Origin of the sequence: Microcoleus sp. Pol8_D6, assembly GCF_036700965.1 — a bacterium.
In the GTDB taxonomy this organism is placed as follows: Bacteria; Cyanobacteriota; Cyanobacteriia; order Cyanobacteriales; family Microcoleaceae; genus Microcoleus.
In genome coordinates, this window is record NZ_JAUBPW010000016.1 from 57,672 (window position 1) to 99,337 (window position 41,666).

28 protein-coding genes and 1 pseudogene (1 of these 29 only partly in view) are annotated in these 41,666 nt (G+C 46.4%); 7 read left to right on the forward strand and 22 right to left on the reverse strand.

Features of this window, described 5'->3' with window-relative positions; translation table 11 throughout:
* The 15 genes and pseudogenes from QUA10_RS09340 to QUA10_RS09410 all read right to left on the reverse strand — a co-directional run.
* Positions 1–46, reverse strand: the start of a protein-coding gene (locus tag QUA10_RS09340; RefSeq protein ID WP_333082587.1) for a tetratricopeptide repeat protein. The gene continues 1,157 nt to the left of window position 1, outside the view; only the first 46 of its 1,203 coding nucleotides appear in the window; it begins with the start codon at positions 44–46; the stop codon falls past the left edge of the window.
* 323 nt (positions 47–369) lie between these two features.
* A complete protein-coding gene (locus tag QUA10_RS09345) occupies positions 370–1,092 on the reverse strand; it encodes a Uma2 family endonuclease (protein WP_333082588.1) in 723 nt (240 codons plus the stop codon).
* Positions 1,093–1,214: 122 nt separating this feature from the next.
* The gene (locus QUA10_RS09350; protein WP_333082589.1) at positions 1,215–1,610 is read right to left on the reverse strand and encodes a type II toxin-antitoxin system Phd/YefM family antitoxin; all 396 of its coding nucleotides are present in this window, start codon (positions 1,608–1,610) and stop codon (positions 1,215–1,217) included.
* A gap of 151 nt (positions 1,611–1,761) precedes the next feature.
* The gene (locus QUA10_RS09355; protein WP_333082590.1) at positions 1,762–3,420 is read right to left on the reverse strand and encodes a tetratricopeptide repeat protein; all 1,659 of its coding nucleotides are present in this window, start codon (positions 3,418–3,420) and stop codon (positions 1,762–1,764) included.
* 132 nt (positions 3,421–3,552) lie between these two features.
* Positions 3,553–3,720, reverse strand: a complete 168-nt coding sequence (locus QUA10_RS09360; RefSeq protein ID WP_333082591.1) for a Uma2 family endonuclease — start codon at positions 3,718–3,720, stop codon at positions 3,553–3,555.
* Between the two features lie 17 nt (positions 3,721–3,737).
* Positions 3,738–3,788: pseudogene (locus QUA10_RS09365) on the reverse strand (hypothetical protein); the annotation flags it as partial.
* A gap of 35 nt (positions 3,789–3,823) precedes the next feature.
* The gene (locus tag QUA10_RS09370) at positions 3,824–4,075 is read right to left on the reverse strand and encodes a hypothetical protein (RefSeq protein WP_333082592.1); all 252 of its coding nucleotides are present in this window, start codon (positions 4,073–4,075) and stop codon (positions 3,824–3,826) included.
* A 242-nt stretch (positions 4,076–4,317) separates the two neighbouring features.
* The gene (locus QUA10_RS09375; protein WP_333082593.1) at positions 4,318–4,836 is read right to left on the reverse strand and encodes a Ycf51 family protein; all 519 of its coding nucleotides are present in this window, start codon (positions 4,834–4,836) and stop codon (positions 4,318–4,320) included.
* A 77-nt stretch (positions 4,837–4,913) separates the two neighbouring features.
* Positions 4,914–5,972, reverse strand: coding sequence for an adenylate/guanylate cyclase domain-containing protein (locus tag QUA10_RS09380; RefSeq protein WP_333082594.1), 1,059 nt, complete (start codon positions 5,970–5,972; stop codon positions 4,914–4,916).
* Positions 5,969–6,343 (reverse strand): response regulator, encoded by a 375-nt coding sequence (locus QUA10_RS09385; protein ID WP_015177895.1) that lies wholly within the window; start codon positions 6,341–6,343, stop codon positions 5,969–5,971. The genes QUA10_RS09380 and QUA10_RS09385 overlap by 4 nt, the downstream gene beginning before the upstream one ends.
* On the reverse strand, positions 6,336–10,055 hold the full coding sequence (locus QUA10_RS09390; RefSeq protein ID WP_333082595.1) for a response regulator: 3,720 nt from the start codon (positions 10,053–10,055) through the stop codon (positions 6,336–6,338). The genes QUA10_RS09385 and QUA10_RS09390 overlap by 8 nt, the downstream gene beginning before the upstream one ends.
* Positions 10,056–11,006: 951 nt before the next feature.
* The gene (locus QUA10_RS09395; RefSeq protein WP_333082596.1) at positions 11,007–13,520 is read right to left on the reverse strand and encodes an MASE1 domain-containing protein; all 2,514 of its coding nucleotides are present in this window, start codon (positions 13,518–13,520) and stop codon (positions 11,007–11,009) included.
* Positions 13,521–14,081: 561 nt separating this feature from the next.
* Complete coding sequence (locus tag QUA10_RS09400) at positions 14,082–15,422, reverse strand: ABC transporter substrate-binding protein (RefSeq protein ID WP_333082597.1); 1,341 nt, start codon at positions 15,420–15,422, stop codon at positions 14,082–14,084.
* Between the two features lie 65 nt (positions 15,423–15,487).
* On the reverse strand, positions 15,488–16,162 hold the full coding sequence (locus QUA10_RS09405; protein ID WP_333082616.1) for an RsmB/NOP family class I SAM-dependent RNA methyltransferase: 675 nt from the start codon (positions 16,160–16,162) through the stop codon (positions 15,488–15,490).
* 87 nt (positions 16,163–16,249) lie between these two features.
* Positions 16,250–16,414: a hypothetical protein gene (locus tag QUA10_RS09410; protein WP_333082598.1), complete on the reverse strand. Its 165-nt coding sequence runs from the start codon at positions 16,412–16,414 to the stop codon at positions 16,250–16,252.
* A 115-nt stretch (positions 16,415–16,529) separates the two neighbouring features.
* Between QUA10_RS09410 and QUA10_RS09415 the strand changes: the two genes are divergently transcribed.
* Positions 16,530–16,688: a hypothetical protein gene (locus QUA10_RS09415; protein ID WP_333082600.1), complete on the forward strand. Its 159-nt coding sequence runs from the start codon at positions 16,530–16,532 to the stop codon at positions 16,686–16,688.
* A gap of 167 nt (positions 16,689–16,855) precedes the next feature.
* Complete coding sequence (fmt, locus tag QUA10_RS09420) at positions 16,856–17,854, forward strand: methionyl-tRNA formyltransferase (protein ID WP_333082601.1); 999 nt, start codon at positions 16,856–16,858, stop codon at positions 17,852–17,854.
* 84 nt (positions 17,855–17,938) lie between these two features.
* On the opposite strand, the gene QUA10_RS09425 is transcribed toward fmt, so the two are convergent.
* From QUA10_RS09425 to QUA10_RS09435, 3 genes are all read right to left on the reverse strand, one after another.
* The gene (locus QUA10_RS09425; protein WP_333082602.1) at positions 17,939–19,180 is read right to left on the reverse strand and encodes an exonuclease SbcCD subunit D; all 1,242 of its coding nucleotides are present in this window, start codon (positions 19,178–19,180) and stop codon (positions 17,939–17,941) included.
* Positions 19,181–19,290: 110 nt separating this feature from the next.
* Positions 19,291–19,866 (reverse strand): Uma2 family endonuclease, encoded by a 576-nt coding sequence (locus QUA10_RS09430; RefSeq protein WP_333082603.1) that lies wholly within the window; start codon positions 19,864–19,866, stop codon positions 19,291–19,293.
* Positions 19,867–19,954: 88 nt separating this feature from the next.
* Complete coding sequence (locus QUA10_RS09435) at positions 19,955–21,232, reverse strand: ATP-dependent DNA ligase (RefSeq protein WP_333082604.1); 1,278 nt, start codon at positions 21,230–21,232, stop codon at positions 19,955–19,957.
* A 328-nt stretch (positions 21,233–21,560) separates the two neighbouring features.
* Here QUA10_RS09435 and QUA10_RS09440 point away from each other — a divergent pair, with 328 nt between their 5' ends.
* The 3 genes from QUA10_RS09440 (at position 21,561) to QUA10_RS09450 (ending at position 29,257) form a co-directional block, all read left to right on the forward strand.
* Positions 21,561–21,866, forward strand: coding sequence for a glutaredoxin family protein (locus QUA10_RS09440; RefSeq protein ID WP_333082617.1), 306 nt, complete (start codon positions 21,561–21,563; stop codon positions 21,864–21,866).
* A 199-nt stretch (positions 21,867–22,065) separates the two neighbouring features.
* Positions 22,066–23,568, forward strand: a complete 1,503-nt coding sequence (locus QUA10_RS09445; protein WP_333082605.1) for a UDP-N-acetylmuramoyl-L-alanyl-D-glutamate--2,6-diaminopimelate ligase — start codon at positions 22,066–22,068, stop codon at positions 23,566–23,568.
* Between the two features lie 169 nt (positions 23,569–23,737).
* Complete coding sequence (locus tag QUA10_RS09450; protein WP_333082606.1) at positions 23,738–29,257, forward strand: AAA family ATPase; 5,520 nt, start codon at positions 23,738–23,740, stop codon at positions 29,255–29,257.
* A 159-nt stretch (positions 29,258–29,416) separates the two neighbouring features.
* Here QUA10_RS09450 and QUA10_RS09455 read toward each other — a convergent pair whose 3' ends face one another.
* Complete coding sequence (locus tag QUA10_RS09455) at positions 29,417–31,033, reverse strand: HAMP domain-containing sensor histidine kinase (RefSeq protein ID WP_333082607.1); 1,617 nt, start codon at positions 31,031–31,033, stop codon at positions 29,417–29,419.
* 268 nt (positions 31,034–31,301) lie between these two features.
* On the opposite strand from QUA10_RS09455, the gene QUA10_RS09460 reads away from it, so the two are divergent.
* On the forward strand, positions 31,302–32,708 hold the full coding sequence (locus QUA10_RS09460) for a TldD/PmbA family protein (protein WP_333082608.1): 1,407 nt from the start codon (positions 31,302–31,304) through the stop codon (positions 32,706–32,708).
* Positions 32,709–33,018: 310 nt separating this feature from the next.
* Here QUA10_RS09460 and patX read toward each other — a convergent pair whose 3' ends face one another.
* Both patX and coaE read right to left on the reverse strand, forming a co-directional pair.
* Positions 33,019–33,225 carry a heterocyst-inhibiting protein PatX gene (gene patX / locus QUA10_RS09465; RefSeq protein ID WP_333082609.1) on the reverse strand — a complete coding sequence of 69 codons (207 nt, stop codon included), beginning with the start codon at positions 33,223–33,225 and terminating at the stop codon, positions 33,019–33,021.
* Between the two features lie 795 nt (positions 33,226–34,020).
* Entirely contained in the window at positions 34,021–34,758 is a 738-nt protein-coding gene (gene coaE / locus QUA10_RS09470; RefSeq protein ID WP_333082610.1) for a dephospho-CoA kinase, read from the reverse strand.
* Positions 34,759–34,963: 205 nt separating this feature from the next.
* Here coaE and QUA10_RS09475 point away from each other — a divergent pair, with 205 nt between their 5' ends.
* Positions 34,964–40,111, forward strand: coding sequence for a CHAT domain-containing protein (locus tag QUA10_RS09475; protein WP_333082611.1), 5,148 nt, complete (start codon positions 34,964–34,966; stop codon positions 40,109–40,111).
* A gap of 486 nt (positions 40,112–40,597) precedes the next feature.
* Here QUA10_RS09475 and QUA10_RS09480 read toward each other — a convergent pair.
* A partial coding sequence (locus tag QUA10_RS09480; protein WP_333082612.1) for a diguanylate cyclase occupies positions 40,598–41,666 on the reverse strand: 1,069 nt, incomplete at its 5' end.

The following is a 41,666-nucleotide window of genomic DNA, read 5'->3' on the forward strand; positions in this document are numbered from 1 at the left end:
TTTCCCCTGAGTCGATCGGCTTTTCTATGCTGGCTAATTGTTGCAAGGGGTTTCACCTCTTTATTTTCTGTCTAATTGATTCTTTTCTTTTTTATATGCGATCTTTTTCGCCTTTGAGTGCTTTGGATCGCGACTATTTGGTTATTTATGGCTATTTTACAAGAATTTGGGAATTTTTTCAATTTTTTTTCATTCTCATGCTAGAGCTGGGATTGGGAAGTATAGATTAATACTAATTTTTTGAGAAGACTGCGTAGAAAAGAGGAAAGGGCGATCGGGCTGACAGGATTACGTTAAAAGCACAAATAACCGCGATCGCCATAAACCCGATTTTTCAAACAAACCGGGGTTATGAGCATTTATTCGGGGTTAAATGCTATCTGGATCGATGTTCAATTCGCGGAGTTTAGCAGCTAAACGTTGAGTTCTTTGGTCTGCTTGTTCGGCTCTTTGGTCTGCTTGTTCGGCTCTTTGGTCTGCTTGTTCGGCTCTTTGGTCTGCTTGTTGTAGCCGCTGACGATCTAATAACCTCTCTTCTTCTAATTCCGCATAGGAAAGAAACTTTTCTCCATTAGGTCTATAAATTTCTAACCCATCTTCTCCCAACTCAAATCGTACACCTAATCTCGGACTAATCCATCCCTCCATCGGCTCAATAACTTCTAAATCTCCCTCAATTCTTTGCCAACCTTCCAACTCATTTCTTTGTGGATCGTAAAGGTAATACTCCTCAACTCCATGACGCTGGTAAAATGAAAGTTTTTTATTCATTTTAGTGTTGCTGTCGTTATGGGAGCGAATCTCAAAGACGACTTGAGGGCCAATATTATCCTCTCGATATTGTATGTAGGAAAGGCGATCGCCCTTTGGCCTCCCAAATATCACCATCGTATCAGGTGCTTGAGAAATCTCAGGTCTCCCCTCAACGGGATACCACAGTAAATCGGCGGCTACAAAAACGTTTGGGTCATCTTTAAACAGCGATTCGCAACCTTCTTTGATTTTGACAATTAATTCATATTGAATTGTGCTTTCTGCCATTGGTTGACCGTCGCTGGAAGGATAAATGATTTCTTCGGTTGTGACTTGCATAGTGTTTGTCTCCGAGAAGTATCTAGGTTTAATTGTACTATTTATTCAGATAACCCGGCGGTTGAAACCGCGTCTATACAAACCAACTCCCTCTCTAAGAGACTAAGAAATAAGGGAGATCTTTAAGCTAGATATGGTTTACCGTCAGCTATGGTATAAATGTCTTCTTCGGCGTCTAGGATCGAACTAAAATTAGGCTCGATCGCTACTGTTTTAATCCATGCAGGGTCGTGGAAGGGCAAGCCATCAGCTAAAGTGTACATATCTTCCGCTGAGTTTCTTAGGGAATCAAATGCTGGATTTGCGATCGCAGCTTTTAACCATTGATATTCTTCTAGTTTTGCTTTGTAAATTAGGGCAGCTTCTAGTGCTTCCAATCGCTTCAATTCTGCATAAGTAATGATAGCAGCGATCGCCCTTCCTTCCTGTTCTATGACAATTCGTTCTCCAGTATCCTCAACGCGGGCGATGAGTTCGGGAAATCTGTCATTGGTTAGATTGACATTTAGTTGAGTCATCTTTTACGTCGCTATTAATTCTCCTATTATATCGTGTTCATTAGCTTCGTTGAATTGAAAAGTGTTTTTGATGCTGTAGGGGCGAGTTTTACAAACAAGAATTGCCTCAAACCAACAATTTCATAAACCCACCCCGCCCAAGGGCAAATCCCTATCCTTGAATCAATGCTTGAAACCCAGTATGCGATCGCACGCTGTCAAAATCTGAGTCAGTTTTTGCCATTTCTCGGTATTTGTCAGGATTTAGATTAATTGCTTGCTGCAAATTCTGAATTGCTTGGTCAATCTGACCGTTTAACGCATAGCTGCAAGCTTTACTATAAAATGCTTCCTGGTCATCTGGTTTGATTTCTAAGGCTTTGTCGTAAGAGGCGATCGCCTCTTCCCATCTTCCTAAATCCTCCAGTGCAACGCCCCGATGATACCAGGCTTTGTAATAATCTGGTTTGAATTTTAAGGCTTTGTCAAAAGAGGCGATCTCTTCTTCCCATATTTTTAAATTATACAGTGCAACGCCCCGATAGTACCAGGCTTGGTCATTATGTGATTTTAATTCTAAGACTGTTTTGCCCAAGGAGGGGAGCTTTTTTTTCAATCTTCCTAAATTACCCAGTGCAATGCCCCAGGAGGCGAGCTTTTCTTTCAATCTTCCTAAATTACCCAGTGCAATGCCCCGATTGTTCCAGGCTTCGCTATCATCTGGCTTTAATTCTAAGGCTTTGTCGTAGAAGGCGATCGCTGCTTCAAATCTTCCTAAAGAAAGCAGTTCTATGTCCCTATCGAACCTGGTTTCGTGATAATCTGGTTTTAATTCTAAGGCTTTGTCGTAGGAGGCGAGCGCTTCTTCCCAGCTTCCTAAAGAAAGCAGTGCTATGCCCCGATTGTACCATGCTTCGTGATAATCTGGTTTGATTTCTAAGGCTTGGTCATAAGAAGCGATCGCTTCTTCTAATCTTCCTAAATCCTCCAGTGCAGCGCCCCTATTGTACCAGGCTTGGTGTAAATCTGGTTTTATTTCTAAGGCTTTGTTGTAGGAGTAAATCGCTTCTTCCCATCTCCATAAATCATTCAGTGCAATGCCCCGATTATTCCAGGATTCGTCATCATCTGGTTTTAATTCTAAGGCTTTGTCGTAGGAGGCGAGCGCTTCTTCCCAGCTTCCTAAAGAAAGCAGTGCATAGCCCAGATTGTACCAGGCTACGTGTAAATATGGTTTTAATTCTAAGGGTTTGTCGTAGGAGGCGAGCGCTTCTTTCCATCTTCCTAAATTACCCAGTGCATTGCCGCGATTATACCAGGCTGCGTATAATAAATATCGTTTTAAGTCACAGGCGTTGTCGTAGGATACGACCACATCTTCAAACAAGCCTAAATTACCCAGTGTATTGCCACGATCGTACCAAGCTGCGTGTAAAGATGGTTTGAATTCTGAGGCTTTGTCATAGGAGGCGAGCGCTGCTTCAAATCTTGCTAACTTAGCCAGTGCATAGCCAGGTTCGACCCAGGCTTCATCTTTATCTGGTGGGAATTCTAAGGCTTTGTTGTAGGAGGCTATCACTTCTTCAAACAAGCCTAAAGAACCCAGTGTAACGCCCCGATTGCACCAGGGGTTGTCATCATGTGGTTTTAATTCTAAGGCTTTGTCGTAGGAGGCGAGCGATTCATCAAATCTTCCTGAACTATCCAGTGCATTTCCCCGATCGTTGCAGCCTTCTGGATCGGGTTTCATTTCTAAAGCTTCGTCCAAAAAGGCGGTTGCTTTTTCAAACCAGCCTAAGCCTAAATTGTATATTTCCTTCCAATCAATCATTTATAACCTCCTGGATAAAGTTGTGTAAGACAACGTGAAATTGCTTAATTCCTTTAATCAGCCGAGGAATTTTTTAAGAATCTTAAAGTATTTTTTGCAAGTTCAATGTTGATCCAGACTAACATAACCCAACTAAGCTGACCATACCTGAGCAGCCGTCAGCACTAATTCTGGAAAAGTGGGTGAAACAATTGGTTCGTTATCTCTAAACTGAGTGCGCTGATATTTGCCTTCAGTATTTACCGAAAAAACCAATACCGTCGTAATTTTCAGGTTTCCCAAATACTCTCTTTTTCCCATTGCTAAATAATCAATAATCAGTATTCAGCAATGCCTAAACGTTCGTATTCATCTAGCTTGTCAACATAATCATCTTCCCAATTAGTTGATACTACCTCGACAGCTAATGAATGGGCGAGTCGTGTGCAGCATAAGCTTTGCGTTCAGCACGCCACAAAGTGCGATCGATAACACTGACATCAGGCACTCGTCCTTGTTCAGTACCTTCTTTTGTGGTAGTTTTGATGGTGATGCCTCGTTTTACTACATAATTGAGTTTCAGGCGATCGCTCTCTTGATAAAATTGTCTGTCTGTAAATTCACCAATATCATCATGATTTCGGGTAATTGCTATTTTGACAATTTCTCGGTTCACCAATTCTTAAAGACTATCTTCCGGGCTAATTGCAATAAATTCGTTAAAATTCAATAGGTATTTGGTAGTTGCAATCATATTATTTAATTCTCTCCAAACGTGACCTTACTAAATCGCCAAATAATTAATAATTCGTAGGTTCGCATTGCACACCTTACTGATAATTAGTTGGTGGGGGCGGGTTTTTGAGATTGTCGGTTTGAGGCAATTCTTGTTTGTAAAACCCGCCCCTACAGCATTTATCAGGCTTGGTATTTTTTCAGAATAGCAACTTTTTCGGGGAAGATTTCGATCGCCATTTTGTCATCATAACGAGTCGCGAGCGATCGCCTCACCTCGCCCAAAAACAGCGGCTGCGACAGCCCAGGTTCAGGATGTACAACTGTACGAACCCTGATTGTCATGTAGTCTCTGCCGCGTCCAGAGCGCCCTGGAGAGTACAAATCAGCAGCCGCTTGCTGCATCGTTGCTTCTAATTCCGATTCCGTGATCGTAGGTGGCACAGTAACTACTGTTTGAGCGCCGCCTGTATCGTAAACTAAAGAATAGCGAACTGCACCCGGAATTTCTGTACGGGAAAACAGTCCCAAACCCAGACCGAATATACTCGCAGCAATCACGCCCATAAAGCTTGTCACTCCTACCAATCGGAAGCGAAAACCCCATTTGAAGATAAATGCTATAACAGTTAGAATAGCCAAGGCTACTGTTAGAATTCCCGCCCATTGGGCGTACATTAAAAGGTTAGAATTTACGCTCATTTGATGATTTGTTGACTGTTGACTGTTGATATTAGTTACCGATGCCCAATGCCCAATGCCCAATGCCCAATGATTAATTAAGCGTTTCGAGCCACAAGCAGATAAGTCATCATATCGCCTTTCCCCTTCACTGGAATCACGCCGCGCTCCTCAAAAACGTACTTATCCCGCAGGCGCTCGTAGGTAGCAACTGTCACCTGAATGCTGCCGGGGACACCTTGAGATTCCATCCGGGAAGCTGTATTTACCGTATCTCCCCACAAATCGTAAGTAAATTTTTTAGTACCGATTACCCCAGCTTCTACCGGGCCTGTGTGGATGCCGATGCGGATGCTGAGCGGCTGACCTCCCTTGGTATGTATCTTAGTCATTGCTGCTTGAATTTCCAGCGCCATTTCCGCGATCGACTCGGCGTGATCGTCGCTGGGCGTCGGCAAACCGCCAACCACCATATAAGCATCGCCGATCGTCTTAATTTTCTCAAGTCCGTAGCGCTCGGCCAACTCGTCAAAAGCCGAAAAAATCTCGTTGAGCAACTCCACCAACTGGGCCGGCGATAAATGAGCCGAAAGCTTGGTAAAACCGACCAAATCGGCAAACATCACTGTTACCTCAGCGAAACTGTCTGCGATCGTAATTTCCCCGTGTTTCAGGCGCTGCGCGATCGCCCTCGGTAAAATATTTAACAGCAAACGCTCAGACTTTTCCTTTTCCTGCGCCAACTCATGTAAATATGCCTGTTCCTTATCCCGCAGTCGCTTCTTTTCCAGACAAGCGCTAATCCGAGCCTTAAGCAATACCGGATTGAACGGTTTAGAAAGATAATCCTCCGCGCCCAACTCTATACACCGGACGATACTGTCGATATCGTCCACCGCCGAAATCATAATCACCGGGATATGGCGCAACTTTTCATCCGCCTTCAGACTTTCGAGCACTTGATAGCCGTTCATTTGCGGCATCATAATGTCTAGCAGAACCAAATCAAAAGGCTCTGTTCGCAACATTTCCAGAGCTTGGAGACCATCTTCAGCAACAGTCACCAGATGGCCTTGACGCTGAAGTCGGCGGGCCAGCAAATCGCGGTTTACCTCATTGTCGTCAACAACCAGCACGCTGCCCTCGTCACCTTTCATGTCAGGGCCTCTTTCAGAAGAGTTTCAATTTTACCCAAAAGTCGGGGAAACTCGACCGGTTTAGTGTCATAGTCATTGCAGCCTGCAGCCAGACACTTTTCACGATCGCCCGCCATTGCGTGAGCCGTCAGCGCAATCACCGGAATCCTGCTAGTTTCAGGAGCCGCCTTAATTTGCTGCGTTGCTTGCCACCCGTCTAGAACCGGCAGACTCATATCCATCAGAATCAAATCCGGTACTTTCGCGAGCGCCATCGACACCCCCTCAGCACCGTCAACAGCAATAAAGACCTCGTGTCCCTTGCGGGCCAGACGCCTGGAAAGCATATCCCTATTCATTTCGTTATCTTCGACCAACAGGATTTTAGCCATTGGTGTTCTCCTTGCCTTTCGAGTCGTACCTGCGATCGAACCTGTCATTCACTATAGAGCGAACATCGCGCAACAAAGTATCGCAACTGTAGACTCCCTTTTGTAGCACCCGCTCAACGTAGCCGTTTAGCTGCTGGCTTTCTGCCGGTGTCAAGTCTTTCCCCGTGATCACAACAATCGGTATAGGATCTCCCGAATGGGATTTGCGAATTTCCCCGATCAACTCAAAACCATCCATTTCTGGCAACATCAAATCCAGTAATATCAGGTGCGGGCGAGCAACTTTTAGCCGATCGAGAGCAGCGCGTCCGCTATCAGCTTCCGTTACTGCCCAGCCTTGTGTTTCTAGTACGCATCGCAGTATTTCGCGCGTGGCAACGTCGTCTTCCACAATTAGAATCTGACAGGTCAAATTGTTACTTGCAACCCCGTCTTGGTCGCGTCGGTACTTGTTCAACAAAGCAGCCAGCCGTTTGCCGTCCACTGGTTTGGTGAGGTAGTCCGAGGCACCCAATGCAAAGCCGAGGCTTTTGTTGCCCACAAAGGATAGCAGGATTACGGGAATTTCGGCAAGGTCAGGATCTGCCTTCAGCGCTGAGAGTACCGCCCAGCCGTCCATTCCGGGCATAATCACATCCAGGGTAATGGCGTCTGGCCGTAGTTGCTTAGCCAGCCGGAGAGCTTGCTCGCCACTGCCGGCGACTTCTATGTGCAGTCCTTGGCGACTGAGGGTGCGCTGGATTAAATCCCGCGAGATCGGGTCGTCGTCCACTACCAGCACCGTGCCGACAGCGGGGGCGTCCGGAGGGCTAGTGCTGTCGTGGACTTTGTTGGGGATTTCCGGCTGTTTGATGGCGCTGGGCAAGAGTACGGTAAAAGTTGTGCCTGCGCCCAAGGTGCTGCTGACCTCAATGCTGCCGCCCATCATCTGACAGAAGCGCTGGCTGATTGCTAGTCCCAAACCGGTGCCACCGTACTCGCGGGTAGTCGAAGCATCAGCTTGGGTGAAAGGTTGGAAAACTCGCTCCAATTGCTCTTGTGTCATGCCGATGCCGGTGTCGGCGACGCGGAAACTTAAAAATTCGGAGTTGGAAATTAAAATTTCGGAAGATTCATCTTGATTTTTCATTTTTAATTGTTCATTTTTAATTCTTTCCACTCCGATCGCAATTTTCCCGTTTTGTGTGAACTTGGCAGCGTTGCTGAGCAAATTAAGCAGCACTTGCCGCACTTTTGTCATGTCCGCGTGCATGGTGTCGAGGTTGTCTGGACAGTACACTTCTAGGGTATTACCGTTTTTCTCGACCAGGGGGCTCGCCGTGGCCACAGCACTTTCAATTAAGGTATGGATGTCGAAGGTTTCTAAGTAGAGATCCATTCGACCTGCTTCAATTTTAGAGATATCTAGGATGTCGTCTATCATCGACAGCAGGTGTTTGCCGGCGGTGCGGATTTTTTCGAGGTCGGGGACGAAAGCTTCATCGCCCAATTCTTCGGCTTCTTCTTGGAGCATTTCGCTGTAGCCGATGATGGCATTCAGAGGTGTTCGCAGTTCGTGGCTCATGTTGGCGAGAAATGTGCTTTTTGCCCGGTTGGCTGATTCTGCTGCTTCTAAGGCCAACTGCATGGCGGATTCTGCCTGTTTGCGATCGGTGATGTCTTGGACTGTGCCTTCGTAGTACAAAACGCTGCCGTTTTCGTCGCAGATGCTGCGCGCGTTTTCGGAAATCCAGATCTTGCTACCGTCTCGGCGGTATATTTGGGATTCAAATTTTGACACTTGGCGGCGCGCGCCCAATTGGGCCATAAACTCGGCGCGCCGATGGGGGTTAACGTAAAATTGACGGTTGATATCGGTGAGTTCCGCGAGCATTTGGGTACAGGATTCGTAGCCATAAATTCGGGCTAGTGCGCTATTGCCGCTGAGGTAGTGCCCGGTCGGCGTTGTCTGGAATATGCCTTCGACTGCGTTTTCAAAGATGCTGCGGTATTTTGTTTCGGATTGTCTCAAGGCTGCTTCTGCTCGCTTGCGCTCTAGGGCATTGGCGAGCATTTCTCCTACCATTTTTAGCTGTGTGGATATTGTGGATATTTCGGTTGCTCGACCTACTGTTTGCTGTAAGCCATCGAATCCGATAAATCCTACTAGGTTTTTACTACAAATTAGGGGAATAATTATCAAGGATTGAATATTTCTTAGCTGTTTTTCAAATTCTAAATTATTTAGAAAAGCGCCCCGCGAAGGTATTAAGGCGGTTGCTGTTTGATTGATTGTTTGGGATGGGGAGTCTGTCTGGAATTCGGCTGGATTTTGACCTATAAAATAGCGAATTTCGGCGATTGCTGGGGGCGGGAGTTCGCCGATTTCTGGAATATAGAGGCATTCGGCACGATCGAGTTTTTCTGCGATCCAAGGGATTTGTGCGATCTCTATTGGTTTGTCGGTGCTGTTTTTGACTGCCGGAATGCTTTTGCCGCACCACTCGTAGGTTTTGTGGGCGCGGGTTTTGTCGAATGATAACAGGTAGATGTAACTGCGGTCAAACCCGCTCAAGGTGGCGATCGATTCCAGGGTTCGATCGATGCCTTTGTCTATTTCTGATAAGGGCTGGCTGATGAAATGGGTTGACAAACGGGAAATCAACTGAGCGAATTCTATTCGATACTGCAAAGATTCTTCTACTTTTTTGAGTTGGGTAACGTCTCGAAAGCTCCAGACTCTACCGACTGTTTTCGCTCCGACTTTTGATGGCAACGAATTTAATTCAAGAATTTTTCCGTCTTTGAATTCTAATAATTCGCTGATTTGAGTATCTGAATCTGCCGACACTTTAATCACGTTTGGGAGAAATCTTTGCGGGTATTTCAATTGTTCCCTGTCGAAGGGGAATCCTGTTGTGAGCGTGTTTGTGAGTGTGGCGAAGGTCGATCGGCTCAACTTTCCTTGGCTGGCGGACAACCCCCACATCTCTAGAAATTTCTGATTATAATTACATATTTTGCCGTTTCTGTCAACCGCCAGAATTCCTGCATCTGTAGATTTTAGAACTGCTTGCAGTATCGAGAGCGATTGCTTGTGTTCTCTAATGTCAAAAAACACCAAGACTGATATTTCGCGGCCGTCAACTGCGGGATGGAAAAAATAGGAAACTGGTAACATCTTGCCGTCGCGACACAAAAACTCGTCGTCCCAGTTGTTGCAAGGTTGACTGGAAGCGATCGCCTCTTGTAAATCTAGTGTAGGTGCGATCGTCGCATCTTCAGTCTTGCTTGGCGACTGTTTCGGAGCCGTCAAAACTTGGGATTTGTTGCCTTTGTTTTGCTTCCCGATGCGCTCTAGCAGGGAAACGCCTGCAAGTTCCGATTCTCGCCATCCCAGCAAGCGTTCTGCCTCTGGATTCACCGAGATTACACAGCCCTTCGCGTCAAGGATACACAATCCCGCCCCCAAACTGTTGACACTCGCCCGCAGTCGATCGAATTCTGAAGCTGTTGGAGAGTCTTGAGGGGACTGGGGCGAGTCAGTTAAATCCTTTAATGCCACCGTCTCCAAGTTAAAACAATCTTCCTGCTGAAGTTCTTGCTGACTCTGAACTCGGTCATAGCTACAACTTACCTGCTCTAATAAAAGCTGCCACTGCTCAGCAGTGGGAGGAGGAGACTCGCCGACTAAACCGAGGTGTTCGAGTTGGCGCTGGAGGTGGGGGTGCATATTTTCTGGCGCTTTGTAGGCAACTTTCTACAGTATATCTTTTTAATTAATAGTATATATACGTAGGTATACCGTTAGGGGACAAGTACGCGATCGAAGTCTATCACAGGTTTTATTGAGAAGCCGAGGGATCCTGTCTCCTCTCCCAAATCTTTCAAACTGCGCTAATTATATTAATTCTCAGAACTTTTAACGGTTGTCAACCAACCAATGCTCTGAATGTCGGCAGCACGCTCAAAAATAATAATATCATCTTATCAAGTCAATACTCAGGAAAGTTTTGGTAACGATACTGTAGCAATCATTGCAGGAGTCGTAAATTTTTTACCCCACCCCAACCCTCCCCTTATCAAGGGGAGGGAGTAAGAAATTCACAAATGATTTAGGATGACTATACACGCTTTATAGGGCAAGGAGCCTAAAAAAGTCGAATTAAATGCAAGCCCAGGGTGGATCTGACATTGATTTAATTATCCACAGTCGATCACAGTCAAGCGAGAATCAGCCATTGGGCTATAGAAAAACTGTTCGGAGTATTAATCAAGTGAGCTTAGCCTCAAAAACTAGGTGGCAGCCAAAAAACGATCGCGGACGCGGGAACTGGACAGAAAAATTTCTTATTCCCATGCCAGCGGAAACGATTTCAGCATTTTTCGTATTTACTCATAAATTAATTAGGGTGATCTAACCCGCCCTCATCTTCTACGTCTACAGCAATTCTAAATTATTTGTGAATTTATTACTCCCTCCCTTTACCAAGGATATGGTTGAGGTGGGGTAAAAATTTTACGACTGATTTAAAATTACTCTATTTTAGAAAAACCCCGGAAAAAAGCTGAGTTGATAATGTGATAAATTATAGGTCAAGTCTCCTAACTGCTAGCCAAATAATCAGCCTATTGTGGAGGTAAATAAAAGTTGCAGACATCGAAAATAACTGTCAAATAAATATTATTCGTCAGACTTTTCGGTTGAGATTGAAAGGTCGGTGAAAATAGCTGGCAGCCTAATTGTAAAAGTAGAACCTTTATCCAACTCGCTGAATGCGGTAATGTCTCCGCCCATCATTTCGCAGAATTTCTTAGTAATCGTCAGCCCCAAACCAGTGCCGCCGTACTTCTTAGTAGTTGAAGAATCGGCTTGCGTGAAAGGCTCAAAGATTCTGGCTAACTGTTCGGGACTCATGCCAATGCCGGTATCTTTGACTGTAAAAATGATCCAATCTTGAGCGGAAGATAACAGAGACAAGCTATTTTCAGCTTGGTCACCTCCTCTGTACGCTCCAAGTTTTTTGCCTTTGTTTGCAGGGTCGGCGGAGGTTTCGCCGGATCGGGTAACGGCGAAGGTAATCGCGCCGGAGCAAGTAAATTTCGCGGCATTGCTGAGGATGTTGAGCAGAGACTGCCGGAGTTTAGTCAAGTCGGTCTGCATCGAGCCAATATCCTCGGGGCATTGTATTTCTACAATATTGCTATTTTTGTCTGCCGTCGGCTTGATCGTGGCAACTACTTCCTCAACCAGAGTTGAAATGGTGAAGGTTTCGACGTGCAAGTCGGTGCGGCCTGCTTCAATTTTGGTCAAGTCGAGAATATCTTTAATCAGCGCGAGTAGGTGCTGGCCGGCCGTATTAATTCTCTGGAGGTCGTCGATGAACTCTTCGGCACCAAGGTCTCGGGCGTCTTCTTGCAGGATCTCGCTGTAGCCAATGATGGCGTTGAGGGGGGTTCTGAGTTCGTGACTCATGTTGGCGAGAAAAATGCTTTTGGATCTATTTGCAGCTTCGGCGGCTAATGCGGCGCGGCGGAATTCTTCGGAACGCAAGCGTTCGGTGATGTCGGTGGTCATGATTAAAATGCACTGAGTGTTGCCGAGGTGGATGAGTTCCACTGACAGCAGCCAGTCGCGCACTTCGCCGGCTTTGGTGCGAATTTTGATTTCTTGGTTGCTGATCGAATTTTGTGATTGCAAAATCTGGGCCAGCCGCCGCCCGTCTTCTGAATAAACCAACATTCCTAAGTCGCTGGGAGTGCGGCCGATAAATTCGTGCCGCAGCCAGCCTAATGAGCGCAAAAAGCTTTCATTGGCATCGAGGAAGCATCCGTCTGTGAGGGTGCAGATGCTGATCCCAACTGGGGAGGCGTGAAAGGCCTTGGAAAATCTTTCTTCTGAAGAACGCAGGGCGGCTTCGGCTTGCTTTCTGTCTGTGATGTCTTGGACGGTGCTGGTGATGTAGAGGGAGTTGACATCGGCTTGTTCGTAGACTGTGCGGTTGCTACCGTCGGGGAGTATGAGCCTGTAGTCGATGCTGTAAGGCTGTTGCTGAAATAAAGCGGCTTCGATCGAGGTTTTGACTAATTCTCGGTCTTCAGGGTGCACGTATTCCAAGAAGGCTTCCAGGCTGGGTTCAAAACTTCCCGGTTGCTGTCCTAGGATGCGGTAAATTTCCTCTGACCACCGCAATTGCTGGGCGTTGCGGTCTAAGTCCCAGTTGCCTAGCTGGGCGATGCGTTGGGCGTTAGCGAGGCTGGCTTCGCTGGCGCGCAGGGAGACTTCTGCTTGGTGGCGTTCGGCGACGGTGGCAGCTAGAACTAAGCCGGTGACGGCGATGACGGCGATGAAGGCTTGCAGGGATAACAGTGCTTGGGGGATACTGCTGGCGTGTTTTAGGAAGGGGCCGCTGCCTCGGGCGATACCCCAGATGGCGAAGCCACAGAGGATGAGGTTGGAGAGGGCTGTGTAGCGCTGACCGAATCGAAAGGCAGCCCAAACTACTAGGGGAAATGGTAAGTATTCGAGGGGATAGCGGGCGTAGGCGGCGCGGGTGCGGGAGCAAAAGACGAGCCATCCGACTGCTAGTAGCAGCAGCAGCCAAATCGCTCGTTCAACTATCTGTTTGCGATGGGTGGGGACTTTGGGCAATTGTTGCCACGTCAGGAGCAGCGGGGCGACGAGCACAATTCCCATAGCGTCTCCGACCCACCAAGTCCCCCAAATCGTGCCAAAATCGCTCCAGCTAGATATACCACTCAGGCATACGAGGATGCTGCCGATGGTGGAGCTGATCAGCGTAGATCCCAAGGCTGCTAGCCCGACTATTCCTAAAACGTCTTTGAGCCGATCGAGCCCGGCGCTAAAGTTAAGGCCTTGGAGTAGATAAGTTCCCGTCCACGCTTGCAGGCTTCTGGCGGCTGCCGATATCAATGCCGTGGCGATGTTGGCCGATGGTACGTTCATGCTGAACAGGAAGCCTCCGATCGCAATTCCCGGCCACAGTTGCCGCCCAAACAGCAGCAGGGCGACTTGGGCAATTCCTGCTGCTGGCCACATCGGGTAAATTTCTGAACTGAGGGTGAGGGTGGAAATGGCGAATTGCGACGCCCCATAGTAGACCAGGGCGATCGCACCTACTGCGAGGAAGTACCGCCAGGAATGTCCTTTGATTGCATTAAGGAACTTTGTCTGCATGGTCGTTTAGGGAAAAGGTGGACGCTTGTTGGGATCTCAGTAGGTGGCACGGGACAGGCAGAGGGTAGAGAAAATGTTTCTATTAGGTGATGGTAGGTCATGGGTGGTAGGTACTGGGAGAAGCTTTTGAGCTAACTTTTTGTAGTGCCGTTGAGGGAGCGGTTTTTTTGTTCGATCAAATCTGCCCATGAATTTCGGGAGTATCGCTTTTTTGTAAATATATCTCTAATGGCTAAGCAATTGGTTTGTAAATTTTTGGTTTTTGTTAAAAATTTATTACCGAGCGACAGTGGGTGTCTTTTTGTGTCGGGGGATCGTAACTCAATGCACCCTAACATCTTGCACCATGCTCAATAATACCTAAAATACCTAAAATACCAATAACAGCGACGTAAAATCTCTGCTTTTAGGTAAGTTTGAGGCAATAAACACGGTTTTTGATTAGAAGTACAGGCGGTAGTGATTTTCACTAGATTTGTAACCAATCAATCTAGGTTTTAAGTCTTTCGATGGAATACAATGAAAGCGGATATATTACAGAAAAAAAATATTTTTTCTTTTCTATTTCTCTTTGGCTGTTGCAATATCTAAGGTTAGTGTCAAACGCTCTTGAGATTCTTTAAGGGCGTCTTGGGGGTTGCGGCCGAGAAGGGTTGCTTCTATGGCGCGACCGAGGTTTTCTGACAGGCGGGAGTAACCTGATATAATGGGTCGCGCTCTGGCTGAGTTCATTTGTTCTAAAAATACTCGCAAAACAGGGTTTTTTTCCACAAAGCTTTGATAAGCTTGGCTCTGTCTCGATTTTAAGTTAATGGGTAAATAACCTGTTCCCAATGCCCATGCTGTTTGGAATTCTTCACCTATAACGTATTCTAAGAATACTAGGGCTGCTCGCTCTCGTTCTGGCGAGGTTTTCATTAAAAATATGTTTTCACCCCCTACGACGGCTGCAGGGCGTTTGAGGAGCGGTAAAGGCATTGCTGCGTAGTCGATCGCGCTTTGCTGCAACTGTGCTAGCGTCCACGGCCCGGTGATTTGCATGGCGACTTTCCCGGCGATGAAATTGTCGAGTTCGTAACCGCGTTCGGGTGCTGACAATATTGCTGAACCTTCTTTTAACAAGTCGCTCCACAATTCTAAGGCGGCGTGAGAACCGGGATTATCGATTTGGGGTACAGGACTTTGAGGTATTTCGCCTTTGAATTCGCCGCCTGCGCTGAACATGAATGGCAGCCAGGTAAATACTGTCCATTCTCCTTTGCCTAGGGGTAGCACTATGCCGTGTTGGTCTGTGCGTCCGTCTCCGTTGATGTCTCGCGTGAGCGATCGGGCTACTTGCTTTAATTGCGCCCAATTCTGCGGCACTTTTTTGATTCCTGCTGCTGCAAATAAGCTGGGACGGTAAAATATGGCGACGTTGTTTGTGCCTAGGGGAACTGACCAAGTATGTCCGCCGAGTTCCATTGACTCGAAGAGTGCCGGGTCGATTTCGGCTTTCCGGGGCGATTTGTCGAGCCAGTTTTCTAAGGGCACAATGGCGTCGAGTTCTGCTAGTTTTCCTGCAATTGAGGGGCCATTCCACAGCAAATCCGGCGGTGCATTTCCAACTATTGCTGTTAGTATTTTTGGGAGTTGTTGGTCTGGCTGACCGATGTAAACTGGTTTGATATGGATGTTGGGATGTGTTTTGTTGAATTGGTCTGTGAGGGTTTGAAATACGTCGCGATTTGGCGGAGGATTGATACCGTGCCACAGTATGAGTTCGATCGGCTCGCCGTTTTTTGATGCGGGTGTGATGCTGTTTTGACAGCCGCTTAATATTAGCAGATTTAAGGTAATTAAAATGCAGATCGCTAGTTTGAGTTGTCTTTTAATTGCTTTGGATAATTTGGATAATATCATTTTTTAGTTAGATTCAGGGAAGAAGATTTTTTTAACCGCAGATGAACGGGGATGGACGCGGATAGTTAGAGGTTGGGAAAAGGAGCTAAATCTCGAAAATCTGCTGGTAGCTGATTTCTTTCTCCATAGGAGGTGTTTTGAAACAAAACGGTGAAAGCTCCTGCTCCTAGTCTATCTTGTGGCCACATCCGATAGCAAGGAATTTCTGTCAGGTGCGATCGATATTTTTCTAAATGAGGAACAGAGGCTGGCTGAAAATCGGGGAATTTGCTTAACAGCCATTGGCTGAATTGTTCATTTTCTGCGGTTGAATAAGTGCAGGTCATGTATGCAAGATAACCTTGGGGCGCTACAATTTTAGCAGAATTGGCTAAAATTATTTTTTGGCGGTTGGCATTGCTGTTGATGGTGACATGATGAAAGCAGCCGGGTGCTTTGTCTCCTTTTGCTAAAAGTGATTGACCAGTACAAGGAGCATCTACTATTACTAAATTAGCCGTTTGTGGCATCCTTTCGGCAAGTATTTTTGAATCGACGTTGGCGGCGGATGGTAGAATTTGGCAGCGTCTTAAATTAGAGATAAACATTCCGATGCGTTTGCCTATGGCTTCGTTGCACAACAGGAATTCTGGGTTTAATGTTTTCCATGAAAATATACTTTTTCCTCCGGGGGCGGTGCACATATCTAAGATTAGTTTGATTGACTGCGGTATTGTTAATAAGGTGGAGGTGGCGAAGATTGAGGAAAAGTCTAGACAGTAGTAATGTCCTGCTTGATGTAAGGAATGTTTTCCCGGCTGGGATTCTCAGGCTAGTCTATTTACAAATTACGGTTGCCAAGAAACGGGAATTTCGACAGTAAATGGATTTTCTGTGGGTTTTGGTTGCAGCCACAAGATGACAGGATTAAAAGCTTGGGGATTGGTAACAGGCTGAATAAATTTTTCTTGTTCTGCGGTGTCGGCAAATAAGCTGCGGCTGAGTTTAAACATGAGATTCGGCGGTTTTCCATGTTCGAGGAGATATGATAAGATTGAGATTAGCAGTGACAAAGGTAAATGAGATGATAATTCCTAGTGTAAAACAGTTGTAGTTAACTTGGATAGGATGGATGGAAATGTTGTTGCTTCTATCAAACCCATTGATTTGGAGCGTTTGAGTCTGGCTGCATCTGAGTACCAATCGAGCTCCTTTTTGCCGATCGCACAACTCGGAACTATTCTCGAAGTGTATAATCGAGAAGCAAACTACTATTGTTTGAGCTGACAAATAAACATTACATGAGTCCGGAAGGTAAAAATACTCATAAACTCGCTTCTATCATAGCTGCTACGCGCTGAATAGTCTCTATAATATACTAGGGTTTTTTGCCATTACCTACTTGATGACTAATGAGTAATGACTGAGGACTACTTACTAATAACGAAGAATCTATGAAAATTGTCTTTTTTGGCACTCCCGATTTTGCGGTTCCTACTTTATCTAGCTTGCTAAGTCACCCAAAATTTGAAGTTGTGGGTGTGGTGACTCAGCCGGACAAACGTCGGGGAAGAGGGAATCAATTGATGCCTTCACCTGTAAAAGATGTGGCTTTAAATCACAGTCTCCCGGTTTGGCAGCCACGCCGAATTAAGAAGGATTCTGAAACGCTTGCTAAGTTGCGGGAAGCGGAGGCGGATGTGTTTGTGGTGGTGGCTTACGGCCAAATTCTTTCTCAAGAAATTCTGGATATTCCTAGTTTGGCTTGCGTTAACGTTCACGGTTCAATTTTGCCGAAGTATCGCGGTGCAGCACCGATTCAGCGCTGTCTTTTTGACGGGGAAAAGACAACAGGAATTACTACTATGCTGATGGATGCTGGGATGGATACTGGGGCGATGCTATTGAAGGCTTTTGCTGGTATTTCACTGTTGGATAATGCTGATTCTTTGGCGGATAGGTTGGCGGAAGTTGGGGCGGATTTGTTGATAGAAACTTTGGTGAAATTGAGGGACGACCAAATTGAAGCTGTTGTTCAAAATGATGCTGAGGCGACTTATGCGCCGATGATTAAGAGTGCGGATTATGTGCTGGATTGGTCGAAAAGTGCGATCGACCTTCACAATCAAGTTAGGGGCTTTTTTCCGGATTGCACAACCAGTTTTCGCGGCAATTCTCTGAAGGTGATAGCTACTGTGCCCGTCGGGCCGGAATATTGGCTGCAATTACCGCCGGATTTGAGGGTTTTGGAACGCGATTGGCCTGTTTTGGATCAGTTGTCGGGCGGAAATGGGGAAGTTGTCAAGGTTGTGAAGGGCTTGGGGGCGATCGTCCAAACCGGTGATGGTTTATTATTGTTGCGGGAGGTGCAGTTAGCGGGGAAAAAGGTGCAGTCTGGAGTGGATTTTGCGAACGGAACTCGGTTGGCGGTAGGGGAAATTTTTGGGGGTTAAATTGTATGTTTAGGGCGGGTCTCCTGCCCACCCCACAATATTTGGAAGCAAAATCATCTTGTAATTAGATGCGCGACAGTTGACCTAAAATTCGACCAAAACTTCCTCGGCGTCGCCCAACAAACCCTGCGCCGCCTCTAACATACTCTCAGCAACATCTTTCAAATCTTCGCGACTTGCTAAATAAGTTTTCAAAGCTTCTAACGGTTCTATACTATTATTAGCATTCAATTCTGGCAACCGCGGCCTCGCTAGCTGACTGACTAATTCCGGTTGGATTGTGTAGCTGTGCGCTTCGCCCAGAAGTGCGTGCAATTCTCCGTTGTCAATTAAATCTAATTGTTCCGATCGCAATTGGTAAATTAATCTAACTACTGCGTCTTGAATTTCCTTCTTGCCAATAGCTTTAACTAACTCGGCTTGCGGGTTTTCAGATTCGGAAACATTCACTTTAATAGTCTGAAATACCCGCACGGGCAACGTGCAAAATTCCCACTCCGCTTTTCCCCGTTCCAAATTAACTAACACAAAACCTTTATCTTCTTTCTCTTCGCTAAAATCAACTCGTTCGATACTTCCCGGATAAATTACGGGCGGATTGTTGGAAGCATTGAGATTTTGGTGTTTGTGTACGTGGCCGAGAGCAACGTAATCAAAACAAGGGCGAGTTAGCATGGAAACAGGAATGTTAAAACCTTTGCCAACTGCTAAAAAACGTTCGGCGCCCAGACTTGCTTTATCTGCCATTAAGTGCGCTAAAAGTACGGTTGGTATGTCGGGGTTGAGGCGGCGAATTTCGCCTTCCATTGCGATCGTCAGTTTTTCGGTTAATAATTGATTAACATCGCCCATAGACAGGCTTTCAGTCTCGGAACGTGTCATTAAGGTCGATCGAGTCAACCAAGGTAATGTTACCACCTGTACGGGGCCGCTGCGGGTTTGAATCAGGTGAGTGTCCAGGCGATCGCCTACAATAAACTTAGGTATTCCCAAAGTCCGGTAAATTCCCAAACTCGCGCCGCCTTGTCCCTGAGAATGCTGATCGTGATTTCCTACTAGCAAAACCGTCGGAATTTGGGCGTCCACCAAGCGGCTGAATTGGCAAGCAAAAGCCTCTTTTACAAACGGCGGTGGCGTTGAATCCGGGAAAGCATCGCCGCCGAATATGACTAAATCTACGGGTTCAGAAATTGCTCTATCCATACATTTGCTCAGCGTCGCCGCGAAGTCTTCCAGCCGCGTATTTAAACCGGTTTCTGGATTAATCCGGCCGTGGGAAAAGCCGCTGCCCATGTGAATGTCGGAAAGGTGTAAGATTTTAATCATTGTTTTTTCTATTTGTTAGTTATCGTTTCGGTTGCTAGTGAGGACTTCAGTCCTCAAAAAAAAAACTTGCATTCCTGACTGCGAATTAAAGAAAGTTTTTTTTTCATACATCACAATATGATGCCGGGTACTTTTTGATAAACTTGTGCGATCGGGCAGCGAAAATCTATACTCATTAACTCTAACTCATCTCCTTGTCGGTAAGTCTGAGAACTCCAATTTCCCTCAGCGTTGACGCGAAAACACTCTATTTTGATTTCTGATTGAGTTATGAGCACGTATTCCTGCAAACTCGGAGAAGTTTGGTAATCGGCAAATTTATCGCCTCTGTCAAAAGCTGCTGTTGAGGGCGACAATACCTCAACTACCAAAGATGGATATAAAATGAAATCTTCAGTAGAACTTGTATCTCTTTCGTCGCAAGTCACAGCTACATCAGGATAGTAATAGCAATTTGCCTCTTCCAGTCGGACTTTTATATCTGATGATAAAACTAAGCAGTCGGTGTTATCTAAGTGATTTCCCAGTCGCCTTACTAAGTTGCTAGCAATAATAATGTGAGGCTTTTTTGCCCCCGTCATTGCATAAACGTGTCCGCCTCTGTATTCGTGTTTGATGGGGCTTACTCGCTCGCCTTCTAGGTACTCTTCTGGAGAGATGTAGAAATTATTTTTGCTAACAAACATTGATTTTTCCACCGATATTTTTATTTGCCACTATTGGTTAATAATCGCACACCCGGCTGGGAAACGGCACTGCCTTTTCCCTACAAATTTAACAAAACTCCAAAAATCGGGCGTGCCACAGTTTGCCGCTTTCCGTCAAACCCTGCGATCGCACTTTAATTTTGACACTTTTGGGGTTAGCCTCGTAGAGTCGGGCAATTTGCTGCATTTCCTCCCCGCTAAAACCCGTTCCCACGGTTCCTACTGGGACTAATTTGCCATCAATTTCTTGCGCTACTTTGACGGCGCTAAACGGCCGCCCCGCAACTTTTGTCGGCGTCAAACCCACAATAAACAAATCGTGTTCTTGACAGTATTTAGTTCTCACCATCGGATATTTCTTAACATCTTTGCCGCCGACATACTGGCAGTTGTGCAACACCCAAACTTCGCCTTCTTTATTTTCAGATTCCTGCTGATTTGCCAGGACGATTTTTTCGGCGGTGGTGCGAAATGTCGGTACAACTTCAAAGGCTGGGAATAAATTCGCCAGCATTTCGCCAACTTCAACTCCCGCGGTAATTCGTTCGGATTCTGCCACGGTAGTTAAATCATTGCCTTTGAAAAACAAACTTTTAAAAATAGCATAAATTGCGTTAGGCTGAGTAGTCGGAAAACCGCTTTCAATATTAACCGTAGCAGCTTGCGCCCCCGTGCGGTGTTCGCTACCCGTACAGCTTTTGTAATACAGTTCGCCGTCTAAAACAAAGGTGCCAATTTTAGCGGCTGTGTCGATTAATGTGCGATCGATCTCAATCGATGCCTGTTGCCGCAGGTTAGTCGATCGCGATTGGTAGTATACTTTATCTGGCGTCGCAATGACCACTACTCGATTGCCGTCGCGCTTGGGCTGTCCCCAGTAATCGGGATTTTCGATGTAATAAGAACGTTCACTGGGCGCGTCAACTGGCTGCATCGTGACAATCCTTCCCGGCTGCAAGTGCGCCGGCAATTCGGGAACAATCGGATGGTAGACAGTTTCTATTTTTGGGGCGGAAGTTGATTGTTTAGCAGGATCGATATCGGCGGTAGAATTGTTTCGAGTATTGAGGGCGATCGGCTTTTCTCCGGTTTCCAATTCAAACGCTCTTTTCCAAAAGCCGATCGCCATTTCGGGGTATCCTTCCGACTCCGCACACAGCGCAAAACCAATAACTTTTGCCGTACCAATTCCGCGCCCGTAATCAGCTAAATACTGCACGGCCCCCGCTTCTCCCATCAAGTGCAATCCTCGCGTCACGATGCGATTGTTCCAGCGTTCTCGAATGTCGGCGCTAATTTTTTTAGCTGCTTTTCGCTTGGCTTCTGCGTATTCGGTGCAGTCCATACTGCCTCCTTTATGTAGGGCTATTTATATACTATACTAAAGATTGATTTATTAGTCAAGATTGAGTTTACAATTAGGTTATGTGAATAAATTTAACTCTTTCATTGGTGAACTAGATTTATTTTTTCACCGCAGAGGCGCAGAGGGCACAGAGGAAGAGAAGAAAGAGATAGTCAAGCGCGGTAATCTGTTGGCTGCCAATGCTAAGATAACTTCAATCGCGCATTGCGACCAATAAAGCCGTGAGTTGTGTCTTACTCGCGTTGAGTTCGCGAACTTGCGATCGGACATTTCAGAATTTAAGATCGAGTTTAATCTTACTGTTATGATGCGATTGATTTTGTACAGCAAACCCGGATGCCACTTGTGCGAAGGGTTGCAAGAAAAACTCGAACAGATTGAAAGCGTCAAGTTTCAACTCGAAGTCAGAGATATTACTGAACGCGAGGACTGGTTTCAAGCTTATCAGTACGAAGTTCCAGTTTTGTTTAAAGTGCAGCCTCAGTCAAAAAATTCTACTGGCGAGGCTGCATTCTCCGCTGAAGAACTGTTACCCCGTCCTTCTCCCCGCTGTAGTGTCGCCCAATTGGAGCAAATGTTACAGAAATATTTGCAAATCGATCCGTCACAATAATACGATTTACCCAAAAACTCAGGTTTTAATCCTGACCTCGGGGTGCTCAGTGTGCAGCTTAATCTAGGCCGATAGGTTTTACACCGCGCATAAAAAAAACCTAGGGTTTGCACCGCGCACAGTAAAAATCTGTAGATTGTGGCTCAAACAATGTGTTCCGACAGTCATATTCAAGACATTCAAGCGAGGAGTTTTTCAGATGAAATTGAGAGAATTATTAGCAGCAGTTCCCAGCATTTCCTTTGACGCGCAACATCCCGCCCTCGATGCCGAAGTCAAGGGTTTATCCACTAATTCCCACGCTTGTCAGGCGGGCGATTTGTTTTTGGGAATGCCGGGAACTCGGGTTGATGGGGGAGATTTTTGGCAAAGTGCGATCGAATCTGGTGCAGTTGCCGCCATAATTTCCACCCAAGCAGCCGAGAAAACACCCTCCGAAGACGGGGGTAGTTGCGTCATCGCAGCAGCCGATATGGCTCAAGTTTGCGGTCAAATAGCAACTGCTTTTTACGGCAATCCAGCTAGCAAATTAAAACTTGTCGGCGTTACCGGGACTAACGGCAAAACTACAACCACTCATTTAATCGAATTTCTGCTCAATCAAATGCAGTTGCCGACGGCTATTTTCGGCACGCTTTACACTCGCTGGCCGGGCTTCCAACAAACTGCACTTTACACCACACCTTTTGCAGTTGACCTGCAAAAGCAATTAGCAGAAGCCGTAGTCGCCGGATGCAAAAACGGGGTGATGGAAGTCAGTTCCCACGCTTTAGCGCAACAGCGAGTTTTGGGCTGTAGTTTTGAAGTTGCTGTCTTTACAAATTTGACTCAAGACCATCTCGATTATCACCGTGATATGGAAGATTATTTTGAGGCTAAATCGCTTTTATTCGGTTCTAATTACCTCGCTAATCGCGCTGTAATTAATATTGACGACCCCTACGGGCAGCGGATATTTGAGATCCTAAAATCTGACCAAGTTTGGAGTTACAGCACTGTTCTGAAAACGGCAGATTTGTATGCTTTTGATTTGGAGTATCAGCCGAACGGAGTTAAGGGAATGCTGCACACTCCCAAGGGCGAAACTGCTTTTTCTTTGCCTTTAGTCGGTCAGTTCAATTTATCAAATATGTTGGCTGCTGTCGGTGCTGTTTTAGAATTGGGTTTAGATTTGTCTGCAATTGTGGATAAATTATCGCAGTTTTCGGGAGTTCCGGGACGGATGGAACGGGTGCAAATTAGTCCCGACCAAGATATTAGCGTTATTGTGGATTACGCGCACACTCCAGACAGTTTGGAGAATTTATTGAAGGCGTCGCGGCCGTTTATTCCGGGTCAAATGATTTGTGTGTTTGGCTGCGGTGGCGATCGCGATCGCACTAAGCGCCCGATCATGGGTAAAATTGTTGCAGAATTAGCCGATTTAGCTGTTGTTACTTCCGACAATCCGCGGACGGAAAATCCCGATCGCATTTTGGAGGATGTTTTAGCAGGAATTCCCGCCGCCGTAAAGCCGATCGTGATGTGCGATCGAGCCGCTGCAATTCGCACTGCTATTATGGATGCTAAACCCGGAGATGGCGTGCTGATTGCAGGGAAAGGACACGAAGATTATCAAATTTTTGGCACCGAAAAAGTCCATTTTGACGATCGAGAACAAGCGCGAGATGCCTTGAAAGCCAGAATGAATTCAGTTAAGTAAATTCGGTTAACTGTTAACGGTTAACCGAATTCGGTTAACCGTTAACGCTTAGCTGTTCGCGGGCTGCGAAATTTGTTATATTTTTAAGTATTAAGACGAAGCAAGAATCTGATTTGCACTAGATTATAATAGTAATACAAAATATTTTAACAGCAAAATAATTATTGTTATGATAGAATTAACTGGCTATCAAATTCTCGCTCGAATTTATTCAGGCACTCGCACCCTAGTTTATCGCGGAATTCGCCTCTGCGACCAAAAATCGGTCGCCATCAAAGTCTTGCGAAACGAGTATCCCAGCTTCAGCGAACTCTTGCATTTTCGCAATCAATACACGATCGCCAAAAACCTGAATTTGCCCGGCATCATCGAAACCTACAGCTTGGAACCCTACCGGAACGGCTATGCCCTGATTGTGGAAGACTTCGGGGGAATTTCTCTGAAGGAATGGACGGGAAAAGGAAAAACCGTGCCATCTCTGGTAGATTTTTTCCAAATTGCGATCGACCTAAGCAACACATTAGATATACTGTACCGCCACCGCATCATTCACAAAGATATTAAACCCGCCAATATTTTAATAAATCCTGAGACAAAACAAGTCAAACTCATCGACTTTAGTATTGCATCTTTGCTGCCGCGAGAAACTCAAATAGTGATGAGTCCCAACGTAATTGAAGGAACACTTAGCTATATATCTCCCGAACAAACAGGAAGGATGAATCGCGGCCTTGACTACCGCACAGATTTTTATTCATTAGGTGTAACCTTTTACGAACTGCTGACAGGAAAATTGCCATTTCAAGCCAGCGATCCAATGGAATTGATCCACTGTCATATTGCCCAGCACCCGCCATCTATACGTGAAATTAATCCCAAAATTCCCCTTGTCCTCTCGGAGATTGTCAGCAAATTGATGGCCAAAAATGCCGAAACTCGATATCAGAGTGCATTAGGGTTGAAAGCCGATTTAAAAACTTGTTTGCAACAACTCAATGAGACAGGTAAAATTGAGAGCTTTGCCATTGGGCGGCGAGATTTTTGCGCTCGCTTTATCATACCCGAAAAACTCTACGGCAGAGCAACCGAAGTCGCTGCATTATTAGCAGCATTCGATCGAGTAGCAAACCCCTCTAACTCCCCTTCCCAAGAAGCACCTGGCAAGGAGAGAAACCAGGGAAAAGAAGACTCAACCCTTACTAAGGGGGGCTGGGGGGACTCGAAGTTATCCCGCAGCGAAATGATGCTAGTTGCCGGATTTTCCGGCATTGGGAAAACCGCTGTAGTCAACGAAATTCACAAACCCATAGTTCGGCAACGCGGTTATTTTATTAAAGGCAAATACGACCAATTTCAACGCAACATTCCCTTTAGTGCTTTTGTGCAAGCCTTCCGAGATTTAATGGATCAATTACTCTCAGAAAGCGACGCTCAGCTAGAACGATGGCAAAGGAAAATTATCAAGGCTCTTGGCGAAAACGGTCAAGTTATTGTAGAAGTGATTCCCGAACTGGAACGAATTATTGGGAAACAACAGCCTGTCTCTGAACTTTCGGGAAGTGCCGCCGAAAATCGTTTCAATTTACTATTTCAAAAATTTATCTCTGTCTTTGCCACCAAAGAACATCCCTTAGTGATTTTTTTGGATGATTTGCAATGGTCAGATTCAGCATCCCTGAAGCTTTTGCAAGTGTTGATGAGTGAAAAAAACAGTCAGAATTTGCTGGTAATTGGGGCATATCGAGATAACGAAGTATCTCCGGCTCATCCATTTATGTTGGCAGTAGCAGAGATAGAAAAATCCCAAGTAACGGTAAATACTATTACCTTGGAACCTCTGAGTCAAGTCGATATTAACGATTTGATAGCAGATACGCTCTCGTGCGAGATCCTTCTTGCTCAGCCATTAACCGAGTTAGTTTATCAAAAAACCAAAGGCAATCCATTTTTTGCCACGCAATTTCTCAGGGCGCTACAGGAAGATGGGCTGATTGCGTTTAACCCCACCCCCCTCCTTACCGAGGGGGGAGAGAAAGGGGTAACAGAGGGGTGGCAGTGCGATATTGCCAAAGTCAAAGCCCTAACTATTACCGATGATGTAGTGGAGTTTATGGCGGTGCAATTGCAGAAGTTGCCACCAGAAACTCAGGATGTGCTGAAGTTGGCTGCGTGCATTGGAGCGCAGTTTGATTTGAATACATTGGCGGTAGTCAGCGAGAAGTCGCCGGAAGAAACTGCTGCGGATTTGTGGAAATCCTTGCAAGAAGGATTCATCTTACCAACGAGTGAAATTTACAAGTTTTATATAGGAAAAGAAGAGCGGAGCACCAGCCCCGCATTGCCAACAACACCCGCTCAATTACCTCACTACAAGTTTCTCCACGATCGGGTTCAGCAAGCTGCTTATTCCTTAATTCCTGATGACCAAAAGCAAGCCACCCATCTCAAAATAGGACAGTTACTTCTTCCCAATTTCTCAGAAGTTGAAAGAGGAGAAGAAGTGTTCGATATTATTAATCATTTTATCCTTAGTTCGGAGCTAATAACGCACCAAGAAGAACGAACAAAGCTTGCTAAAATTAGCCTCTTTGCAGGGCAGAGAGCCAAACTCTCAACAGCGTATGAATCGGCGACAAAATATCTCGCTTTCGGGTTAAGTTTCCTACCCAGAAATAAATGGGAATGTGCCTATAAATTAACATTTACAATGTATTTAGAAAGCCTTGAGTCTGAGTTTTTGGCAGGAAATTTTGAACAAGCTGAAGAGTTGATACAAATCGCTTTTAATTCTGCCCAATTTAGTTTAGATCGAACAAAAATTATTGCAATCCAGCTAACTCATTATCAAAATAAGGCTTTGTATCAAAAGGCGATTCAGGTAGGAATCGAAGGGCTAAAACTGTTAGGCTTAGAACTAGCCATTATGCCAAATGAAGCAGAGTTAGAAGGGATGGCTTTGGAAGTTAAAAAAACCTTAAATCAGCGCGCAGTTGCACGACTAATCGACGCACCACTCCTTGTCGATGAAGAACGCCAGATGCTGATTAAACTGCTAATGAACATGGTACCGCCCACTTACCTAACTAATCAGGAGTTGTTAGTGTTGGTTGTGTTACACATGACCAATCTCTGTTTGCAATACGGGAATACAAATGTGGCGGGTTTTGTTTATGTTTGGTATGGAACAATTCTCTGCCAACGCTTTCAAGACTATGAACTGGGCTATGAGTTTGGACTTTTAGGGTTGAAGGTGAATGAAAAATTTCATAACACCACCCTGAATGGCAAAATTTATATGTCGTTTGGCAACTTTATCAACCATTGGCGCAAGCACGTCAGTTCCAATCTTGTTCTGCAACAAGCTGCTTATCAGGGGGCAATGGAGGTAGGGGATTTTTCTTGGTGTCATCACAGTGCTCTGTTCAGTTTTTGGCAGCAGGCGATCGTCTCAAGCGATATTCACATTTTGCTGGCTCGACATGAAAAGTACATCAGCTTTGCGGAGCGGACTGAGATTACGACAGCATTTGCCCTAATTCTTCAGTGCAAGCTCCTAGAGAATTTGCAAGGGCTAACGATAGGGAAGTATAGCCTTAGCTCTGAAACATTTGATGAAGAGTCGGCGCTAGCAACGTTCAATGAAATTGGCTATGGCTATGGCAGTAGTACATACTATTTCGCTAAAGCCTTTTTGTTTTTCACTTATGGTGAGTATACTAAGGCTTATGAAATGTTAGTAGCCGCGGCAGAGTTTTCTAATGCACTATATGGACAATTTCAACGTGTTCTGCATTGTTTTTATCAGTCTTTGACTGTCTTGCAACTTTATGGGGAAGCACCGGAAAAAAAACCACAAGATTATCAAGAAGTTGTTCAGAATAATCGGCAACAACTTCAAATTTGGGCACACAACTGTCCTGAAAACTGTTTGTCCAAATTTCTGCTTTTAGAGGCGGAGATGGCTCGTGTTGCTGAAGAAAAATGGCCGGCTGCTGAGTTGTACGATCGCGCCATTCAACTGGCTAAAGACAACCAATTCCTCAACGAGGAAGCCTTAGCCCACGAACTCGCCGCTAAATTCTACCTCGGCTGGGGCAAAGAAAAAGTCGCTGCTGGCTATATGCAGGAAGCCTACTATTGTTACGCCCGCTGGGGAGCAAAAGCCAAAACCGATGACCTAGAAAAACGTTATCCCGATCTGCTGCGCCCCATCTTACAACAGTCCGCCCAACCCGTCACTATTTTAGAAACCCTATCCACCCTCACCAATCCCACCTACTCAATTCATTCGAGTACCTACCACACTACCTCAAGCACCTCCATCAACCATGCTCTAGATTTTACGACCCTGCTGCAAATCTCCCAAATGATCTCCAGCACGATCGACCTGGAGGAGTTGCTGCAAATTGTCACCCAAACCATGTTACAAAATTCGGGAGCCGATCGCTGTGCACTGATGCTCTGCCAAGATCAACAATGGCAAGTGCGGGCGATAGCTACGTGGGAAAACATGAGCCTGCAAAAGGAACCCCTAGAGAATAATCCCACCGTTCCTGTTAAATTAATCCAGTATGTCAAAAACACCCTAGCAGCAGTTGTCATCGATCACGCCAAAACTGATCTGCCTGTGATTGACGATTATTTAGACCACCACCAACCAGAGAGTTTGCTGGGTTTGCCAATTCTAAATCAGGGGAATTTGGTCGGCATTTTGTATCTAGAAAATCGGATAACCAGCGGGGTGTTTAGTCGCGATCGCCTCCTAGTGCTGAATTTTCTCTCTAGTCAAGCCGCGATCGCTCTGGAGAATGCCCGTCTCTATCACCAAGTGCAGCAGACTTTGAATGAACTTCAGCAAACTCAGATGCAAATGATCCAAAGTGAAAAGATGTCAGCATTAGGTAATCTAGTGGCGGGGGTTGCCCATGAAATCAACAACCCCGTTGGTTTCATTGCCGGCAACATTAATGAAGCTCATGCTGGAGTCCAAGACTTAATTGATTATTTGCGCCTCTATCAAGAAAAATTTCCGCAATCCGAAGCAGAATTGATTAAGAAAGCCGAGGCAATAGATTTAGATTATCTAGTAGAAGATTTACCCAAAATGTTGAGTTCCATGAAAATAGGATGCGAGCGCATCAAAAACATCAGCACCTCCCTCCGCACTTTCTCTCGCGCCGATACAGCTCATAAAGTTGAGGCCAATATCCACGAAGGTCTCAATAGCACTTTGATGATTTTACGGCATCGCCTGAAAGCGAACGACAAGCATCCTGAAATTAAAATCATTAAAGAGTACGGCAATATTCCCCAAGTCAAATGTTATTTGGGACAATTAAACCAGGTATTTATGAATTTGTTAGCAAATGCGATCGATGCCTTAGAAGAATCAAATCAAGGACGAAGTTTTGCCGAAATTAAAGCCCATCCCAATCACATCACTATTCGGACAAAAGTAGAAAGTGAAAAGGTAAAAATTTCCATCGCCGATAACGGAAAAGGAATGTCAGAAGAAGTGAAAAATCATATCTTCGACCATCTATTTACCACTAAAGATGTGGGCAAAGGAACTGGGTTAGGACTGGCGATCGCACGTCAAATTGTAGAAGAAAAACACGGCGGAAAACTGAGTTGTTTTTCTTCACCTGGAGAAGGAACGGAGTTTGTCCTTGAGATTTTAATTGATTAATGGTTAGTTGTCCCTTGTTAGTTGTCCGTTGTTGACCGATATTATTGAGATCTCTCTTCTCTTCCTCTGCGTTCTCTGCGTTCTCTGCGGTTAAATCCTTCCGATGCAACCGCAATTGATAGGACAACCAACAACTGACAACCAACAACGGACAACTGACTATTGCAGCGGCAAAAATACCGTCATCACCTCGCCCTTTTGGGGCCGCTGGCGAATTACCAACTTCCCGCCAGCAGCCCGAAATAAATTCTTAGTCACGCTCAAATTTAAACTCAAACTTCCTGTCTCCGGCTGCACCATCAACAAAGGCCCGATCGATCGCAAAGGAGCATTCGCACTAGCTGCAAAAGTCGATGCGACATTACCTTCAGGTAGGTGTTCCGATTCCAACTGCAACTTTAACTGATTGCCCGCTAATGTCACCTCCACCTGAATGCGACTTCCGGAAGGCAAAGTTCGAGTAAAATTCTCAATCAAATTAGTTAAAACCTGATCCAGCATCGTCGGATCGCTGACTACCGCCGGCAACTTTTTCGGCACAATCACTTCCAAAGTGTGGTTTCGCACAGTCGCCTGTTTTTGCCAGCGGGGAATGCTATTTTGTAGCACTTCACCGAGGGACATTGCTGTTAGCTGCACGCCAGAATTTTTAGCTTGCGACATTTCCAATTCCACGGCGCGGAAAATTAAACCGAAACGATCGATCTGAGTGGTGCACTCAGCATCAATCATTTCCAAACGATTGACCACCACCGCATCGAGTTTGGGTCGCTTCAGCAGCAGCCGAGTCAGCGTGCGAATGGTAGCCAAAGGAGTGCGGACTTCATGGGCGATCGCCTGTAGCAATTCCACCTCTTTAGTAGCTAGAGGCATGGGAGATTTGCAGTTGATATCTGTAGCCGATAACTTGTGATGTCTATGGTTCAAACCATCATCAATTCTTTCATCCTTTATCCTGCCTGCTTCATCTTTCCCAACCGGCAAATTATGCAACAGCAAGCGGCTGAACTGCATCACTGTTTGATAATTTGGCTCCACAGGCAAAAACTGCTCGAACAGCGCGTCTAATTTAGTAGAATTATTAGTTAATTTGCTAACTGGTAAATTAAAGCTACCGTCAGAATTGGCAAGCAAACATTCGCTTTCTGTCACCCTGCGCCGCAAAACTTCCCAAGCTTTGGCGACTACTTGCGGGTCGAAAGAAAATAGAAAAGCCGGAATTCCGGCAGAATTTTCACCCAAAACCATCACCAGGCTAAAACTAGCAGTTAAAACCAAACAAAACTGCTCATTGGCTAAGGGATCACCACTTGCCAAAGCCAAAGCCGGGGCCGCCGCAGGCACTGAGGTTTGCACATCAGCCGCCGGCATTAAAGCTAAAGTTTGTCTCGCCCGAAAAGACCACAAAGCTGCATCGTTGTCGGGAATACTGGTAAAAATCCAATTGGCAAAGCCGTTGGCCAAAGCGGGGTGAGTCAAAACCGAAGACGGGCCGGACAACACCAATCCCTGACAGGAATTGGAGATTGTCGATCGACAATTTGCTCGATCGGCATTTGTTTTTTGTCCTGCTTTTTGCCGATCGAGCATTTGATTCAAAGCTGCGATCGCCCCGTACCATTCCTGTTCAGCTTTCAGCCGAGAAGCCCCACGGCTTGCAGGACACCGATGGCGGTTGTTTTCTCCCGCCAACTTAGCATCAAAGAGACTGAGGTCATTTTCTTGGCCTTCGGAGGCTAAAATTTCGCTTATTGTCGGTAAAAAGTAAGTATTCACAGTTATAAACCCACCTTCGGAGGCATGAAGGGTGAAGTATTTATGTATAGGAAAGTTCAGGAGTTAGGAGTCAAGCACCAGCACGATCAAAAAATCCCGCATAATTTCTTGCGCCTTCCTCCTAACTCACAGGATATCCACATTTGTCAACTAACGATATTGGCAGAACCGTACCAATAAGTCGCAATCTCCGCGCTTGCGGCGGTATTTTGTACGATCGCCCTGACAAAAGTGCAAAATGAAGTAAGTTAAACACCGTGCTTTCCTTATGCCCACCTCGATCGCCGACTCGAAAAATCTGCTGTCAGACTTAATGGCACGCTACCGTCACCAAGTCGATTATCTGGCAATTCGACTGGAAGAAGCCGAAGGCACCGACATCCTGCTGCGGGGCGAAAAAATTGAAACCCTCAGCGAAGGAGTCTCAATTGGCGGCCAAGTCAGAGCTTGTCACAAAGGCGGCTGGGGCTTTGCCAGTTTTAACCGACTTTCCACCCTCGCCGAAAGAATCGAAGAAGCCATCGCCGCGGCAAAACTGATCGGCGAAGAAGAAACGATCCTGGCCCCAGTCACCCCAGTACAAGACATTTGCTTGCTGCCGCTGACAGGAACAGACCCCCGTCTGGTTCCCCTAATTGACAAAAAGCAATTGTGCGATCGCTACGCGGCTATTCTCCGCAGCATTGACCCCCGCATCGCCACAATCTCCGTGCGCTACGGCGACAGCACCCAGCGCATCATCCTCGCCACCTCCGAAGGCACCATGCTCGAACAAGGTTGGGCAGACATGGAAATGCGCTTTGCCGCCACAGCCCGCAGCGGGGAAACCGTACAAACTGGCCGAGAAACCACTGGTTCCCGCAAAGCTTACGAAGACTTAACCGAGCTTGATGTTCAAGTTCGCAGCGCCGCCCAGCGCGCTGTAGATTCCCTAGCCTTACCCCCCGTCCAAGGCAACACCTACACCGTCGTCATCGACCCAATTTTGACCGGATTATTCGTCCACGAAGCCTTCGGGCATCTTTCCGAAGCGGACATGGCCTACGAAAATCCCGACATTTTGGAAATTATGACCCTCGGCCGCCAGTTCGGTCCCAAAAACTTGCAAATTTTCGATGGTGCAGCGCCAGAGGGACACCGGGGCAGCTATTTTTACGACGATGAAGGGACTCCGGCGACTACTACTCAGTTAATTAAAGACGGCGCTTTAGTCGGGCGGCTGCACTCGCGGGAAACGGCGGGCAAGTTGGGAGAAACGCCTACTGGCAATGCTCGCTGTTTGAATTATCATTATCCGCCGATCGTCCGTATGACGAATACTTGGATCGAACGGGGTGACACGCCAGTTGCTGACTTATTTTCTGGTATCAAGGAAGGAGTTTATGCGCGCAATTGGCAAGGCGGCATGACTAACGGCGAAATGTTTACTTTCAGTGCCGGCGAAGCTTGGATGATCCGCGACGGAAAACTAGACAATCCGGTGCGGGATGTTACTCTTTCGGGTAATGTTTTCAGCACTCTAGCCGATATTGAGGCGATCGGCGACGATTTCTACTGGGATGAATCCGGTGGCTGCGGCAAAGCAGGACAAAGCGGTTTGCCCGTCGGCTGCGGCGGCCCGAGTTTGCGGATTCGCGATGTCGTTGTTGGTGGCGAAGCTGCAGAAGAAGATTAAAGCTGCAAAAGTTTAAAAAAAAAGGTAAAGCGCCAGATTCCTACTCGTGCTTTACCTTTCTTTATTTTTTGAGTGCAACATTTCCCGCCCGTTTGTGGTGTCTGATATTTTGACGATATTGGGCAAAAAAACCGGAATAGCCAAAAATTATGTCTTGAGTCGTCAAATACCGCTGAAAAATCGGTTTTTTGCTACGCAGTACGTAAGTCCCCAATTAATGGCTCGAAATTTTCAATTTTTCTCTTCTTCTCTCAATTTTATATTGTCCCATTCTCCCCCTAATTCCCTGCAATTATCGCTTTTTTCGGCTTTATCTCCCCTGGCCTCGTCCTGGTGGCGTATTATTATCTGGCTCTTTATCGTAAAAGGTCTGAGTGTCGGCTACGGCGGTTAAAATTTCGGGAGCAGAGTTGTCTTGAGCAAAAAAGGTCGATCGAGTTTCTAAGCTTTGAGCGTTAACTGCGGTACCACTCAGTAACAGGCTTGACATCAGGATGGAAGAGTAAACGCGCATCATAAATTTTGGTGTTTGTATTTTCTCCTCCTTGATACGCAGTCTGTACTCTGCTATCAGGATAAAAAAAATAATTGTGGCGAAATCATCAATTAGTAAGTGAGGACACCTGCAATTTTTTTGAGTTTTGGTTAAAAGCGGGTGAAATCCATCATCTAGATCCCTTGTTCGCGGATAATTTCTAGTTATCTGCTACTTACGGGCAACCAGCATAATTCAAGACTATGTTCAAAAAAATCATGCTACTCTTCTATGCTCGTCTTCCCAACCCTGGTAGTTATAAATCATTCCCCAATCTAAAATCTAAAATCTAAAAGGGTATCGCCCCTGGAAACCTCTTGAAACAGTCTCCCAACAAGGAAATAAAACGCCAATTGTAAAGTTTTACTACTTTTATGATTAACTTCATAATTTATTGAGGTGAAGCGGCAACCCTGGGATGAAAGACACAACAAGAGAGTACCGAGGCGCTCCATCCGCAGGTTACATATAAATATCTTGTTGAATGAGATTCCTTAAAGCGGGCAAGGCCTAATTTTCACATTAACTTCATAAATGGTTGCTATTGTATTTTTAAATAAATTGTGAACCTTTGATTTTTTCTGATCTTTTTTGATCTTGCTTTGTGACAAGAGGGCTTACGCGCCACTTTGAAGGAGGAGTCGAAAGCGGTTGGGAAAAAAGCCCGTTGACAAAACCGTGGATTCAATCTCAAATCTCAACTCTCAAATCGAACTGGCGCGCAGAAAGTAAAAAAAACTGGTTTTAAAACTCATATCGCGGATTCAATCTCAAATCTCAACTCTCAACGCGACTGACTTGCACATCTACCTGCAGGAATAGCGAGTCGAGCGTTGACGAGTTGTCCAAAATAACATCAGCTTGTTGACACTTTTGAGCCAGCGGCAACTGGGCGTTAATGCGGGCATTAGCTCGATCGTAATTCAAGCCGTCTCGCTGCATTAGTCGTTCTAACTGCACTTCGGGTGAACAGTACACCACCCAAATTTCGGTACACAAGTCAGTCATGTTAGCTTCAAACAGCAGCGGCACTACCAAAACCAAAGTCAAGGTGTCAGCCGGGGCGCAGAAACCGGCTTTTTTTTCAACAATACTCGGTTCTAGCTTTTGATGAGGGTGAAAAAAGCCGGTTTCTTGAGTCTTTGTACCTAAATTCTGTGTGTCCTGGGATACCGGACTCGATGCAGCAATGCAGCTTTGAGTTTCCTCAACTAATCGGCGGCGCACGTAAGGGTGAATCTGTTGTTCCAACCACTGCCGCTCGTCTGCGTTACAAAAAATAATACTTCCCAACTCTGGCCGATTTAAATTGCCATCCGGGAGCAAAATACTGGCACCGTATCGTTTTACAATAGAGTCAAGTATTGGCGAACCGGGGTTCACAGCTTCGCGGGCGTAAATATCGGCATCTAAAATCGGAAATCCACAGGCATCTCTCAGATAATTAGATATAGCAGTTTTACCGGTGGCGATGCCCCCAGTTAAACCAATCAGACGGACAATTCGATCGCTCATAATTTTCTCTGTTTAAAATTCCTGGGTTTCGACACTTACTGTCAGTCTTTGCTATGTTGGTGACACAATCAAATTTAGACTTAATATTTAAGATTTGTGATCGAGAGTTCGCGTTAGGAAGTGTCAGCATTGGGGTGCGATCGACTCTTTTTTACCTAAAATCTCAATTTTAAACTCGAATCAAGGTCTAGACCGAGGCAAACTTATGAATGCTCAACGTGCTGTGCGGTCGATTCTGGCAGCAATTCCCCTTGCTGGATTTTTGATAGTAGATTTTTTACCCAACCTGGTTTTCCTCAAAGAAAACAGCAGCGGATGGGTACTCGTGGGAATTTATCCCCAATCTCAAATTGCTGCGGCACAATCTATTACTCCAGCCCCAGACGGCACTGGAACCGCTGTCACCGCCCCAGGTACAGGGTCGCCTCCTCGCTACGACATTAAAGGCGGCACTACCTCCAGAGACGGAGCAAATTTGTTCCACAGTTTTACTCGGTTTAATCTGAATCCTGGCGAAACTGCCAATTTCATCTCCAACCCAAGCGTTAAAAATATCCTCGGCCGTGTTGTCGGCGGGGATGCTTCCTTAATTAACGGTTTAATTCAAGTTAGTGGCGGCAATTCTAATTTGTTGCTGATGAATCCCGCAGGGATTATTTTTGGAACGAATGCCCGACTCGATGTGTCCGGGTCTTTTTTTGCTACCACCGCTAGCGGTATCGGTTTTGACAACGGCTGGTTCAACGGTACTGGGGCGATCGACTACGCCGCCCTAGTCGGAACGCCGAATGCTTTTGTTTTTGGCTCACAGCCGGGAAGTATTGTCAATGCCGGTAACTTGGCTGTCGGCACGGGGCAAAATTTGACTTTGCTGGGCGGTACGGTCATCAGTACAGGGAAACTTTCAGCCCCAGGCGGTCAAATTACTGTGGCCGCTGTTCCGGGCGAAAATCTGGTGCGGTTCAGTCAAAACGGACTTTTGCTGAGTTTAGAAGTTTCTCCGGCTGCAGGAGTGTCGGGTTCCGAAGGTGTTCCCTTCTCTCCGCTGACTTTACCTCGGCTGCTTTCGGGTCCCGGCGTGGCTAACGCTACGGGTATAACTACGAACGCTCAAGGTGAAGTCGTACTCACAGGCGGTCAAACAGTGCCTGCAGGTGCTGGAACTGCGCTGGTAGCGGGTGCTGCGGACGTGTCTGCCAGGGGGAGCGCGGGAGGAAGCGTCAACGTGTTGGGTGACAAGGTAGGGCTGGTGGGAGCGAAGATTGAGGCTTCGGGGCCAGACGGCGGCGGAACGGTGCGGATCGGGGGAGATTACCGAGGCGAGGGAACTGTGCCGAATGCCAGGATGACTTACGTGGATGGCAAAAGTTCGATCGCCGCCAACGCAACTGAATCAGGCAACGGCGGCAGAGTTTTTGTCTGGGCTGACAACACAACAGCATTTTTGGGCAGCATTAGCGCAAATGGCGTTTCTGCAACGGCAACCGCAGGTGTTGGCGGGTTTGTGGAAGTTTCGGGCAAGCAAAGATTGATTTTTAACGGTACTGTTGATACCTCTGGGACAAACGGTTTGGGCACTTTGCTGTTAGATCCCGAAAATATTTTAATTACAGATTCCCCAGAAGCTGCGGGCGATGCGGCAATAATTGCCAACAATAATATTTTGTCAACAGGAACAGTACCAGGACAGGAAAACAATTCTGATCCTTCGCTGACAATTTCGGCTACAGCTTTGGAAAGTATGTCGGCGACGGCAAATGTGGTTCTCGAAGCGCTCAATGATATTACAATTGCTGATTTGGCGGACAATCAGTTGAGCTTTCAAGCAACTACTGGTTCGGTAACATTGAGAGCAGATGCCGATCGCAGTGGTGCGGGTGTTTTTTCGATGAATTCTGGAGATACAATTAGCACGGCTGGCGGTGCGATCGCCATTTCGGGAAGTCAAATTACAGCAGGCAATTTGTCGAGTAACGGCGGAAATATTAGTTTGACTAGTCCGGGTTCGACTGTTGCAAACAACATTTCTTCATCCAATCCCAGCAGCGGCAGCAGCGGGAATATTGTGCTCGAAAGCCTGAATGTAACGGCCCAAAAACTTGATGCCAGCGGCCGGGAAGCGACGGGAAATGTAACTGTGACGGCTCGGAATGTTCTCGGAGTTACCTCGATCGCCGGGGGTTCGGGAAACATTACTTTGACGGGTGATGAAATTAATTTTAAAGGCGACAAAAATTCAGTCAGCGGTACTGGCTTTTTGGTACTGCAACCTTGGAGTCCCGGTCAAAATATTGCGATCGGCGGTTCTGGAGATGTCGGTACTAATATTTATTTGAATCTGACGGCAAGCGACCTCGGAAGTTTGGAAAATGGGTTTGCTGGAATTACGATCGGCCGCAGCAACGGTATCGGTTCAATTCTGATTGCCAACGATTTCACATTTTATGATCCGCTAATTATTCAATCGCCAGCGGGTTTGGGAACAATCACTACCACAAATTCTTTGACAGCGGCCGACAATGCCTCAATTACTCTCAAAGCTGACGGCAATATCAGAACCGGAAATATCACTACCAACAATCAGGAAATTCGCATCGCCAGCACCGCAGGCAATGTCACAACCGGTCAGCTACGTACTGGAACTGCCCGCACCATCAACACTTCTGTCAATTCTGCCGAAGATATAGGCAATTCGGCGGGAGATGTTAGTGTTACTGCACAGGGTACGGTGACTGCAGGGGCGATCAACACGAGGGGCGATCGCGCGGGGAATGTGACGCTGACGGGGCGCAATGGAGTCACTGCAGGGGCGATCGAAGCTGGTGGCTCGAAAACACCGGGAGATATTACCCTGACGGGCAACGAAGTGGACTTGACGGGTGACAACAATGCGATCGCCAGTAACGGCAATCTGGTGGTGCAACCGGCTGATCCTAGTCAAAATATTATAATTCAAGGTTCTGGCGATACAGAAGCTCTGAACTTGACTGCTGCTGAATTGAACACTTTTCGGAATGGGTTTGCTTCGATCACTATCGGGCGCGCTGACGGTAGCGGTGCGATCTCGATTGGTTCTCCAACGCCAGATTCAACGCCAAATTCAACGCCACTGGCGTTGACATTTCAAGATCCGACGACGATCCGATCGCCCAATGGCGCAGGCGCGATCGTGGGAACGGGTGCGATCATCGGCACTGATAACGCCATGATCTCTCTGATGGGCGGTACTCTAGCCGTCGGAGACGTTACCTCGATTGCGGGGATTAACATCACTAGCACCCAAGGCAAGTTGACTACTGGTACGGTTTCATCTCGCTCAACTTCCGGGGTGGCGGGCCCTATCAATATTCGCAGCGCCGGTGCGGTAGAAACAGGCAACATCGATGCTTTTGGTGCCAGAGGCGGGGGAGATATTTCGATTGCGGCGCCGGGCCGGATAGTTACAGGGGTGATCAACTCGAGTTCGCAATCGGGAAGTGCCGGTTCGAGCCAAATTATCGGGCAGAAAGATGTTGAAGTTGTTTCGATCAAAGCTCGTGGCAATACGGGTGGCGATGTGGCAATCGAGGCTGGGGGAGCGTTTCGGACTCCGGGAACAGGAACTGCTGCTGAGCGCGCCGAGGTCAGCATTTCTACAGACGGGCTGGCTCAATCGGGTTCACAGACGTTGCTGCAAAGCACTTGCTCGTCTGGAACCTGCACGGTGGCGACTGTTGGGACTGGAAACTCGAAGTCGAACACTGCCACCTCTTCAACTGCGATCGGGCCGCTGGCGATCGTGCCGAGTCCGGCACCAACTACCAGCGTGGAACTGCAAACTACAGACAATTCTCAACAAATTGTGACTCAGGTGATTCTCGGCCCCACAGCCTCTGCGGCAAAGATCAGTACCACAAATGTCTCGCCAGAACCTGCTGCTGCGCCTGTTGAGGCTCAGTCTAACCAGACTGCGGCAGGTCCGGTACTAATGTCGCCGTCGGTGTTAAAAGGCAATTTGGGTACGCCTGTGGCGACAGAAAACGCCAGTGTGGCAACAACTCCACAGAAGCCGGCGAGTGCGGTGACAGCAGAAAGTATGGGGAATCTCAGGGTTCCTGAGATTTCTCGATCAAACTCGATCGCGCAAATAAATCCGATCGACGCAGTGCAGCAAAGGGATAGAACTCAAGGCCGGGAATTTGAACGTTACTTTGGGGGCACTGTCACTGAAAAGTCAGTTACGCAGAAAAGTATTCGAGATACTCTCAACAGCGTCAATCAGTTGACTGGGGTTAAACCCGCCATCCTTTACGTATGGGCAAAAGACAAACATTTAGAACTTGTGTTGTTATTGCCAGACGGCAAAAATGTTTTTAAAAGTGTGCCTGCAAGCCGCGAGACAGTCTTGCAAGTTGCTAAAGAATTCACTAATGCTATCAGAACTCCCAGGAGATTGAATGCTGCTGACTACAAGCAACCTGCCGAGGAACTTTACCAGTGGTTAATTGCACCGCTCCAACCGGAATTGGATGCTAACAAGATTGACACTTTGGCGTTTTCTATGGATGTCGGTTTGCGAACTTTGCCTTTGGCTGCTCTTTACGACGGCAAGCAGTTTTTGGTAGAAAAGTACAGTTTGGGGCTGATTCCGAGTTTGAGTTTAACTGATACTCGCTATGCCGATGTTAAGGGTTCTGAAGTGTTAGCGATGGGTGCATCGAATTTTCCCGCTAAATACGATCAAAATCCATTGCCTGCGGTGCCGTTGGAAATATCGACAATTGTGGGCAAGATTTGGCCAGGTTCGTCTTTTCTCAATGAAGCTTTTACTTTGGCAAATTTGAAGCAGAAGCGCAATCAATCGCAATACAAAATTATTCATTTAGCTACTCACGGCGATTTTCAACCTGGGGGTGCCCAAAATTCTTACATTCAGTTTTGGGATACTAAGTTGCGGTTGAATCAGTTGGATCAGTTGAAGTTATCTAACCCGCAGGTGGAGTTGTTGGTTTTGAGTGCGTGTACTACGGCGGTGGGAGACGAACAAGCTGAGTTGGGGTTTGCGGGGTTGGCGGTGCACGCGGGGGTAAAATCGGCTTTGGCGAGTTTGTGGTATGTCAGCGATGTCGGTACTTTGGGGCTGATGACTGAGTTTTACCAGCAGTTGCGTACAGCGCCGATTAAGGCGGAGGCTTTGCGGCAAGCGCAGTTGGCGATGTTGCGGGGTGAAGTGCGGTTGCAAGATGGTTATTTGGTACGATCAGGCAACAATCAAGCTCTGCCTTTGCCGTCGGAGTTGGCCGCCAGGGGCGATCGAAATTTGTCGCATCCTTATTATTGGGCTGCTTTTACAATGATCGGTTCGCCGTGGTAATTCTGAAGGAACAGGGTGCGATCGGCCAAAAAACCGGGAGAGAACAAGTCGCAAAACTCGGAGGATGGGAATACCTAAAAAAGTGCGGTAACTCACACTAGAGACCGCGATCTCAACATCTAAAAGGGGATAAAATGGCACAATAAAAATAAAAAAAACTCGACTCCTAGCGCCAGAAATATTGATCGTATAAACTCTTTACTAAAAACATTTAGTTCAAATAAAGTATGATAATTCGATAAAAAAATTTCGATTACGCAACAACAATCGCTCTTGATTATCAAGCCATAACGCTCGGCGCTGAGAATAAACTAATCGGGACCAACGCTTTCTCCGTTTTTCTCTAGCATTATTAAAAAAAATCATACGGCTCTAATGATGGATTAGAGGTAATAGAGCCAATCTTTTGGAAGTAGAGACAAAAACGATTGGTTTCTAACGGACGGCTGATTTGGGAAATCAACTGCCTCTCACCAGGTTGTCTAATTATATTAGTTCGTGATCGTCTCGACGATAAACATGAACACAGTTGCGACCTTTGCCTTTGGCAGCATAACAAGCTGCATCAGCCGCCCCCATAACCTCCATCAAATCAGGGCTGTCTTGGTTAATGGCAACAACTCCAATACTGACCCCGATGATAAAGGTTTTGCTATCCCAAATAAACCGAAACTGATGCACTAGGTCTTTGAGATTTTCCGCAATTAGAGCGGCTTTAGAGAGGGGACATTTAGTAAGTAAAAGACCAAATTCATCACCTCCCAAGCGAGCCAGTGTGTCATTAGCGCGGACTCCATTTTTTAAAAGTGTAGTGATTTGGCGCAGTAGCTCATCGCCAGCAATATGACCAGCGGTATCGTTAACGACTTTGAACTTATCTAAATCTAAATAACAGAGAGCGTGCTGCTGATTGCTATCTTGAATAGAAGCGATCGCCTCTATTAGTCGCTGCTCAAATTCTCGACGGTTGATTAAACCCGTCAGAGCATCGTGACTGGCTTGCCAAGAGAGTTGACGAGCAAGATTGCGCGCTTCGGTAACATCATGAAAGACGATGACTGCCCCGATAATTTGACCTTGGCAGTCTCGAATCGGTGCTGCTGAGTGTTCAATGGCATACTCCGTCCCATCGCGCGCAATCAGTTTAGTATGGTTAGCTAAGCCCACAATTCGCTTCTCCAACAGAGCCTTGTCGATCGGATTCTCTACTGGCTTTCGCGTTACTTCATTGACAATTTCAAAGACTGTAGACAGGGGTAGTCCCTGAGCCTCATGAGCCTTCCAGCCTGTTAGTTGCTCAGCGATAGGATTGAAAAATCGCACATTACCTTGAGCATTGGTAGTAATAACTGCATCACCAATCGATTGGAGAGTCACTTGAGCGAGTTCTTTTTCGGCAAAGAGGGACGCTTCGAGACGTTGGCGTTCTTCGATTTCTCTCAAGAGACGTAAATTCTGCTCTTGGAGGCTTTGTTGCAGGGTGCATCTCAGTTTTGCAAATACATCAAGTGGAAAGTTGACCATTGAGATAAGCACAGCGCAGAGAAAGGATAGA

Bases quoted from the DNA above. Each gene is read 5' to 3' on its own strand.
- QUA10_RS09345 (WP_333082588.1), bottom strand. From the start codon at position 1,092: ATGCAAGTCACAACCGAAGAAATCATTTATCCTTCCAGCGACGGTCAA.
- QUA10_RS09350 (WP_333082589.1), bottom strand. From the start codon at position 1,610: ATGACTCAACTAAATGTCAATCTAACCAATGACAGATTTCCCGAACTC.
- QUA10_RS09355 (WP_333082590.1), bottom strand. From the start codon at position 3,420: ATGATTGATTGGAAGGAAATATACAATTTAGGCTTAGGCTGGTTTGAA.
- QUA10_RS09360 (WP_333082591.1), bottom strand. From the start codon at position 3,720: ATGGGAAAAAGAGAGTATTTGGGAAACCTGAAAATTACGACGGTATTG.
- QUA10_RS09375 (WP_333082593.1), bottom strand. From the start codon at position 4,836: ATGAGCGTAAATTCTAACCTTTTAATGTACGCCCAATGGGCGGGAATT.
- QUA10_RS09380 (WP_333082594.1), bottom strand. From the start codon at position 5,972: ATGAAAGGTGACGAGGGCAGCGTGCTGGTTGTTGACGACAATGAGGTA.
- QUA10_RS09385 (WP_015177895.1), bottom strand. From the start codon at position 6,343: ATGGCTAAAATCCTGTTGGTCGAAGATAACGAAATGAATAGGGATATG.
- QUA10_RS09390 (WP_333082595.1), bottom strand. From the start codon at position 10,055: ATGCACCCCCACCTCCAGCGCCAACTCGAACACCTCGGTTTAGTCGGC.
- QUA10_RS09395 (WP_333082596.1), bottom strand. From the start codon at position 13,520: ATGCAGACAAAGTTCCTTAATGCAATCAAAGGACATTCCTGGCGGTAC.
- QUA10_RS09400 (WP_333082597.1), bottom strand. From the start codon at position 15,422: ATGATATTATCCAAATTATCCAAAGCAATTAAAAGACAACTCAAACTA.
- QUA10_RS09410 (WP_333082598.1), bottom strand. From the start codon at position 16,414: ATGTTTAAACTCAGCCGCAGCTTATTTGCCGACACCGCAGAACAAGAA.
- QUA10_RS09415 (WP_333082600.1), top strand. From the start codon at position 16,530: ATGGATGGAAATGTTGTTGCTTCTATCAAACCCATTGATTTGGAGCGT.
- fmt (WP_333082601.1), top strand. From the start codon at position 16,856: ATGAAAATTGTCTTTTTTGGCACTCCCGATTTTGCGGTTCCTACTTTA.
- QUA10_RS09425 (WP_333082602.1), bottom strand. From the start codon at position 19,180: ATGATTAAAATCTTACACCTTTCCGACATTCACATGGGCAGCGGCTTT.
- QUA10_RS09430 (WP_333082603.1), bottom strand. From the start codon at position 19,866: ATGTTTGTTAGCAAAAATAATTTCTACATCTCTCCAGAAGAGTACCTA.
- QUA10_RS09435 (WP_333082604.1), bottom strand. From the start codon at position 21,232: ATGGACTGCACCGAATACGCAGAAGCCAAGCGAAAAGCAGCTAAAAAA.
- QUA10_RS09440 (WP_333082617.1), top strand. From the start codon at position 21,561: ATGCGATTGATTTTGTACAGCAAACCCGGATGCCACTTGTGCGAAGGG.
- QUA10_RS09445 (WP_333082605.1), top strand. From the start codon at position 22,066: ATGAAATTGAGAGAATTATTAGCAGCAGTTCCCAGCATTTCCTTTGAC.
- QUA10_RS09450 (WP_333082606.1), top strand. From the start codon at position 23,738: ATGATAGAATTAACTGGCTATCAAATTCTCGCTCGAATTTATTCAGGC.
- QUA10_RS09460 (WP_333082608.1), top strand. From the start codon at position 31,302: ATGCCCACCTCGATCGCCGACTCGAAAAATCTGCTGTCAGACTTAATG.
- patX (WP_333082609.1), bottom strand. From the start codon at position 33,225: ATGATGCGCGTTTACTCTTCCATCCTGATGTCAAGCCTGTTACTGAGT.
- coaE (WP_333082610.1), bottom strand. From the start codon at position 34,758: ATGAGCGATCGAATTGTCCGTCTGATTGGTTTAACTGGGGGCATCGCC.
- QUA10_RS09475 (WP_333082611.1), top strand. From the start codon at position 34,964: ATGAATGCTCAACGTGCTGTGCGGTCGATTCTGGCAGCAATTCCCCTT.